The organism is Streptomyces sp. NPDC047841 (assembly GCF_040704085.1).
Classification (GTDB): Bacteria; Actinomycetota; Actinomycetes; order Streptomycetales; family Streptomycetaceae; genus Streptomyces; species Streptomyces argyrophylli.
Window position 1 is genome coordinate 113,062 of the sequence record NZ_JBEYRP010000019.1, and the last position, 41,626, is coordinate 154,687.

At 75.7% G+C, this 41,626-nt stretch carries 15 protein-coding genes and 2 pseudogenes (1 of these 17 cut by a window edge); 15 read left to right on the forward strand and 2 right to left on the reverse strand.

Annotated elements, in window-relative coordinates:
- Positions 1-322: the 5' portion of a hypothetical protein gene (locus tag AB0947_RS30090; RefSeq protein WP_366753501.1), read on the reverse strand. Its footprint begins 371 nt before the window's first position; only the first 322 of its 693 coding nucleotides appear in the window; it begins with the start codon at positions 320-322; the stop codon falls past the left edge of the window.
- A gap of 309 nt (positions 323-631) precedes the next feature.
- Between AB0947_RS30090 and AB0947_RS30095 the strand changes: the two genes are divergently transcribed.
- From AB0947_RS30095 to AB0947_RS30135, 9 genes and pseudogenes are all read left to right on the forward strand, one after another.
- On the forward strand, positions 632-1,861 hold the full coding sequence (locus AB0947_RS30095; RefSeq protein ID WP_366753502.1) for a glycoside hydrolase family 88 protein: 1,230 nt from the start codon (positions 632-634) through the stop codon (positions 1,859-1,861).
- Between the two features lie 160 nt (positions 1,862-2,021).
- Positions 2,022-2,188 (forward strand): annotated as a pseudogene (locus tag AB0947_RS30100) (diguanylate cyclase); the annotation flags it as partial.
- Positions 2,189-2,465: 277 nt separating this feature from the next.
- Positions 2,466-2,558: pseudogene (locus AB0947_RS30105) on the forward strand (AraC family transcriptional regulator); the annotation flags it as partial.
- Positions 2,559-2,727: 169 nt separating this feature from the next.
- The gene (locus AB0947_RS30110) at positions 2,728-2,889 is read left to right on the forward strand and encodes a hypothetical protein (RefSeq protein ID WP_366753503.1); all 162 of its coding nucleotides are present in this window, start codon (positions 2,728-2,730) and stop codon (positions 2,887-2,889) included.
- Between the two features lie 206 nt (positions 2,890-3,095).
- Positions 3,096-3,947: an EamA family transporter gene (locus tag AB0947_RS30115; protein WP_366753504.1), complete on the forward strand. Its 852-nt coding sequence runs from the start codon at positions 3,096-3,098 to the stop codon at positions 3,945-3,947.
- A 235-nt stretch (positions 3,948-4,182) separates the two neighbouring features.
- Positions 4,183-9,684, forward strand: coding sequence for an SDR family NAD(P)-dependent oxidoreductase (locus AB0947_RS30120; RefSeq protein WP_366753505.1), 5,502 nt, complete (start codon positions 4,183-4,185; stop codon positions 9,682-9,684).
- Positions 9,684-14,432 carry a type I polyketide synthase gene (locus AB0947_RS30125; RefSeq protein ID WP_366753506.1) on the forward strand — a complete coding sequence of 1,583 codons (4,749 nt, stop codon included), beginning with the start codon at positions 9,684-9,686 and terminating at the stop codon, positions 14,430-14,432. The genes AB0947_RS30120 and AB0947_RS30125 overlap by 1 nt, the downstream gene beginning before the upstream one ends.
- Before the next feature lie 67 nt (positions 14,433-14,499).
- Positions 14,500-29,961, forward strand: a complete 15,462-nt coding sequence (locus AB0947_RS30130) for a type I polyketide synthase (protein WP_366753507.1) — start codon at positions 14,500-14,502, stop codon at positions 29,959-29,961.
- 65 nt (positions 29,962-30,026) lie between these two features.
- Positions 30,027-33,887, forward strand: coding sequence for an alpha/beta fold hydrolase (locus AB0947_RS30135; RefSeq protein ID WP_366753508.1), 3,861 nt, complete (start codon positions 30,027-30,029; stop codon positions 33,885-33,887).
- 66 nt (positions 33,888-33,953) lie between these two features.
- Here AB0947_RS30135 and AB0947_RS30140 read toward each other — a convergent pair whose 3' ends face one another.
- Positions 33,954-34,208 (reverse strand): hypothetical protein, encoded by a 255-nt coding sequence (locus AB0947_RS30140; RefSeq protein WP_366753509.1) that lies wholly within the window; start codon positions 34,206-34,208, stop codon positions 33,954-33,956.
- A 287-nt stretch (positions 34,209-34,495) separates the two neighbouring features.
- Between AB0947_RS30140 and AB0947_RS30145 the strand changes: the two genes are divergently transcribed.
- The 6 genes from AB0947_RS30145 (at position 34,496) to AB0947_RS30170 (ending at position 41,529) form a co-directional block, all read left to right on the forward strand.
- Positions 34,496-35,299 carry an ABC transporter ATP-binding protein gene (locus AB0947_RS30145; protein WP_366753510.1) on the forward strand — a complete coding sequence of 268 codons (804 nt, stop codon included), beginning with the start codon at positions 34,496-34,498 and terminating at the stop codon, positions 35,297-35,299.
- Entirely contained in the window at positions 35,299-37,809 is a 2,511-nt protein-coding gene (locus AB0947_RS30150; RefSeq protein WP_366753511.1) for an FtsX-like permease family protein, read from the forward strand. The genes AB0947_RS30145 and AB0947_RS30150 overlap by 1 nt, the downstream gene beginning before the upstream one ends.
- Positions 37,810-37,895: 86 nt before the next feature.
- A complete protein-coding gene (locus AB0947_RS30155; protein WP_366753512.1) occupies positions 37,896-39,194 on the forward strand; it encodes a sensor histidine kinase in 1,299 nt (432 codons plus the stop codon).
- Positions 39,158-39,802, forward strand: a complete 645-nt coding sequence (locus tag AB0947_RS30160; RefSeq protein WP_366753513.1) for a response regulator transcription factor — start codon at positions 39,158-39,160, stop codon at positions 39,800-39,802. The genes AB0947_RS30155 and AB0947_RS30160 overlap by 37 nt, the downstream gene beginning before the upstream one ends.
- A gap of 111 nt (positions 39,803-39,913) precedes the next feature.
- Positions 39,914-40,669, forward strand: a complete 756-nt coding sequence (locus AB0947_RS30165) for an alpha/beta fold hydrolase (RefSeq protein ID WP_366753514.1) — start codon at positions 39,914-39,916, stop codon at positions 40,667-40,669.
- Entirely contained in the window at positions 40,651-41,529 is an 879-nt protein-coding gene (locus AB0947_RS30170; RefSeq protein ID WP_366753515.1) for an SDR family oxidoreductase, read from the forward strand. The genes AB0947_RS30165 and AB0947_RS30170 overlap by 19 nt, the downstream gene beginning before the upstream one ends.
- Positions 41,530-41,626: the final 97 nt, after the last annotated feature.

Consider the following 41,626-nt stretch of genomic DNA (forward strand, 5'->3'; position numbering starts at 1 on the left):
TGGCCACCGTCTTCGTGGCCGCCGTCTTCGTCGCGGCCGGCTCCTTCGCCGCGGGCTTCTTGTCGTCGGCGGGGCGCGTGCCACCGCTCCGCTCGCGCGGGGCGGGTACGACCGCCCGCCCGGCCGGCGCGGCGAGGCCGAGTGCCTGCCGCATGTTCAGCAGGACGGCGTGGTCCTGCTGCAATGTGCTCAACTGCTCCTGCAGCACGGCGATCTCAGCCGTGATGCGTTCCTGCTCCTTGAGGTTGTGTTCGAGATCGTTGGTCACCTGGCTGACGTACTGAGAGGTCAATTCGGTGACGGGCCCGGCGCTTTCCGGCATCAGTTCCTCCGCTCCTGACGGTGCGACACGTGGATGATACGGGTGGGTCAACCCGTTTTCACCGCTGGTGAGGCGGCAGCGGCTGACCGGCAACCCGCTCCGGGCCGCTGCCGGGCGCGCCAGCATACTCGCCCGCGTGCTCGTCCAGGGTCGGCTCCGAGGCCCCGCACCACTGACTCCGGCTCCCGTGCCACCGACCCCTCTCTCCGTTCACGTTGATGAACTCCGCACACATGGGTGTACACCGTCAAGCCCGGTGTGCAAGGCTCGGTCAACTTCTGTCGTTCACAGCGGAGTTGGAGGGCGAGCATGAGCGTTTCCCGGCGTGCGTTGCTGGCCACGGCGGCCGGCGCGGCGGCCGCAGGGGCCTCTGCGGTACCGGCCGCGGCGGCGCCGGACCGGCAGCCATCAGGAGCGACCCCGCGGACACTCCGCGCGGCGGCGGACTACGCCGTGGAGAAGCTCCGTACCGTCGCGCCCGGTGTGACGGGCTACCCGGTCGGAACCAAGTTCGAGAAGTGGACGTACTCGCGCACCGGGGACTGGGTCGGCGGCTTCTGGCCCGGGACACTGTGGATGGCCTGGCTGTACAGCGAGGACGACGCCTTCCGCGCATGGGCGGTCGAGTCGGCCCGGAACCTCGCCCCCCGCCAGTACGACACGAGCACGCACGACCTGGGGTTCCTCTTCTACCCGTCCTGGGTCACCGCCTGGCGCCTGACCGGCGACGACGAGTGGCGCACGGGCGCGGTCCGGGCGGCCGACTCCTTGATCCGGCGGTACAACCCGCACGGGAGGTTCATCCGGGCCTGGGGCGCGCTGACGGACCCCGCCAACGCGGGCCGCGTCATCATGGACACGATGATGAACCTCGATCTGCTGGCGTTCGCGAGCCGGCAGACCGGTGACGACACCTACCTGGACATCGCCGTCGAGCACGCGAGGACCGCGCAGCGCGTCTTCCCGCGGCCCGACGGATCCACCCCGCACGTGTTCGACTTCGACCCGGACACCGGCGCGCCCATCGGCCCGAACACGGTCCAGGGCTACAGCCCCGCCTCCTGCTGGTCGCGCGGGCAGGCCTGGGGCATCTACGGCTTCACCACGATGTACCGGCGGACCGGGCACACGGAGTTCCGGGACACCGCGCGCCGGCTCGCCGACTTCGCCATCGGAGCGCTGACCCCGGACCACGTGCCGGTGTGGGACTACCGCGCCCCGCAGCAACCGCACGACATCAAGGACGCCTCCGCCGGCGCCATCATGGCGTGCGGCCTGCTCGACCTGCACGCGGCCACCGGCAGGCACACCTACCGGGAGGTGGCGCTGCGGCTGCTCACCGCGCTCGCGGACACCTGCCTGACGAGGAACTCGGCGCGCGCCGACGCGATCGTGGCCCGCTGCACCCGCAACCGGCCGGCCGAGGACGGCATCGAGGTCTCCCTGCCCTACGCGGACTACTACCTCCTCGAAGGCATCCTGCGCGTGCTGCGGCCCGACGCCGTCGACCGGGCGATCGACCTGTCGCAGCCGGCCTGAGCCGGCGACGCGGCGACCGCCGAACCGCCCCGTCCCCGTGGACGTGGTGCCGCCCGGCCCCGCCGGACGGCACTGAGGCCACGGCGTCCTGGGCGCGAACGACTGGCAAACACCAGGTGCAAAGACGGCCGACGAGTCCGCGGCCGGCGCAGTCACCGTGCCCGACACCAAGCTCGCCGTGTCCTCGACGCCTTCACCGCGGGCATCCGGGACAAGCCCGAGACCACGTTCGGCAACGTCGAGGCCGGTGTCCTGGAGCACTACGTGCCGGGGTTCGAGCGAGGGGGCTTCGTGCGGACGATCCTCGGATCGCCGTGGCCGGAGTGAGCCCCACGCACCCGCGGCACGTCGGGGCCGTGCCGCCCTTCCCCGGTGTCCTGCTGCCGGACGTGGCAGGACCCGCAGAGGACTTCACGACCGCGAACATCTACGGGCCCGGTACGACGTGCGGGTCGTGTCCGCCGCCGTGGGGCCCGTGGCCACCCCCGCCCAGGTACGGCTGGACGCCGCCAACGGTTGGGAGGAGCTGCCGGCTCGGCTGGGCACGCTCGCGGTGCCGGGCCGGCGGGCCCGACGCGTGGCCTCGGTGTGCGCCGGCGCCTTCATGTTCGCCGAGGCCGGGCTGCTGGAGGGGCGGCGGGCCGCCACGCACTGGCGACCGTCCCCGGAACCGGCGCTCGCCCATCCCGGAGTCACCGTGGAGACGGACGCCCTGTTCGTCCGGCACGGCGACGTCGTCACCTCGGCCGGGGTGAACCGCGAGCGTCGATCTCGCCCTCACCTGACCACCCCGGGACGACGGGCGGGCGCTACGCCGAACCGGTCCGGCTCGAAGCGCGGCCCAGGCGCTCCTGGAAGCGGGCGATGTGCCCGTCGACACCGTGGTGGCCCGTGCCGGCTTCGGCTCGGCGGAGGCCATGCGGCGGGCCTTCCAGAACGTGCTGGGCATCTCACCGACGGTCTGCCGGGCCCGCGGAGAGCCGTGCCCGGACGACCGTCCCCCGGTGAGCCGTGAACCCCTGACGTGAACCCCTGGCCAGGCACCGGTGCCGGTGAGCGTCCCGCCGGCGGCCGGCCGCCCGGGCGGTGCCTCCCGGCTCCGAACGCCCGCCCATGCGGGGCACGTTGTCATCATCACCGGGGCACGGGATCGCGGGTACGGCCGTCGGTATGGTCCTGTGCACCGACGTCCCGCCGCCCCGGAAAGCCGCGCCGCCATCGCCGGGGGGCGCCCGTGGGTGAGGCGCTCGCGCCGGCCTCCGCGCTCTGCTCCGGTGTGACCCACTTCGTGAACGGCCTGGTCGCGCGCAGGAGCGACGGCGTCACCGCGGCCCTCCACGCACAGCTCGCCGGGACCGCGGTCGCGGTGGTGGCGGCGCTCGCGTCCCCCTCCGGCGGCGCGACGGCGGGCGACTACTGGTCCGGGGCCCTGTCGGGCACCGGTACGGGCGTCGGGGTCGCGTTCCTGTACCGCGCCATGGCGCAGGGGCAGATGAGCGTGGTCGTCCCCGTCAGCGATGTGGGGGCCGTCGCCCTTCCCGTCCTGGTGGGCGTGGCCCTCCTCGGGGAACGACCGGCCGCCGTCGCCTGGGCCGGGATCGCCGTCGCCGTACCGGCGCTGTGGCTCGTCGCCCAGGCCGCGGGGCCGGGTACGGACCGTCACAGCGCCGGGCCGGTGACCGCCGGGGTGCCCGCCGCGCTGGCCGCGAGCGTCGGCTTCGGGGTGCAGTTCCTGGCGATGGCCCGGGTGGGGGCGGACGGCGGCCTGTGGCCCGTCGTCGTCAGCCGGGTCGTGTCCGTGGTGGTGATCGCCGTGGTGCTCGCCCTGTACCGGTCCCCGGTGACGCTGCCCGGCAGGCTCGCGGCCGTGGCCGGCGCGGGCGGTGCGGTCGGGACCGTGGCCGTCCTCCTCTACCTCGCCGCGACGCGGCACCAGCTGATGGCCGTGGCCACCGTGCTGTCCGCGCTCTACCCGGCCATCCCGGTGCTGCTGGCTCTGGCCTTCCTGCACGAGCGGCTCACCCGCCGGCAGACCGCCGGACTGGTGTGCGCGGCCGCCGCCATCGCGCTCCTCGCCCTGCGCTGACACCGTGGCCGACACCCCCCCACGGCGGACCGGCCCGGGAGACTCACCGATCGCCGGGCCGTGCGTCCCGCGGGACCCCTTAGTCGCCGCGGGGGGCCCTGGGGGCTGTAGGGGTGTCCCGCGTCATCGGCGCCTGCCTAGCCTCCGACAGCGGAGGGGAAGCGGACCGGAAACCGTCCGGAGGCGATCCGCACGGCCGAGGCCCTCACTTCGATCTCGATCGGATGGCGCGCTGGTGAACAACGAAGAGCAACTGCTCGACTATCTCAGGCGGACGACCGCGGATCTGCGGGAGGCGCGGCGACGGCTGCGCGAGAACGAGCAACGCGCACACGGCCCCGTCGCCGTCGTCGGCATCGGCTGCCGCTACCCGGGCGGCGTCACCACCCCCGAGGAGCTGTGGGAGCTGGTCGCCACGGGCACCGACGCGGTGTCGGACTTCCCCGCCGACCGCGGCTGGGACGTGGACGCCCTGTACGACCCCGACCCGGCGCGGCCCGGCAGGACCTACGCCCGCACCGGCGGATTCCTGTACGACGCCGCCGACTTCGACCCCGACTTCTTCGGCATCAGCCCCCGCGAGGCCCTCGCCATGGACCCGCAGCAGCGGCTGCTGCTGGAGACCTCCTACGAGGCCTTCGAACGGGCCGGCATCGTCCCGGCCTCCCTGCGCGGCAGCCGTACCGGCGTGTTCGCCGGCGTGATGTACAACGACTACGCCACCCGCCTCACCTCCGTACCCGACGACCTCGACGGCTACCTCGCCAACGGAAGCGCCGCCAGCATCGCCTCCGGGCGCGTCGCCTACACCTTCGGCCTCGAGGGCCCGGTGGTCACCGTCGACACCGCCTGCTCCTCCTCCCTGGTCGCCCTGCACTGGGCGGTGCGGGCGCTGCAGTCGGGGGAGTGCTCGCTCGCCCTGGCCGGCGGTGTCACCGTGATGTCCACGCCGGAGACGTTCATCGACTTCAGCCGGCAGCGCGGACTCGCGCCGGACGGACGCTGCAAGGCGTTCTCGGCGGCGGCCGACGGCACCGGCTGGGGCGAGGGCGCCGGCATGCTGCTGCTGGAACGGCTCGCCGACGCCCAGCGCAACGGGCACCCCGTGCTCGCCGTGATCCGGGGCAGCGCGGTCAACTCCGACGGCGCCAGCAGCCGGCTGACCGCGCCCAACGGCCCGTCCCAGCAGCGGGTCATCCGGCAGGCGCTGGCCGGTGCGGGGCTCACCGCCGCCGACGTCGACGTGGTCGAGGCACACGGCACCGGCACCTCCCTCGGCGATCCCATCGAGGCGCAGGCGCTGCTCGCGACGTACGGCCGCGAACACCCCGCCGACCGGCCGCTGCTGCTCGGCTCGGTCAAGTCCAACCTCGGGCACACCCAGGCCGCGGCCGGTGTCGCGGGCGTCATCAAGATGGTGCTGGCCATGCGGCACGGCGAGGTGCCGCCCACCCTCCACGTCGACGCCCCCACGGACCAGGTCGACTGGGACGCGGGCGCCGTCGAACTGGCCCTTGAGCGGCGCCCGTGGCCCGCCACCGGACGGCCCCGCCGCGCCGCCGTCTCCTCCTTCGGCATCAGCGGCACCAACGCGCACGTGGTGCTGGAGGAGGCATCCGCCGACACGGCTACCGGCGACCCGGCGTCCGCCGACCCGGTCTCCGGCGACCCGGCCGCGACCGAGGGTGAGCTCGACTCGTCCGCGGGCAAGGCCGGTCACGTCCCCTGGATCGTCACCGGCCGCACCCGGCAGGCCCTCGCCGCGCAGCTCGCGCGCCTGCGCGACCACGTCGACGCGCGCCCCGGCCTGCGCCCGGCCGACCTCGGCCTGTCGCTGGCCACCACCCGTGCCCACTTCGAGCACCGCGCCGTCGCCGTCGGCCGGGACACCGGCGAACTGCTCACCGCGCTCGCCGCCGCTGCCCCGCTCACCCCCGTCGGCGGCAAGACGGCGTTCCTGTTCACCGGCCAGGGAGCGCAACGCCCCGGCATGGGCCGGGCCCTGTACCGGGCCTTCCCGGTGTACGCCGAGGCCTTCGACGCGGTGTGCGCGCTCGCCGACCAGGGCCTTGCCCGGCCGCTCGCCGAAGTGATCGACGCCGACGCCGAGTCGCTGACCCGGACCGACTACGCGCAGACCGCCCTGTTCGCCACCGAAGTGGCCCTGTACCGCCTCCTGGAGTCCTGGGGCGTGACCCCGGACTTCGTCGCCGGGCACTCCGTCGGCGAACTCGCCGCCGCCCATGTCGCCGGGGTGCTGTCCCTGCCGGACGCCGTCCGGCTCGTGCTCGCGCGCGGCACCCTGATGGCCGCCCTGCCCCCGGGCGGCGCCATGGCCGTGCTGCGCGCCGGTGAGGACGAGGTCGCCCCCCACCTGGACGACCGGGTCGGCCTCGCCGCCGTCAACGGCCCCCGGTCGGTGGTCGTCTCGGGCACCGAGGAGGCCGTCGACGCCCTCGCCGCCCGCTTCGGCAAGGGCAAGCGGCTGACGGTGTCGCACGCGTTCCACTCGCCGCTGATGGAGCCGATGCTCGCCGACTTCGCCGAGGCCGCCGCCGCGTGCTCCTACTCGGAGCCGCGCATCCCGGTCGTCTCCACGCTCACCGGCGCCCTCGCCGGACCCGGCCTGCTGACCAGCCCGGACCACTGGGTGGACCACGTCCGCGGGACCGTCCGCTTCGCCCCCGCCCTGACCGCCCTGCACGAGCTGGGCGTCCGGACGTTCCTCGAAGTCGGCCCCGACGCGGCCCTCACCGCCCTGGCCGCGGACTGCCTGCCCGAGGACAGCGTGACCGTCGCCGGGCTGCGCCGCGACGGCGACGAGGAACGCGACCTGGTCACGGCCGTGGCCCGGCTGCACGCGGCCGGCACCGCCGTCGACTGGGCGGCGTTCTTCGCCCCGCACGGCGCCCGCCGCACCGAGCTGCCCACCTACGCCTTCCAGCGCGAACGTCTCTGGCTGGAGGCCGCCCCGAGCGGCAGCGGCGACGCCGACGGCCTCGGCCAGAGCGCCACCGGGCACCCGCTGCTGAGCGCCGCGAGCGACCTGCCCGACACCGGGGGAGCGGTCCTCACCGGCCGGCTCTCCCTCGCCTCCCACCCCTGGCTGGCCGACCACGCCGTCCACGGGACCGTACTGCTGCCCGGCACCGGCTTCGTGGAGATGGCCCTCCAGGCCGCGGAGCGCATCGGCTGCACCACCGTCGAGGAACTCACCCTGCACGCCCCGCTGATCCTGCCCGAGCAGGGCGCGCTCGCCGTACAGGCCGCCGTCGGGCCCGAGCGGGACGGACGGCGGGAGCTGACCGTGTGGTCCCGCCGCGCCGACGGCCCCGACACGCCGTGGACCCGCAACGCCGCCGGCGTCCTCACCACCGCCCCCGCCGACGCCGCGACCCCGGCCGGCCTGCCCGACTGGCCGCCCCGGGACGCCGAACCCGTCGACCTGGACGGCCTCTACCCGGGCCTGGCGCGCACCGGTTACGGCTACGGCGAGGTCTTCCAGGGCCTGCGCGCCATGTGGCGCCGCGGTGACGAACTGTTCGCCGAGGCGGCACTGCCGGAGGGCGCCCGCGCCACCGCCGCCGCGTTCGCCGTCCACCCGGCGCTGCTGGACGCCGTCCTGCATGTCAACCTGCTGGACCTGCCCGGCGGCCAGGCGGTGCTGCCGTTCGCCTGGGGCGGTGTCACCCTGCACGCGGCGGGCACCGACACCCTGCGCCTGCACCTGGCCCCGTCGGGCCCCGAGGCCGTCACCCTCACCCTCGCCGACGCCGCCGGGGCGCCCGTCGCCACCGTGCGCAGCCTCGTGGCCCGCCCCGTCTCCGCCGAACAGCTCGCCGGGGACGGCGACGAGCCGCTGTACCGGATCGACCTCGTCCCGGCACCGGTCCCGGCGGCCACCGAGGTCCCGGCCCTCGCGGTGTGCGGCTTCGGCGGCACCGCCTCGGGCGAGGGCGAGGCGGCCGGCGCCCACGACGCCGTCCTCGACGCTCCCCGCCACCCCGGCCTGGCCGCCCTCACCGCCGCCGGCCCTGTCCCCGGCCTGGTCGTCCTGCCGGTACCGGGCGCCCCGGACCCCGTGCCGGACCTCCCCGCTCTCGTCCGCGACCGCGTGCACGCCACCCTGGACATCCTCCGCGCCTGGCTCGCCGACGACCGCTGCGCCGGCAGCCGGCTCGCCGTGCTGCTGCGGACCGGCGACCTCGCCCACGCCCCGCTCTACGGACTCGTACGCGCCGCGCAGGCCGAGAACCCCGGCCGGTTCCTGCTGGTCGACAGCGACGGCAGCGCGGCCCCGGGCCCCGCCCTCGCCGCCGCGCTCGCCGCCGGTGAACCGGAGGTCGCGGTGCGGGACGGCGAGGTGCGGGTGCCCCGGCTGGCCCGCGCCAAGGCCGGCGAACCGCCCGTGTGGGATCCGGACGGCACCGTCCTGATCACCGGCGGCACCGGTGGCCTCGGCGCGCTGATCGCCCGCCACCTGGTCACCGAGCACGGCGTACGGCACCTGCTGCTGGCCGGCCGGCGCGGCGCGGACGCCCCTGGCGCCGCCGAACTCGGCGACGAGCTGGCGCAGTTGGGCGCCGAGGTGACCCTCGCCCGGTGCGACGCCGCCGACCGGGACGACCTGGCCGCGCTGCTCGCCGCGCACGAGGTGCGGGCGGTGGTGCACGCCGCCGGTGTCGTCGACAACGGCGTGCTGGCCGCCCTGGACGCGGACAAGGTCGACCGGGTGCTGCGGCCCAAGGTGGACGCCGCCTGGAACCTGCACGAACTGACCCGCGACAGCGGCCTGTCGGCCTTCGTCCTGCTGTCCTCCACCGCCGGTCTGCTGGTCGGCGGCGGCCAGGCCAACTACGCCGCCGCCAACACCTTCCTCGACGGCCTCGCCGCCCACCGCCGTTCGCTCGGCCTGCCCGCCGTCTCCCTCGCCTACGGACTGTGGTCCGGCTCCGGCGGCATGAGCGCCGGCATCGACGCCGCCGACCTGGAACGGCTGCGCCGGCTCGGCCTGCCGCCGCTCACCCCGGCCCAGGGACTGCGCACCTTCGACGCCGGCCTCGGCGCCGAGGACGCGGTCCAGGTGCCCGTACGCCTGGACGCCGCCGCGGTGCGCGCCCGGCCGGACGGCGTACCCGCCCTGCTGCGCGGCCTGGTCCGGCCGGCCCGGCGGCGCGGCACCGAACCCGCCGCGGGCGCCCCCGCCGGCTCCTGGCGCGAGCGGCTCGCACCGCTGCCCGACGCCGACCGGGACCGCGCCCTGCTGGAGCTGGTCCGCACGCACGTCGCCGGCGTCCTCGGGCACCCCTCGCCGGAGTCGGTCGACCCGGGGCGCGCCTTCCAGGAGATGGGCTTCGACTCGCTCGCCGCCGTCGAACTGCGCAACCTCCTCGCCGGCGCCACCGGCCTCACCCTCCCGGCGACGCTGGTGTTCGACCAGCCCACCCCCCACGCCCTCGCCGCCCACCTCAAGACCGCGCTCGTGCCCGGACCGGCCGACCAGGCGCGCTCCGCACTGGCCGAGCTGGACCGGCTCGAAGCCGCCCTGCACGCCCTGCCCGACCAGGACGGCAGCCACGCCCGCGTCACCGCGCGCCTCGAAGCGCTGCTGCGCGGCTGGCAGGACAGCCACGCGCGCCCCACCGACCCCGGGTCGCCGGCCGACGTCCCCGACGTCCGCGACGCCAGCGACGAAGAACTCTTCGCCAGGATCGACAACGAACTGGGAGCCCTGTGATGGAAGACTCGGCCACGGCCGGCAAGCTCCGTGACTACCTCAAGCGGGCCACGACCGAGCTGGAGCGCAGCCGCCGCCGCGTACGGGAGCTGGAGGAGCAGGACCACGAGCCCGTCGCCATCATCGGCATGGGCTGCCGCTACCCCGGCGGCGTGCGCACCCCCGAGGACCTGTGGCGCGTCGTCGACGAGGGCGTCGACGTCGTCACCGAGTTCCCGGCCGACCGCGGCTGGGACGTCGAGGCGATCTACGACCCCGAGCCCGGCGCCCCCGGCAAGACCTACGTCCGCCACGGCGGCTTCCTGCACGACGCAGCCGAGTGCGACCCGGCCTTCTTCGGCATCAGCCCCAAGGACGCCCCCGGCACCGACCCGCAGCAGCGGCTGCTGCTGGAGGTCACCTGGGAGGCCTTCGAGCGGGCCGGTATCGACCCCACCACGGTGAAGGGCACCCCGACCGGCGTCTTCGTCGGCCTGATGCACCACGACTACATCGGCGGCACCATCTCGGGCAGCATCGTCTCCGGCCGCATCGCCTACACCCTCGGCCTGGAGGGGCCCGCGGTCACCATGGACACCGCCTGCTCCTCCTCCCTGGTCGCGCTGCACTCGGCGATCCAGTCGCTGCGCAAGGGGGAGTGCTCCCTGGCGCTGGCCGGCGGCGCCGCCGTCATGGCCAGCCCCGAGATGTTCATCGAGTTCAGCGAGCGCCGCGCGCTGTCCCCCGACGGCCGCTGCCACTCCTTCTCCGAGGACGCGGCCGGTGCCGCCTGGGCCGAGGGCGCCGGCATGCTGCTCGTGGAGCGCCTGTCGGACGCCCTGCGCAACGGCCACCAGGTGCTGGCCGTCGTCCGCGGCTCCGCCGTCAACCAGGACGGCGCCTCCAACGGACTGACCGCGCCCAGCGGCCCGGCCCAGATCCGCGTCATCCGGCAGGCCCTCGCCGACGCCCAGCTCGCCCCGCACCACATCGACGCGGTCGAGGCGCACGGCACCGGCACCACGCTCGGCGACCCCATCGAGGCGCAGGCCGTCATCGCCGCCTACGGGCAGGACCGGCCGGAGGGCCGGCCGCTCTGGCTCGGCTCCATCAAGTCCAACATGGGCCACCCGCAGGCCGCCGCCGGCGTCGGCGCCGTCATCAAGATGGTCATGGCGATGCGCCACGGCACCCTGCCCCGCACCCTGCACGTGGAGAAGCCGTCCACCGCCGTCGACTGGAGCGCGGGCGACGTCCGCCTGCTCACCGAGCCCCGCCCCTGGGAGACCCCCGACGGCCGCCCGCGCCGCGCCGGTGTCTCCTCCTTCGGCATCTCCGGCACCAACGCCCACACCATCCTGGAGGAGGCGCCGCCCGCCGCGACGGACGGGACGCCGGAGGAACGGGCCACGCTGCCCGTCGTGCCGTGGGTGCTGTCCGGCAAGGGCGCCGACGCCGTGCAGCGGCAGGCGGAACGGCTGCTCGCCGTCGCCGGTGACCTCGAACCGTACGACGTCGGGTACTCGCTGGCCACCACGCGCACCGTGTTCACCCACCGGGCCGCCGTCACCGGCCGCGACCGGGACGAGCTGCTGGCCGGTCTGCGCGCCGTCGCCGACGGCAGCCAGGCCCCCGTCGTGGCCCCCGAACCCGGCCGGCTCGGCGTGCTGTTCTCCGGGCAGGGCTCCCAGCGGCCCGGCATGGGCCGCACCCTGCACGCCGCGTTCCCGGTGTTCGCCGCCGCGTTCGACGAGATCTGCGCCGCCTTCGACGCCCACCTGGACCGGCCGCTGCGCGAGGTGATGTCCGACGAGGACACCGACCCCGCCCCGCTGCACCAGACCGTCTACACACAGGCCGCGCTGTTCGCCTTCGAGACCGCCCTGTACCGGCTGCTGGAGCACTGGGGCGTCCGCCCAGACCTGCTCGCCGGGCACTCCATCGGCGAGGTCGTCGCCGCGCACGTCGCCGGCGTCCTGGACCTGCCCGACGCGGTCGCCCTGGTCGCCGCCCGGGGCCGGCTGATGCAGGAACTCCCGGCCGGCGGCGCGATGGTGTCCCTGCTGGCCGCCGAGGCCGAGGTCACGCCGCTGCTCACCGACGGCGTCGACATCGCGGCCGTCAACGGCCCGCGCGCGGTGGTCGTCTCGGGTGACGAGGAGGCCGTGGCCGCCGTGGCCGCCCGCTTCGACAAGACCAAGCGGCTGACGGTGTCGCACGCCTTCCACTCCCAGCGCATGGACCCCATGCTCGACGCGTTCCGCGAGGTGCTGGCGGGCCTCACCTTCCACGAGCCCCGCCTGCCGGTCGTCTCCAACGTCACCGGCCGCCTGGCCGACGAGCTGACCTCGCCCGACTACTGGGTGCGGCACGTCCGCGAGGCCGTCCGCTTCCACGACGGCGTCACCGCGCTGGCCGCCGAGGGCGCCACCCGCTTCCTGGAGGTCGGCCCCGACGCCGTGCTCTCCACCATGGCGCAGGACGTCGTACCGCACGTCATCGCCACGCAGCGCCGCGACCGCGCCGAGGACGCCGCCCTCGTCGACGCCCTGTGCCGGCTGCACCTGACCGGCACCGGCCCCGACTGGCGGACCGTGTTCGCCGGGGGGCGCAAGGTCGACCTGCCCACCTATCCGTTCCGCCGTGACCGGCACTGGGAGGACGCCCCCATCCTCCAGGCCGAGCGCGCCGCGGCGGGCCGCGCGGCCACGGACGCCGCCGACCCGTTCTGGGAGCTGGTCCGGGACCAGGACGTCAGCGCCGTCGCCGCCACGCTCGGCGTCACCGACGAACCCTCCGTCGCCGCCGTCGTACCGGCCCTCGCCGCCTGGCACGAGCAGCGGCAGGCCAACGCCGCCGCCGACGGCTGGCGTTACCGGGTCGGCTGGGAGCCGCTGGCCCCCTCCGCGACCCCCGCGCTCGGCGGCCACTGGCTGGCCGTCGTGCCGGAGGCCGACGACCCGTGGACCACGGCCGTCCTGACCGGGCTCGCCGACCAGGGGCTGCGCGTCGACACCCTCACCGCACCCCGGGCGGCCGGCCGGGCGGAGCTGGCCGCGCTGCTCGCCGGCCGGGGCGGCGTCGACGGCGTGCTGTCCCTGCTGGCACCGGCCGGCCCGCTCACCGCGACCGCCACCCTGGTGCAGGCCCTCGGCGACGCCGGGATCACCGCCCCGCTGTGGTGCGCCACCCGCGACGCCGTCGCCCACGGCACGGCCGCCACCGTCAGCGGCTTCGCCCAGGCCCCGGTGTGGGGCCTCGGCCGGGTCGCCGCCCTGGAACACCCCGACCGCTGGGGCGGACTCGTCGACCTGCCCGCCGAGACGGGCCCGCGGACCGCTGCCCGGCTGGCCGCGCTGCTCGCCGACGCCGGCGGCGAGGACCAGGTCGTCGTCCGCGAGTCCGGCGCCTACGGCCGCCGGCTGGAGCACGCCCCGGCCCGCGCGGGCGCCCCCTGGAAGCCGTCCGGCACGGTGCTGGTCACCGGGGCCACCGGCGCCGTCGGCGCGGCCGTCGCCCGGTGGCTCGCCGCCGAGGGCGCCGACCACCTGCTGCTGACCTCCCGCCGCGGCCCCGACGCACCCGGCGCCGCCGACCTCGTCCGCGAACTCACCGACGCCGGCACCCGGGTGACCCTCACCGCCTGCGACGTCGCCGACCGCACGGCACTGGCCGCACTGCTGGACTCCGTACCGGAACAGCACCCCCTCACCGCCGTCGTGCACCTGGCCGGCGTCCTCGACGACGGCGTCCTGGACGCGCTCACCCCGGACCGGTTCGCCGGCGTCCTCGCCCCCAAGGCCGACGCCGCCCGCCACCTGCACGAACTCACTGCGGACCGGGACCTGTCGGCGTTCGTGCTGTTCTCCTCGCTGACCGCCACCGTCGGCGGCGCCGGACAGGCCAACTACGCCGCCGCCAACGCCTTCCTCGACGCCCTCGCCGAGCACCGGCGCGCCGCCGGGCTGCCCGCCACCTCGATCGCCTGGGGACCCTGGGGCGGCGACGGCATGGCCGCCCACGGCACCGTCCGCTCCGCCGCCCGCGCCATGGGCATGTCCCTCCTCGACCCCGGCCGCGCGCTGACCGCGCTGCGCCGCGCCCTGGACGGCGGCGACACCACCGTCACCGTCGCCGACGTCGACTGGTCCGCGTTCGCGCCCGCGTTCACCGCGACCCGGCCCAGCGCCCTGCTGTCCGCGCTGCCCGAGGCGCGGCGCGGCACGGCCGGGCCCGCAGAGCCGGGCGCGGCCGACGGCTTCGCCGAGAAGCTCGCCGGCCTCACCGGCGGCGAACGCGAACGCGCGCTCCAGGAGCTGGTGTGCGGCCAGGCCGCCGCGGTCCTCGGCTACGGCGGCGCCGACGCCGTCGAGCCCACCACCGCCTTCCGCGACCTCGGCTTCGACTCGCTCACCTCCGTCGACCTGCGCAACCGGATCAGCGGTGCCGCCGGGGTGCCGCTGCCGGCCACGCTCATCTTCGACTACGCCACCCCCGCCGCCCTCGCCAAGTACCTGGGCACCGAACTCGCGGGCGCCGACACCTCCGTGGACTCCGTCCTCGCCGACCTCGAACGGGTCGCGGCCCGGCTCGGCGACCTCACCGCCGAGGACATCGAGCAGGGACGGATCACCGCCCGCCTCCAGACGCTGCTGGGCGACCTGAACAAGACCCTCGGCCAGGACGCCGCCGCCCTCGCCGGACGGCTGGAGGAGGCCTCCGCCGACGACGTCTTCGCCTTCATCGACAACGAACTCGGCTCGGCGTGACCCCACCCTCCCACGACACCCCGGCCCCACCGCAGTCCACCTCTTCGCACAGGAGTGGCGACACCCGATGACCAACGACGAAAAGCTGCTCTCCTACCTCAAGCGGGTCTCCGCCGACCTGGCCCAGACCCGGCAGCGGCTGCGCGAGGTGGAGACCCAGGACCGGGAACCCATCGCGATCGTCGGGATGAGCTGCCGCTTCCCCGGCGGCGTGACCACCCCGGAGGAGTTCTGGCGGCTCGTCCACGACGGCACCGACGCCATCGGCGACTTCCCCGACGACCGGGGCTGGGACATCGACGCGCTGTACGACCCCGACCCGGACGCCACCGGCAAGAGCTACGTCACCCGCGGTGGGTTCCTGTCCGACGCGGCCGGGTTCGAGCCGGACTTCTTCGGCATCAGCCCCCGTGAGGCGGTCGCGATGGACCCCCAGCAGCGGCTGCTGCTGGAGGTGTCGTGGGAGGCCCTGGAACGTGCCCGCATCGCTCCCGACTCGGCGCACGGCGCCCGGATCGGGGTGTTCGCCGGCACCAACGGCCAGGACTACAAGGACCTGCTGGCGCGGATGCCGGAGGACAGCGAGGCCGCGCTCGGCACCGGCGTGCTGGCCGCCGTGATCTCCGGCCGCATCTCCTACACCCTGGGCCTGGAGGGCCCGGCCGTCACCATCGACACCGCCTGCTCCTCGGCGCTCGTCGCCGTGCACCTGGCCGTGCAGGCGCTGCGCAACAAGGAGTGCACCCTCGCCCTCGCGGGCGGCGCCACCGTGATGGCCACACCGGGCAACTTCATCGCCTTCAGCCGGCAGCGCGGCCTCGCCCCCGACGGCCGCTGCAAGTCCTTCGCGGACGCGGCGGACGGCACCGGCTGGAGCGAGGGCGCCGGCATGCTGGTGCTGGAACGGCTCAGCGACGCCCGCCGCAACGGCCACGAGGTGCTGGCCGTCGTCCGCGGCTCCGCCGTCAACCAGGACGGCGCCTCCAACGGCCTGACCGCCCCCAACGGGCCGTCCCAGCAGCGCGTCATCCGCGCCGCGCTCGCCGGGGCACAGCTCACCGCCGCCGACGTGGACCTGCTGGAGGCACACGGCACCGGCACCACCCTCGGCGACCCGATCGAGGCCCAGGCACTGCTCGCCACCTACGGCCAGGACCGGCCCGCCGACAGCCCGCTGTGGCTCGGGTCGGTGAAGTCCAACATCGGGCACACCCAGGCCGCGGCCGGTGTCGCCGGCATCATCAAGGCCGTCATGGCGATGCGGCACCGCGTCCTGCCGAAGACGCTGCACGCCGACGAGCCCTCCACCAAGGTCGACTGGGACCAGGGCCGGGTACGGCTGCTGACGGAGAACCGGCCCTGGCCCGACCCCGGCCGCCCGCGCCGCGCCGCCGTCTCCTCCTTCGGCGCCAGCGGCACCAACGCGCACACCATCCTGGAGGAAGCCCCCGCCGGGGAACCGGCCGGGACCGGGCCGCGCACGGCACCGCCGCTGGTGCCGTGGGTGGTCTCCGGCCGCACCGAGCAGGCCCTGCGCGAGCAGGCCGCCCGCCTGGCGGCCGCAACCGGCGAGCTGGACCCGGTGGACGTGGCGCACTCCCTGGCCGCCACCCGCACCGCCCACCCCTACCGGACCGTCGTCCTCGGCGCCGGCCGGGACGCGCTCCTGGCCGGCCTGACCCAGGTCGCCGACGGCGGCCGGGGCGCCGCCTCGGGCCGGGTCCGCAAGGGACAGACCGCCTTCCTGTTCACCGGACAGGGCGCCCAGCGCGCCGGCATGGGCCGGCAACTGCACGCGCACTTCCCCGTCTTCGCCCGCGCCTTCGACGAGATCTGCGCGCTCTTCGGCGACGACGACCTGCGCGACCTCGTCCTCGGCGACGACCCCGAACCGCTCCACCGCACCGCCCGCACCCAGACGGCGCTGTTCGCCTTCGAGGTCGCGCTGTACCGGCTGGTGGAGTCCTGGGGGCTCACGCCCGACTACCTGGCCGGGCACTCCATCGGCGAGATCGCCGCCGCGCACGTCGCCGGCGTGCTGGACCTGAAGGACGCGGCCACACTGGTGGCCGCGCGCGGCCGGCTCATGCAGGCGCTGCCCGAGGGCGGCGCGATGATCGCCGTACGCGCCACCGAGGAGGAGGTCCGCCCGCTGCTCACCGAGCGGGTCGGCATCGCCGCCGTCAACGGCCCCGAGTCCGTCGTGATCTCCGGGGACGCCCCCGAGGCGGAGGCGGTGGCCGCCCACTTCGCCAAGAGCCGCCGCCTGACGGTCTCGCACGCCTTCCACTCGCCGCTCATGGAACCGATGCTGGACGGGTTCCGGGCGGTCGCCGAGTCCCTGACCTACCACCGCGCCACCGTCCCGGTCGTCTCCAACGTCACCGGCGCCCTCGCCACCCAGGACATCGCCGGCCCCGACTACTGGGTGCGGCACGTGCGCGAGGCGGTGCGCTTCCACGACGGGATACGCGCCCTCGCCGCCGAGGGCGTCACCCGCTTCCTCGAACTCGGCCCCGACGCCGTGCTGACGGCCATGGCCCGCGAGTGCCTGGCCAACGACGACACCGGCCCGGGCACCGGCACCGACGCCGTGCTCGCCGCCGCCACCCGCCGCGAACGCGACGAGACCGAGACCCTGCTCACCGCCGTGGCCCAGCTGTACACCGGCGGCGCCGCCGTGGACTGGACCGCGCTGTTCACCGGCGCCCGCACCGTCGACCTGCCCACCACCGCCTTCCAGCGCGAGCGGTTCTGGCCCGAGACCGCCGCACCGGTCGGCGACGTCGGCTCCGCCGGCCTGGACCCCGCCGACCACCCGCTGCTCGGCGCGGCCACCGTGCTCGCCGGCTCCGACGGCGCCGTGCTCACCGGCCGGCTGTCGGTGCGCACCCACGCCTGGCTCGCCGACCACGTCGTCGGCGGCTCCGTCGTCGTCCCCGGCACCGCCATGGTCGAACTCGCCGTCCGCGCCGGCGACCAGGTCGGCTGCGGACGCCTGGAGGAACTCGCCCTCGAAGTACCGCTGGTGCTGCCCCCGGACGACGGCGTGCGCGTCCAGGTCGCCGTCGGGGCGCCCGACCCGTCCGGCGCCCGCACGGTCCAGGTCTACGCCCGCGCCGAGAGCCTGCCCGCCGACGAGCCGTGGACCCTGCACGCCTCCGGCCTCCTCACCGCGGACACCGGCACCCCCGGCAGCCGCCTGGACGTGTGGCCCCCCGAGGACGCCGAACCCCTCGACACCGACGGGCTGTACGAGCGGCACGCCGCCGCCGGACTGGCGTACGGGCCCGCCTTCCAGGCGCTGACCGCCGCCTGGCGGCGCGGCGAGGAACTGTACGCCGAGGTACGGCTGCCCGAGCGGCCCGCCGCCGACGCGCCCCGCTTCGGCCTGCACCCGGCCGCCTTCGACGCCGCCCTGCACGCCCTGGCCCTGCTCGGCGACGGATCCGCCGACGACACCGCCCGGCTGCCGTTCCTGTTCGCCGGCGTCACCCTGCACGCCGTCGGCGCCTCCGTGCTGCGGGCCCGGCTGGTACCCACCGGGAACCACGCCTTCGCCGTCGACCTGGCCGACGCCACCGGCGCCCCCGTCGCCACGGTCACCTCGCTCGCCTCACGCCCGCTCACGAACCTGCGCGCCGCCCGCGACACGACCGCCGACGCCCTGTTCACCCTCGACTGGCAGCCGCTGCCCCTGGACGCCGACGCCCCCGACACCGCCCACCGGGTGCTGCACAGCACACCCGGCACCGACGCCGCCGCCGTCCGCCAGGCGCTGCACACCGCGCTCGCCGCCCTCCAGGACGACGACCCCCGCCCGCTGGCCGTCGTCACCCGCGGCGCGGTCGGCGTCGCGCAGGAGGACGTGCCCGACCTGGCCGGCGCGGCCGTCTGGGGCCTGGTGCGGTCCGCGCAGTCGGAGAACCCCGACCGGTTCGTCCTGCTCGACCTCGAAGCCGGCGCGGACGCCGACGCCGTCCTGCCCGCCGTCCTCGCCTCCGGCGAACCGCAGGTCGCCGTGCGGGCCGGCACCGCCCACGCCGCCCGGCTGGTGCGCGCCGAAGCACCCCCGGAGGCGGCCGGGCCGGACCTCGGCCCCGAGGGCACCGTCCTGCTCACCGGCGCCACCGGCGGCCTCGGCCCGGTGATCGCCCGCCACCTGGTCACCGCCCACGGCGTCCGGCACCTCGCCCTGCTCAGCCGGTCGGGCCGCGCCGACGACCTGATCGCCGAACTCGCCGCCCTCGGCGCCACCGCGACCGCCCACGCCTGCGACGTCGCCGACCGCGACGCCCTCGCCGCCGTCCTCGCCGGCATCCCGGCCGAGCACCCGCTCACCGCGGTCGTCCACGCCGCCGGCGTCCTGGACGACGGTGTCGTCTCCTCGCTCACCCCCGAGCGGATCGACACCGTCCTCGCACCCAAGGCGCTCGGCGCCCTCCACCTCCACGAACTCACCGGCGGCCTCGCGGCGTTCGTGCTGTTCTCGTCCGTCGCCGGCACCGTCGGCGCACCCGGCCAGGGCAACTACGCCGCCGCCAACGCCCTCCTGGACGCCCTCGCCGCGCACCGCCACGCCCAGGGCCTGCCCGCGCTGTCCCTGGCGTGGGGGCCGTGGGCCCCGACGGGCGGCATGACCAGCTCCCTGGACGAGGCGGACCGCGCCCGGATGGCGCGCGGCGGCATGACCGCCCTGTCGGCCGAGGAGGGCACCGCCCTGTTCGACCGGTCGCTGCGCGCCGGCCGTGCCGCCCTGGCACCGGTGCGGCTCAGCCTGCCGGCGCTGCGTGCCCAGGGCAGCGGCCTCGCCCCCGTCCTGCGCGCGCTGGCGGGCCGCCCGGTGCGCCGGGAGGCCGTCGCCGAAGGCGCCGGCGCCGGCTTCGCCGAGCGCCTGGCCGGCCTCGGGGACGAGGAGCGCGCCGAGGCGCTGCTGCACACGGTCCGCACCCATGTCGCCGCCGTGCTCGGCCACGCGAACCCGCAGAGCGTGGAGACCGACCGGGCCTTCAAGGACCTCGGCTTCGACTCGCTCGCCGCGATCGAACTGCGCAACTCCCTCTCCGCCGAGCTGGGCCGGCGGCTCGCCGCCACCCTCGTCTTCGACCACCCCTCGCCCGAAGCGCTCGCCGCCCACCTCGGCACCCTGGTCGACGGCGGCGCCCGGACCGGGGCCCGCCGCGGCCGCCGTACCGGCAAGGCGCGCGCGGACGAGCCGCTGGCGATCGTCGGAATGGCGTGCCGCTACCCGGGCGACGTGCGCACCCCGGAGGAGCTGTGGCGGCTGGTCGCCGACGGCACCGACGCCATCAGCGCGTTCCCCGCCAACCGGGGCTGGGACGTGGACCGCGTCGTCGACCCCACCCGGCGGCGCCCGGACACCTCCTACGTCGGCGAGGGCGGCTTCCTGCACGACGCGGGCGCGTTCGACGCCGCGTTCTTCGGCATCAGCCCCAAGGAAGCCCTCGTCATGGACCCGCAGCAGCGGCTGCTGCTGGAGGCGTCCTGGGAGGCGCTGGAGAGCGCGGGCATCGACCCGCACAGTCTCAAGGGCAGCCGCACCGGCGTGTTCGCCGGTGTCCAGTACCACGACTACTTCGGCAGCTTCGGCTCCGGCAGCATCATCTCCGGCCGTGTCGCCTACACCCTCGGCCTGGAGGGCCCGTCGCTGTCCGTCGACACCGCCTGCTCCTCCTCGCTGGTGGCACTGCACCTGGCCGCCCAGTCGCTCCGGCAGGGCGAGTCCGGCCTCGCCCTGGTCGGCGGCGTCGCCGTCATGGCCACCCCCGAAACCTTCATCGAGTTCAGCCGGCAGGGCGCGCTCGCCCCCGACGCCCGCACCCGCGCCTTCGCCGACGCGGCGGCCGGGACCGTGTGGGGCGAGGGCGTCGGCGTCCTCGTCGTGGAACGCCTCTCCGACGCCCGCCGCAACGGCCACGAGGTGCTCGCCGTCGTCCGCGGCACCGCCGTCAACCAGGACGGCGCCTCCAACGGCCTGACCGCCCCCAACGGCCCCTCCCAGGAACGCGTCATCCTCGAGGCCCTGGAGAACGCCCGCCTCACCACCGCCGACGTCGACGTGGTGGAGGCGCACGGCACGGGGACGACGCTGGGCGACCCGATCGAGGCGCAGGCGCTGCTGGCCACCTACGGCCAGGACCGGCCCGCCGGCAGCCCGCTGTGGCTGGGCTCGGTCAAGTCCAACATCGGGCACACCCAGGCCGCCGCCGGTGTCGCGGGTGTCATCAAGATGGTCATGGCGATGCGCAACGGCGTCCTGCCCAGGACCCTGCACGTGGACCAGCCGTCCACGAAGGTCGACTGGGACGCCGGACAGGTGCGGCTGCTGACCGAGCAGCGGGACTGGCCGCGGCACGAGCGGCCGCGCCGGGCCGGCGTGTCCTCCTTCGGGATCAGCGGCACCAACGCCCACGTCATCCTCGAACAGGCGCCGCCCGGCCCCGCCGAGCCGGAGCGCACCGCACCGCGGGGCCTCGCCGTGCCGTGGCTGCTCACCGCCAAGACGCCCGCCGCGCTCGCCGGCCAGGCCGCCGCGCTCCTCGGCCACCTCGACACCCACCCCGGGCTCGACCCGTCCGACATCGGCTGGACCCTCGCCACCACCCGCGCCCGCTTCCCCTACCGGGCCTCGATCACCGGGACCGACACGGCCGAACTGCGCGGCGCCCTCGCCGCGCTGGCCGACGGCGGCACCGCCCGCACCCTCGCCGAGGGCACCGCGCCCGGCCGCGCCCGGCCCGTGTTCGTCTTCCCCGGCCAGGGCTCCCAGTGGTCCGGCATGGCCACCGAACTCCTCGAGGAATCACCGGTGTTCGCCGCCCGCATGGCCGAGTGCGCCGCCGCGCTCGCGCCGTACACCGACTGGGACTTCGCCACCGAACTGCGCGGCGGCCTGGACCGCGTGGACGTCGTCCAGCCGCTGCTGTGGGCCGTGATGGTGTCCCTCGCCCACACCTGGAGCGCGTACGGCGTCACGCCCGCCGCCGTCATCGGCCACTCCCAGGGCGAGATCGCCGCCGCCTGCGCGGTCGGCGCGCTGTCCCTGGAGGACGGCGCCCGCGTCGTCGCCCTGCGGTCCCGGGCCATCGCCGAACTGCTGTCCGGCTCGGGCGGCATGATGTCCGTCGGCGAGGGCGCCGACGCCGTCCGCGCCCGGCTCGCCGCCTGGGACGGCCGGCTGTCCGTCGCCGCCGTCAACGGCACCGCCTCCACGGTGGTGTCCGGCGACGCCGACGCCCTCGACGAACTGCTCGCGCGGCTCAGGCAGGAGAAGGTCCGCGCCAAGCGCCTTCCCGTGGACTACGCCTCCCACAGCGCCCACGTGGAGACCCTGCGCGAGCGCCTCGCCGAGGTCCTCGACGGCATCGAGCCGCGCGCCGCCCAGGTGCCGTTCTACTCGACGGTCACCGGCGGCCCGCTCGACACCACCGAACTCGGCGCCGGGTACTGGTACACCAACCTGCGCGGCACCGTGCTGTTCGAACAGGCCGTGCGCGCCGCCGTCGCCGACGGGCACCACCTGTTCATCGAGTCCAGCCCGCACCCGGTGCTCACCGTCGGCATCCAGGAGACCGACGACGCCGTGGCCGCCGTGGGCTCCCTGCGCCGCGACGAAGGCGGCCGGGCCCGGCTGCTGACCGCCCTGGGCGAGGCGTTCACCCACGGCGCCGGCGTCGACTGGACCGCCGTCGCCGAGGGCCGCCGGCCGCGCCGCGTCCCGCTGCCCGGCTACGCCTTCCAGCGCGAGTGGTACTGGCTGGACTCCACCGCGAGCGGCGCCGACGTCACCTCCGCCGGCCTCGCCCCCACCGACCACGCCCTGCTCGGCGCCGCGATGGTGCGCGCCGACAGCGAGGGCGTCGTCCTCACCGGGCGGCTCTCCCCGGGCACCCAGCCCTGGCTGGAGGACCACCGGGTCGGCGGCCGGCTGCTCTTCCCGGGCACCGGTCACCTGGAGCTCGCGCTGCGCGCCGGCGACCAGGTCGGCTGCGGCGACATCGCCGAACTCACCCTGCACGCACCGCTGGTCCTGCCCGACCACGGCGCCGTCCAGCTCCAGGTCACCGTCGGAGCGCCCGAGGGGGAGACCCGCCCGGTCACCATCTGGTCGCGGCCGGAGGACCCCGACGAGGACCTGCCCTGGACCCGGCACGCCGACGGCCTGCTCGCCCCCACCGGCACCCTGCCCGCCGGCCCCGCCCCGCTCGCCGCCTGGCCCCCGCGGGGCGCCGAACCGGTCCCGCTCGACGGCCTGTACGACGAACTCGCCGCCCTCGGCCTCGGCTACGGCCCCCTCTTCCAGGGCCTGCGCGCCGCCTGGCGCACCGCGGACGGCCTGTACGCCGAGGTCGCCACCGACGCGGCCCCCGACGGCTTCGCCCTGCACCCCGCCCTGTCGGACGCCACCCTGCACACCGTCGGCCTCACCGACGCCGCCGGCGACGAGGCCCTGCTGCCGTTCGCCTGGTCCGGGGTACGGCTGTACGCCACCGGCGCGACCGCGCTGCGCGTCCACGTCCGGCCCGCCGGCGAGGGCACCGTCTCCCTCACGCTCGCCGACCCCACCGGCGCCCCGGTCGCCACGGTCGACGCGCTCACCCTGCGGCCCCTGCGGACCGAGGCCCTGCACGCCGCGGCGCGTTCGGCCCGCGCGGGCGCGCTGTACCGGGTCACCTGGGTGCCGGCCCCGCCGGCCGCGCCCGCCGGCACGGCACCGGAAGTGGTGCGCGCCCCGGCCGGCACCAGCGCCGCCGAGGCACGGGCGGCCGTCGACACGGTCCTCGACCATCTGCGCACCGCGCTCGCCGCCGCCGACACCACCCTCGTCGTGATCACCGGCACCGACCCGGCGGGAGCCGCGGCCGGCGGCCTGGTGCGCTCCGCCCAGTCGGAGAACCCCGGCCGGATCGTGCTCGTCGAGGCGGAGGCGGGTCAGGAGCCGGACGCCGGACTCCTCGCCGAGGCCGTCGCCACCGGCGAACCGCACCTGGCCTACCGCGACGGCACCTGGCAGGTTCCCCGGCTGGCCCGCGTCACCGACGCCGACACCGACGCCGACACCGGCGGGCAGGCCACGGCCGACGGAGCCGACCCGGTCCCCGGCGCGGGGGAGATCCCCGGCCTCGGCGGCGGCACCGTGCTGCTCACCGGGGCCACCGGTGCCCTCGGGCGTATCCTCGCCCGGCACCTGGTCGCCGAACGGGGCGTGCGGCACCTGCTGCTGGTGAGCCGTGGCGGTGCCCCGGACGACCTGGTCGCCGAACTCACCGCGCTGGGCGCCGAGGTGACCAGTGCCGCGTGCGACGTCGCCGACCGGGCCGCGCTCGCCGCCGTGCTGGACGCCGTACCGGCCGCCCGGCCGCTGACCGCCGTGGTCCACGCGGCCGGCGTCCTCGCCGACGGCGTGCTCACCTCCCTCACGCCGGAGCGGATCGAGAAGGTGTTCCGGCCCAAGGCCGACGCCGCCTGGAACCTGCACGAACTCACCGCCGGCCTGGACCTCGCGGCGTTCGTGCTGTTCTCCTCGTCCGCCGCCACGCTGGGCTCGCCCGGCCAGGCGAACTACGCCGCCGCCAACGCCTACCTCGACGCCCTCGCCGTGCACCGCCGTACCCTCGGACTGCCCGCGCACTCCCTCGCCTGGGGCCTGTGGGCGCAGGCCGGCGGCATGACCGGCACCCTCGACGAGACGGACCTCACCCGCATCGCCCGGGGCGGCGTCGCCCCGCTGGAGACCGAGGAGGGCGTCGCCCTCTTCGACGCGGCCCTGCGCGGCGCCGACCCCGCCGTGCTGCCGGTGAGGCTGGACATGGCCTCCCTGCGCGCCCAGGGGGAGGGCCTGGCCCCGCTGTTCCGCGCCCTGGTGCCCGTACGGCGGGCCGGCGCGGCCACCGGGCCGGGCGCCGCCGGCGGCGCCGACGGCCTGCGGGAGCGGCTCGCCGGGCTGCTGGAGGCGGAGCGCGAACCGTTCCTCACCGAACTCGTGCAGAGCCACGTCGCGACCATCCTCGGCTACCGCTCCGCCCAGGACGTCGGCCGCACCCTGGCCTTCCGCGAACTCGGCTTCGACTCGCTGGCCGCCGTCGAACTGCGCAACCGGCTCTCCGCGGCCACCGGCCTGCGGCTGCCCGCCACCCTCGTGTTTGACCACCCCACCCCCGCCGAACTCGCCCGCCACCTGCTCGGCGAACTCACCGGCACCCTCACCGCGACCACCGCCCCCGCCACCGCCCGGGACGTCGCCGCCGACGAACCGATCGCCGTCGTCGGCATGGCCTGCCGCTTCCCCGGCGGCATCGCCTCCCCGGAGGACCTGTGGCGGCTGGTGGCCGAAGGCCGCGACGCCGTCGGCGAGTTCCCGGCCGACCGCGGCTGGGACGTCGAGAACCTCTACGACCCGACCCTGGACCGGCCCGGCACCAGCTACACCCGGCACGGCGCCTTCCTGTACGACGCCGCCGGCTTCGACCCGGCGTTCTTCGCCATGGACGACGAGGAGGCCCTGGTCACCGACCCCCAGCAGCGGCTGCTGCTGGAGACCTCCTGGGAGGCCCTGGAGCGGGCCTCCATCGACCCCGCCACCCTGCGCGGCTCCGACACCGGCGTGTTCGCGGGCGTCATGTACCACGACTACTTCGGCAGCTTCGGCTCCGGCAGCGTGGTCTCCGGCCGCGTCGCCTACACCCTCGGCCTGGAGGGCCCGACCCTGTCCGTCGACACGGCCTGCTCCTCCTCGCTGGTGGCACTGCACCTGGCCGCGCAGGCACTGCGGCAGGGCGACTGCTCCCTGGCGCTGGCCGGGGGCGTGACCGTGATGGCCACCCCGGGCACCTTCGTGGAGTTCAGCCGGCACCGCGGCCTGTCCCGGGACGGCCGCTGCAAGCCCTTCGCGGACGCCGCCGACGGCACCGGCTTCGGCGAGGGCGCCGGCGTCCTGCTGCTGGAACGGCTCTCCGACGCCCGCCGCAACGGCCGGAAGATCCTCGCCGTGCTGCGCGGCACCGCCGTCAACCAGGACGGCGCCTCCAACGGCATCAGCGCCCCCAACGGCCCCGCCCAGCAGCGCGTCATCCGCCGCGCCCTCCAGGCGGCCGGCGTCCCGGCGGCCGAGGTGGACGTGGTCGAGGCGCACGGCACCGGCACCACCCTCGGCGACCCCATCGAGGCCCAGGCGCTGATCGCCACCTACGGCGCCGAGCACACCGAGGACCGCCCGCTGTGGCTCGGCTCGGTCAAGTCCAACCTGGGGCACACCCAGGCCGCCGCCGGTGTCGCCGGTGTCATCAAGATGATCGAGGCCCTGCGCGCCGAGACCCTGCCGGCCAGCCTCGGCGTCGACCGGCCCTCCCGGCACGTGGAGTGGGAGGGCAGCAACGTCCGCCTGCTGACCGAGAACCGCCCCTGGCCCGACCCGGGCCGCCCGCGCCGCGCCGGCGTCTCCTCCTTCGGCATCTCCGGCACCAACGCCCACGTGATCATCGAGGCCGCGCCGCCCGCCGCGGAACCGGCCGAAGAGGCCCCGGCGCCGCCGGCCGGCATCGTGCCGTGGCTGCTGTCCGGCCACACCCCCGAGGCCCTGCGCGCCCAGGCCGCACGGCTGCTGGAGCACCTGGCCGCCACCCCGGACGCCGACCCGCACCGCCTCGCCGGCGCGCTCGCCCACGCCCGCACCCGCCTCGGCCACCGGGCCGCCGTCCTCGGCCGCACCCGCGACGAACTCACGGCGGGCGTCCGGGCCCTGGCCGAGGGCCGCACCCCGCCCGCCGGCGTCCTCGACACCGCCACCGACGGCCGGCTCGCCTTCCTCTTCTCCGGTCAGGGCTCCCAGCTGCCGGGCATGGGCACCCGCCTCGCGGCGGCCTTCCCCGCCTTCGCCGCCGCCTTCGAGGAGGTCCGGGCACACCTCGACCCGCTGCTGGACCGGCCGCTCGCCGACGTCCTCGGCTCCGCCGAGCTGCTGGAGCGCACCGAGTACACCCAGCCCGCGCTGTTCGCCGTGGAAGTCGCCCTGTACCGGCTGCTGGAGTCGTTCGGCGTCCGGCCCGACCTGCTCGCCGGGCACTCCGTCGGCGAGTTCGCCGCCGCCCACGTCGCCGGCGTGCTCACCCTGGAGGACGCCTGCACCCTCGTCGCCGCCCGGGGACGCCTCATGCAGGCCCTGCCCGAGGGCGGCGCGATGATCGCCGTACGCGCCACCGAGGACGAGATCACGCCGCTGCTCGGCGACGGCGTGGGGATCGCGGCCGTCAACGGGCCCACGTCCGTCGTCGTCTCCGGACCCGCCGGACCCGCCCGCGCCCTGGCCGCCCGCTTCGAGCGCACCCGGGAACTGGCCGTCAGCCACGCCTTCCACTCCGAGCTGATGGAGCCGATGCTCGCCGAGTTCCGCGAGGTCGCCGCGTCCCTGTCGTACGGCACGCCGCGCATCCCGCTGGTGTCCACCCTCACCGGCGCCCCGGCCGCACCCGAGGAGCTGTCCACACCCGAGTACTGGGTACGGCACGCCCGTGAGGCCGTCCGCTTCGCCGACGCCGTCACCGCCCTGCACGCGGCCGGCGCACGGCACTTCGCGGAGGTCGGCCCGGGCAGCGCCCTGACCGCCGCGGCCGGCGAGTGCCTGCCCGACGGGACGGCCGTCGTACCGCTGCTGCGCAAGGACCGCGAGGAGACCGAAGCCCTGCTCACCGGGCTCGCCGCCCTGCACGTGCACGGCAGCGCCGTCGACTGGGCGCCGCTGCTGCCCCACCGGGACGGCTCGGACCTGCCCACCTACGCCTTCCAGCGCGGCCGCTACTGGATGACCGGCGACACCGGCCTGCCCCGCCCGGCGGCCGACCACCCGCTGCTCGGCACCGCCGTCGAACTCGCCGGCGCCGACGGCACCCTGCACACCGGCCGGCTCTCCCTCGCCGACCACCCGTGGCTCGCCGACCACAGCGTCGGCGGGGTGCCGCTGCTGCCGGGCACCGCCTTCGTCGAGATGGCCCTGGCCGCCGGCGCCCGCGTCGGCTGCGGCACGGTGGAGGAGCTGACCGTCACCGAACCGCTGCCGCTGCCCGAGGACGGCGCCGTCCGCCTCCAGTGCACGGTCGGCGAACCCGACGCGACGGGCGCCCGCGCCTTCCGCGTGTACGCCACCGCGGCCGACGGCGACCCGTGGACCACCCACGCCACCGGCACGCTCCGCCCCGCCGGGGACAGGCCCGGCCACGACCTGGCCGCCTGGCCGCCGCCCGGCGCCGAACCGGTCGACCTGGACGGCGTCTACGACCGGCTGGCCGGACTGGGCGCCGAGTACGGGCCCCGCTTCCAGGGCCTGCGCGCGGCCTGGCGGCACGGCGACGAGGCGTACGCCGAGGTCGCCGTCCCCACCGACGGCGCCGCGTTCGGCCTGCACCCGGCGCTGTTCGACGCCGCCCTGCACACCATCGGGCTGCGCGCCGGGGCCGAGGAGCGCATGACGCTGCCCTTCGCCTGGACCGGCGTGGAGCTGTACGCGCCGGGCGCGACCGCCCTGCGGGTGCGGATCGCCCCGGCCGGCACCGGCGCGGTGCGCATCGAGGCCGCCGACGACACCGGCCGGCCGGTGGTACGCGTGGCCTCCCTGTCACTGCGGGAGGTGGACCCGGAGCGGATCGCCGCGGCCGCGAGCGGGGGACACGACGACCTGTTCGCCCTCGACTGGGTGCCCGTCTCCGTACCGGCGGCCCCGCAGGCCGGGCGGTGGACCGTCCTCGGCCCCGGCCGCCGCGAACTGGCCGGCGCCCTGGCGGGCGAGGTCGCCGAGGTCGCCGTCGCCGACGACCTGGCCGAGGCCGCCGGACAGGACCCCGAGACCCTGGTCGTCGTCCACACCGGCGGCGACGGGCCGGACGCGGCCCGGGCCGGTGTCCGGCGGCTGCTCACCCTGGTGCAGGACTGGCTGGCCGACGCACGGTTCGCCGACACCACCCTGGTGGTGGCGACGCGCGGCGCGGCCGGCCCCGGGGACGTGACCGATCCCGGCGCCGCCACCGCGTGGGGCCTGATCCGCTCCGCCCAGACCGAGCACCCCGACCGGATGGTCCTCGCCGACCTGGACGACACGGACGCCTCCCGCGGCCTGCTGCCCTCCGCCGTCGCCTCCGGCGAACCCCAACTGGCCCTGCGGGAAGGGGCGCTGAGCGTCCCCCGGCTGGTGCGCGCGCCCCGCCTGGCCGAGCCCGCCCCGGCCGTCTTCTCCGGCGGTGTCCTCGTCACCGGCGGCACCGGCGCCCTGGGCCGGCTGGTCGCCCGGCACCTGGTCACCGCGCACGGCGCCGAGCGGCTGGTGCTGCTCAGCCGCGGCGGAGGCGACGCACCCGGCGCGGCCGGCCTGCGCGAGGAACTCACCGCGCTCGGCGCCGAGGTGACCGTGGTCGCCTGCGACGCCGCCGACCGCGCCGCCCTCGCCCGCGTCCTGGACGAGCACCCGGTCTCCGCCGTCGTGCACACCGCGGGCGTCCTCGCCGACGCCGTCCTGACCTCGCTCACCCCCGAGCGGCTGGACGCGGTCCTGCGGCCGAAGCTGGACGCCGCCTGGCACCTGCACGACCTGACCCGCGAGCGGCCCCTGACCGCGTTCGTGCTGTTCTCCTCCGCGGCGGGCCTGCTCGGCAGCCCCGGCCAGGCCGGTTACGCCGCCGGCAACACCTTCCTCGACGCCCTCGCCGCCCACCGCCGGTCGCTCGGCCTGCCCGCGGTCTCGCTGGCCTGGGGCGCCTGGGCGGGCAGCGGCGGCATGGCCGACCGGCTCGGCGACACCGACGCCCGCCGCATGGCCTCCGGCGGGGTGCTCGCCCTCGACGCGGAGAGCGGGCTCGCCCTGTTCGACACGGGCGTGGGCCGCGCCGAACCGGTGCTGCTGCCGGCCCGTCTGGACCTCGCCCCGCGCGAGGCCGCCCGGGTCGCCCCGCTGCTGCGCTCCCTGGTGCGGGCGCCGCGCCGGACCGGGCCCGGGGCGTCGGCCGCCGCATCGGCGCTGCGCCGCGAACTGGCCGCGCTCGCGCCCGAGGAGCGCACCGAACGGCTGCTGCGGCTGGTGCGGGACGAGGCCCGCGCGGTGCTCGGCGTCGAGGAGTTCGAGGCCGGCCTGCCCTTCAAGGACCTCGGCTTCGACTCGCTGACCGCCGTCGAGTTCCGCAACCGGCTCAACGAGGCCACCGGCCTCAGGCTGACCGCCACGCTGGTCTTCGACCACCCCACGCCGGCCGCGCTCACCGACCACCTGGCCGGCGAGCTGGCCCCGCGCACCGGCGACGGCCCGCGCGCCGAGGAGGACACCGTGCGGGCCGCGCTCGCCACCATCCCGGTGGGACGCCTGCGCGAGGCCGGCCTGCTGGACAGCCTGCTCGAACTCGCCGGGGTGCGGCCCGCGCCGGAGCAGACGGAGGACGGGGGGACCGGGCGCGCGCCGATCGACGCGATGGACGCCGAGAGCCTGATCAGCATGGCGCTCGACGACCTCGTCGGCGACGACGACGCGCTGTGACGACGAACGGTGGGACCGCGCCGAGACGGCGTGCTGTTTCGACGCCCGTGACAAGGAAGAGGACCATGGCCGAGTCCGAGAAGCCGGACACCAGGATGGTCGAGGCGCTGCGCGCCTCGCTGAAGGAGATCGAGCGGCTGCGGGAACGCAACCGCGCGCTGACCGCGGCGGCCCGGGAACCGATCGCGATCGTCGGCATGGCCTGCCGCTACCCGGGCGGAGTGCGGTCCCCGGAGGACCTGTGGCGGCTGGTCGCCGACGGCGCGGAGGGCATCACGCCGTTCCCCGGCGACCGCGGCTGGGACCCGGACCTGTACGACCCGACGCCGGGCGTGCCGGGCCGCTCCTACACCCGGGAGGGCGGCTTCCTGCACGACGCGGGGGACTTCGACGCCGCGTTCTTCGGCATCAGCCCCAACGAGGCCCTGGTCATGGACCCGCAGCAGCGACTGCTGCTCGAAGGCTCCTGGGAGGCCCTGGAGAACGCCGGCATCGACCCCGTCGCGCTGCGCGGCAGCCGCACCGGCGTGTTCGCGGGCGTCATGTACCACGACTACTTCGGCAGCTTCGGCTCGGGCAGCATCGTCTCCGGCCGCGTCGCCTACACCCTCGGCCTGGAGGGCCCGACGCTCAGCGTGGACACCGCCTGCTCCTCGTCGCTCGTCACGCTGCACCTGGCCGCGCAGGCGCTGCGGCAGGGCGAGTGCACCCTGGCGCTGGCCGGGGGAGTGACGGTGATGGCCTCGCCGGGCACGTACGTGGAGTTCAGCCGGCAGGGCGCCCTGTCCCCGGACGGGCGCTGCCGCTCCTTCGCCGAGGACGCGGCCGGCACCGGCTTCTCCGAGGGACTGGGCATGCTCGTCCTGGAACGGCTGTCGGACGCGCGGCGCAACGGGCATCCGGTGCTGGCCGTCGTCCGGGGTTCGGCCGTGAACCAGGACGGGGCGTCCAACGGTCTGACCGCGCCGAACGGTCCGTCGCAGCAGCGGGTGATCCGGCAGGCGCTGGCGTCGGCCCGGTTGTCGGCGGCGGACGTGGACGTGGTGGAGGCGCACGGCACGGGTACCACGCTGGGTGATCCGATCGAGGCGCAGGCGCTGCTGGCCACCTACGGCCAGGAACGCTCCGCCGGCGCCCCGCTGTGGCTGGGGTCGGTGAAGTCGAACATCGGGCACACGCAGGCCGCCGCCGGTGTCGCGGGTGTCATCAAGATGGTCCTGGCGATGCGCAACGGGGTGCTGCCCAAGACCCTGCACGTGGACCGGCCGTCGGCCAAGGTCGACTGGGACGCCGGACAGGTGCGGCTGCTGACGGAGGAACAGCCCTGGCCCCGCACCGGCCGGCCGCGCCGGGCCGCTGTGTCCTCCTTCGGCATCAGCGGCACCAACGCCCACGCCATCATCGAGGAGGCCCCCGAGGAGGAGCCGGCGGACGCCGAACCGGACGCCCCGGCGGTCGTATGGCCGCTGTCCGCCCGCTCGGCAGCGGCCCTGCCCGCGCAGGCCGAGCGCCTGCACGCCTTCCTGGCGGACCGGCCCGAGCTGCACCCGGCGGCCGTCGCCAGGGCCCTCGGCACCCGGCGCACCGCCTTCGACCACCGCGCGGCCGTCACCGGCACCGACCGGGACCAGCTGCTCGCCGGACTGCGTGCCCTCGCCGAGGGCGCCCCCGCCCCGACGGCCGTCACCGGCAGGGCGCGGACCGGCACCCGTACGGCGTTCCTGTTCACCGGCCAGGGCGCCCAGCGCCTCGGCATGGGCCTCGAACTGCGCGCCCGCTACCCGGTGTTCGCCGAGGCCTTCGACGCGGTCGACGCCCGGACCGGCCTGGACCTCGCCGGGGTGCTGGCCGGCGACGACGCCGACGCCGTCCACCGCACGTGGTACGCGCAGACGGCGCTGTTCGCCTACGAGGTGGCCCTGTTCCGGCTGCTGGAGTCCTTCGGTGTGCGGCCCGACGTGCTGGCCGGGCACTCGGTCGGGGAGATCGCCGCCGCCCATGTGGCCGGCGTCCTCGACCTGGACGACGCCTGTGCCCTGGTGGCCGCCCGGGGCCGGCTCATGCAGGCGCTGCCGGAGGGCGGCGCGATGGTCGCCGTACAGTCCGGCGAGGAGCGGGTACGGCCGCTGCTGGACGGCCGCGTCGGGCTCGCCGCGGTCAACGGGCCGTCCTCCGTGGTGCTTTCGGGGGAGGAGACGGCGGTGCTCGCCGCCGCCGAGGGCTTCGCGAAGACCAAGCGGCTCGCCGTCTCGCACGCCTTCCACTCGCCGCTGATGGACGGCATGCTCGACGAGTTCCGTGCGGTGGCCGAAAAGCTGACGTTCCATCAGCCGCGCATCCCGCTGGTCTCCACGCTCACCGGGCGTCCCGCCGACGGGCAGCAGCTGTGCGACCCCGGCCACTGGGTGCGGCACGTGCGGGAGACGGTCCGGTTCGCCGACGCCGTCGCGGCCCTCACCGCCTCGGGCGTCGGCCGCTTCGTGGAAGTCGGCCCGGACGCCGTGCTGACCGGCCTCGTCCGCGAGTGCCCGGACACCGACGGCGCCGTCCTCGTCGCCCTCGGCCGGCGCCACGGCAGCGAGCCCGCGGCCCTCCTGTCGGGCCTCGCCCGTCTGTACGCCGACGGCCTCGCCCCCGACTGGGCGGCGCTCTTCCCCGGCACGGCCCGCGCCGATCTGCCCACCTACGCGTTCCGGCACGAGCGGTACTGGCTGAACGCGGACGCCGCCCTCACCGCCCTCCCGGCGGCCGCGCCGGCGCCCGCCGCCGGGACCGCGGACGCCGAGCCGCTCGGGCAGCGGCTCGCCGGCGCCCCGCCGGCCGAGCAGGAGGCACTGCTGACCGAGCTGATCCGGGCCCAGACCGCCGCCGTCCTCGGGCACCCGGGACCGGAGGCCGTCGAACCCGACGCCGTCTTCCTGGAGATCGGCATGGACTCCGTCTCCGCGGCCGAACTCCGCGCAGCCCTCGGCGCCGCCCTCGGCAGCACCCTGCCGGCCGGTGCCGTCTTCGACCACCGCACCCCGGCCGCCCTCGCCACCGCCCTGCGCGGGCACCTGGCGGGCGGCGCCCCCGGCCCGGCGGGCGCCGGCGACCTGGAATCGGTCAGCGGTCTGGTGCGGCGCGCGGCGGCCGACGGGCGGATGGACCGGGCCATCGACCTGCTGCGCACCGTGGCCGACATCCTCCCCGGCTTCTCCAGCCTGGACGAACCCGGCGCCGTCCCGGACCCGGTGCGGCTGGCCACCGGTGACGCCTCCCCACGGCTCGTCTGCCTGCCGTCGCCGATGGCGCTCGGCGGCGCCCACCAGTACGCCCGCTTCGCCCGGCACTTCGACGGCCGCCGTGACGTCGTGGTGCCCGCGGTGCCCGGCTTCGGGCCCGGCGAGGCGCTGCCGCGTTCCGTGGACGCGGTGGTGGAGGTGGTCGTCGAGGGCATCCGCCGGGCCTGCGCGGACGAGCGGCCGTACGTGCTCGTCGGCTACTCCTCCGGCGGCCAGTTCGCCCATGCGGCGGCCGAGATCATGGAGAAGGCCGGACAGCCGGCCGCCGGCGTGGTGCTGCTGGACACCTATCTGCCCGGGGACGACGGCAAGGACGACCTGTGGCGGCAGATGTTCGACGGCATGCTGGACCGGGAGTCCTCGCTCGGGGGCTTCGGGACCGCCCGCCTCGCCGCCATGAGCCGCTACAGCGACCTGATCCAGCACTGCCTGCCCGGCGCCCTCGCGGCACCCGTGCTGTTCGTACGGCCGACGGAGTCCTTCGCCGCCGGCACCGACGACTGGCGGGCGAGCTGGCCCGCGGAGCACGAGCCGGCCGATGTGCCCGGCACGCACTTCACGATGCTGGAGGACCGCGCGGAGGCCACCGCCGAGGCGGTCGAGACATGGCTCACGGCGGCACGGTCCGCCGCCGCGTCCTGAAATCGGGGGCGGTCGAAAGGGAGGGGGCGTGGGTGGCCGAAAGGCTGCCCGCGCCCCCATTTTCCTTCACTCACCGGCCTCGCGGAAATGCGCCAACCATGCGTGGATATCGCATTGGACACTGGCCGGATCGATACCTAATTGCACGGCGATTTCATCGGCGGCCGATTCCGGCTGCCAGCCGCTCCGCTGGAGCGCCAGCCACATCGTCGTGCCGCGTGGGCCGCATCGGTGCCGCTTGCCGGTGCGCCGGGAGAAGAGCTCTAAATATCCGTCGGGCCGGACCTGTGCGGTCAGTTCGTGGTCAGGCCTCGTGGCCATGGGACTTCCCATCTTCCGTGGATTTCTGCGGACGGTTTCGACGTTACCCGTGCGCAAGCCCCGGGACACGGGTGGCAACCGGCCCTTTCGAAGGGAAGTCAAATATGCGGACAAGGGTGACGGCATCGCTGCACAAAGCTGGTGGACACCCGACGGAACCTGCCGCTTCGAGGTAGAGAAACCTCTACCTCGAACTGGCCGGACAATGCCAATGTGCTGCGGGGCCGGCGTTCCTAATCTGGTCCCCAGACACCGCGTGAGAAGCGAAATCTCGTAGGGGAGCCCCCGTGCACACTTCACACGACCTCCGCCGGACGGAGGCGGTACGGCTGGATGCCGTGTCGAAGACCTATGGCCGAGGAGACAGCCAGGTGGCGGCGCTCCGCGGGCTCACCGTGAGCTTCGCCGACGGCACCTTCACCGCCGTCATGGGACCGTCCGGGTCGGGCAAGAGCACCTTCCTGCACTGCGCCGCGGGACTGGTCCAGCCCACCTCCGGCACGGTCACCGTCGGCGGCACCGACCTCGCCGGCCTGGACGACACCCGGCTGACCAAGCTCCGCCGCGACCGGATCGGCTTCATCTTCCAGTCCTTCAACCTGCTGCCCGCGCTCACCGTCATGCAGAACATCACCCTGCCGCTGCAACTGGCCGGACAGCGGCCCGACAGGAACCTGATCCGCACCGTCGTGCAGCGCGTGGGCCTGGCCGAGCGGCTCGGTCACCTGCCCTCCCAGCTCTCCGGCGGGCAGCAGCAGCGCGTCGCCATCGCCCGCGCCCTGGTGACCCGCCCCGCCGTGGTCTTCGCCGACGAGCCCACCGGCGCCCTCGACACCCGCACCGCCGCCTCCGTGCTCGGCCTGCTGCGCGAGTCCGTCGACACCGCCCGCCAGACGCTGGTCATGGTCACCCACGACCCGGTGGCCGCCTCCTACGCCGACCGCGTGGTCTTCCTCGCCGACGGCACCTTCGCCGGCGAACTGCTCCGGCCGACGGCCGACGCCGTCGCCGCCCGGATGACCCGGCTCGGCGCCTGGGAGGACGACACCCACCGGCAGAGCGCCGCGCAGCCCTCGGGAGGTCGGTACTGATGTGGCGCCTGGCACTGCGCACCCTGAAGTTCCGCCGGACGAGCTTCGTCGCGACCTTCCTCGCCATGTTCCTCGGCGCCGCGATCGTCATCGGCTGCGGCGGCCTGATGGAGACGGGCGTCCGCATGGCGGCCGAGCCCCAGCGCCTGAACGGCGCACCGGTCGTCGTCACCGGTGAACAGACCTACGACTCCACCGCCCTGACCGAACGTCACCGCATCGACCCCCGCCTCGTCGGCGAGGTCGCCCGGGTCCAGGGCGTCCGCACGGCCGTCGGCGACGTGTCCGTCCCGGCCACCGTCCTGAAGGACGGCAAGCCGGTGACCGGCAAGTCCGCCTCGTACGGCCACGGCTGGGCCTCCGCCCGGCTCACCCCCTATACCCTCGCCGCCGGTAAAACCCCCGTCGCCGGCGGCGAGGTCGTCCTCGACGCGGACCTCGCCCGGCGCGCCGGCGCGCGCCCGGGGTCCGCCGTCGACATCGTCGTCCAGGGCACGCCCCGCCGGTTCCTGGTCAGCGGCGTCGCCGAGCAGCACGGCGACCGCAACCCCGACGCCGCCGTGTTCTTCACGGACGACGAGGCCCGCGCCCTCGCCGGCGGCCGGATCGACTCCATCGGCGTGCTGCCCGACCCCGGCACACCGGTCACCGCGGTCGCGGACGCGGTGCGCGCCGAGGTCGGCGACCGCGCCGAGGTGCTGACCGGCGAACGCCGGGGACTGGCCGAACTGCCCGGCACCCTCGCCAGCCAGCGCACCGTCGTCATCCTCGCGGCCGTCTTCGGCTCCTCCGTCGTCCTGATCGTCATGTTCGGCGTCGCCTCCACCCTCGGCCTCTCCCTCCAGCAGCGCGCCCGCGAGATGGCCCTGCTGCGCGCCGTCGGCTCCACCCCGCACCAGCTGCGCCGCATGATCCTCAGCGAGACGGCCGTGCTGTCGGTGGGCTCCGTACTGCTCGCCCTGCTGCCCGGCTACGCCATCGGACGGCTGCTGTTCGGGGTGCTGACCTCCAGCGGCGTGGTGTCGTCGGCGATCGTCTACCACGCCGGATGGATGCCGATGGCCGTCGGAGCCGTCGTCACCGTGCTCGCCGCGGCCGGCGCCACCCGGTTCGCCGGACGGCGCGCCGCCCGCACCGAACCGGTCGCCGCGCTGGCCGAATCCGCCGCCGGCACCCGCTGGTTCAGCGTGCCGCGGCTGCTGCTCGCGCTGTTCTTCCTCGCCAACGGCATCGGCCTGGCCGTCGCCACCGCCACCGTCATGGACGACGGCCCCACCCTCGCCAGCACCGCCGGGCCCGCCTCCGTGCTGTTCTGCATCGGCCTGGCCCTGCTCGCCCCCGGCATCACCAAGGCCATGGTCGCGGTGCTCCGCCTGCCGGTACGGGCGCTGTCCGGGCTCTCCGGTCAGCTGGCGCTGCGCAACGCCGCCACCGCCAACGTCCGCATGGCGGGCGCGGTCGCGCCGATCGTCCTGCTCATCGGCATCGCCACCGGCACCCTGTACATGCAGTCCACCGAGGACCACGTCTCGCGGACCTCCTACGACCGCAACATCCTCGCCGACTACGTCCTCGACTCCACGACCGGCGGATTCGCGCCCGGTGTCGTCGACCGGGTGCGTGCCACGCCCGGGGTGGCCGCGGCCTCCGAGTTCGTCACCAGCCGCGGCTTCGTGGACCGCGCCGGCGGCCCGGACCAGGTCGACCTGCGCGGCGTCTCCGCCGACGGCGTGCGGCAGAGCCTGGACCTGCCCGTCGTCGCCGGGTCCCTCACCGGCCTGCGCGGCGACACCGTGGCCCTGTCCGACAAGAAGGCCCGGGAGTACGGGGTGAAGGTCGGCGAGCGGCTGCCGATGCACCTCGGGGACGGCACCGTCGTACGCCCCACCGTCGTGGCCCTCTACCGCGACAACCCCAAGCAGGAGTACCTGACGCTGCCCGCGGCCACCCTCGCGCCGCACACCGGTGACGGGCTGCCGCACCAGATCCTCGTGCGCACCGCGCGCGGCGCCGGCGCCGCCGTCCACGAACGCCTCGCCGCGCTGGCCGCCGGGGTGCCCGGCACCGAACTGGACGACAGCTCCTCGCTGGCCGGCCGCAACAACCAGATCCAGCAGATCCTGGTCTCCGCCAACTACACCATCGTCGCCATGATCGTCGGGTACGCCGCGATCACCGTCGTCAACACCCTGGTGTCCGTCACCCGGAAACGGAGCGCGGAGTTCGGTCTCCAGCGGCTCACCGGCGCCACCCGCGCCCAGGTGCTCGGCATGCTGACCGTCGAGGGCCTGCTGACCGGCGTCGTCGCCACCGTCCTCGGCACCGTCGCCTCCGCGACCACCATCGTCCCCTACAGCCTCGTCAAGAGCGACTCCTACCTGCCCTCCGGATCCATCGGCATCTACCTCGCCATCGTCGGCGGATCGCTGCTGCTGGTGTTCGGCGCCACGCTGCTGCCGTCCTGGCGCGGCATGCGCAGCCCCGCCGTGGAGACGGTGAAGGCCGCGTGAGCCACCCCCTGGCCGGGCCGTCCCCGCTTCCCCCGGGCGGGGGCGGCCCCTGCGTGACGGGCGGCCGGGAATGGGAGCATGAGGACATGAAGACTGTGCCGGTCACGTGGCGCGGCCGACTCGGCCGCGCCACCGTGGACACCCTGGTCGGCGTGGCCATCGCCTCCGGAGCGCTGCTGTCGGTCGTCCTGTTCGTCACCACCACCTACTTCATCGTCCTGTGCCTCATCGGCATCGGCTTCCTCGCGCTGCCCTACCTGACCCGGGCCGTGCGATGGCTGTGCGACCTCAACCGGCGGGCCGCCGCGCGCTCCGGCGTCCCGGTGGAGCGGCCCTACCGGCCCGAGCCGGAGGAGATCGAGAAGGACATCGTCGGCTGGACGCGGCGCTGCAAGTGGATCCTCGCCGACCCCGCGACCTGGCGGGACCTGCTGTGGCTGCTCCTCAACTGCGTCGTCGGCCTCGTCGGGTTCGTCCCGGCCGCGCTGCTCTACTACGCGGGGGAGGGACTGTTCCTCGCCGCCGGCCTGTGGCGGCCCCTCGCGGAGGACGGCCACGGCCGCTGGTACTGCTTCGTCACCGTCGACAGCTGGCCGGCGGCGCTCGCCGCGGCCCTGCTCGCACTCGTCGTGCTCACCGGCTGGGTGTTCCTCGGCCCGCTCGTCCTCAAGGGCTTCGCCTACTTCGTCCGCCTGCTGCTGGGCCCCACCCGCCAGTCCCAACTCGCCTCCCGCGTCCAGCACCTGTCCGAGACCCGCTCCGGTGCCCTGGACATCCAGGCCGCCGAACTGCGCCGCATCGAACGGGACCTGCACGACGGAGCACAGGCCCGGCTCGTCAGCCTCGGCCTCCAACTCGGCGCCGTGGACCGGAAGATGAACCAGGACCCGGAGGAGGCCCGGCGGCTGCTGCGGCAGGCCCGCACCTCGTCGGTGCAGGCGCTGCGCGAACTGCGCGACCTGGTCCACGGCATCCACCCGCCGGTCCTCGCCGAACGGGGCCTGCCCGACGCCCTGCGCGCCCTGGGCCTGGCCAGCCCACTGCACGTCACCGTGGTGGTGGACCTGCCCGGCAGACTGCCCGACCCGGTCGAGTCCGCCGTGTACTTCGCGGTGTCCGAGCTGCTCGCCAACGCACTCAAGCACGCCGACGCGCGGCGCGTGGAGGTCGTCGCCTGGCGCGAGGAGGACACGCTGCACGCCCGGGTCACCGACGACGGCCGCGGCGGCGCCGACGCGTCGGCGGGGAGCGGCCTCGCGGGCATCCGACGGCGGCTGGCATCCTTTGACGGGGTCCTGGAGATCGACAGTCCACCGGGCGGTCCGACCGTGATGAAGATGGAGTTGCCGTGCGCGTTGTCCTCGCCGAAGACCTCTTCCTCCTGAGGCAGGGGATCATCCAACTGCTGGAGGCGTACGACTTCGAGGTGGCCGCCGCCGTCGACAACGGCACGGACCTCGCCGCCGCGATCACCGAGCACCGGCCCGACATCGCCATCGTCGACGTACGGCTCCCGCCCACCTTCACCACCGAGGGCCTCCAGGCCGCCCTGCGCGCCCGCCGGGAGCGGCCCGGCCTGCCGATCCTCGTCCTCTCCCAGCACGTCGAGCAGATGTACGCCCGGGAACTGCTGGCCGACGGCACCGGCGGCATCGGCTACCTGCTCAAGGACAGCGTGCTGGACGACGAGCAGTTCATCGACGCCGTGCGCCGCGTCGCGGCCGGCGGTACGGCCATGGACACCGCCGTGGTCGCCCAGCTGATGACCAGTCACTCCCGGGACGAGCCGCTGGCCGCGCTCACCGCCCGCGAGCGCGAGGTGCTGGAGCTGATGGCGGAGGGCTGCTCGAACACGGCGATCGCCCAGCGGCTCACCATCACCGAGGGCGCGGCGGCGAAGCACATCTCCAACATCTTCACCAAGCTGATGCTGCCGCCGTCGAGCGACAGCAACCGCCGGGTGCTCGCCGTGCTGGCCTACCTCAACGCCTGAGCGGGCCGGTTGGGGCGGGTAGGGGTGGTCCGCCCCCGCCCCGGGCGTGAGACTGCTGGGGCACCGCCCCCGCGCCGAGCGCCGCAGCCCAGGAAGGGAACGCCCGCCCCCATGACCACGCTCACCGAGCAGGACAGCCTCTGGATCCGCCGCTACCATCCCCGCCCGGACGCGGCGGCCAGGCTGGTGTGCCTGCCCCACGCGGGCGGCTCGGCGACCTTCTACCACCCGGTGTCGGCGGGCATGCCCGCCTCCGTGGACGTGCTCGCCGTGCAGTACCCGGGGCGCCAGGACCGCCGCGGCGAGCCGTGCGCCACGAGCATCGGCGAACTCGCCGACCAGGTCACCGCCGTCCTGCTGCCCTGGGCGGACCGCCCCCTGGTCCTGTTCGGCCACAGCATGGGCGCCACCCTCGGCTTCGAGGTCGCCCGCCGGCTGGAACGCGACCACGGCATCGTCCCGCGCGCCCTGTTCGCCTCCGCCCGGCGGGCCCCCTCCTGCCCGCGCCACGAGACGGTCCACCTGCGCGACGACGACGGACTCATCGAGGAGATGCGCCGGCTGAGCGGCACGGACGCGTCGATCCTCGACGACGAGGAACTGATCCGCATGGCCCTGCCCGCGATCCGCGCCGACTACCGCGCGGCCGAGACCTACACCTACGAGCCGGGCCCGAACCTCACCTGCCCCATCGTCAGCCTGGTCGGCGACGACGACCCCAAGGTCACCGTGGACGAGGCCCGCGCCTGGTCCGGCCACACGGACGCGGCATCCGAGTTCCACGTGTTCCCGGGCGGGCACTTCTACCTGACGGCGCATGCCCAGGACGTCCTGGGCATGCTGGCGAAGTGGACGGTACGCGCGTGACGTCGGTGCTGGTCACCGGGTGCAGCAGCGGCATCGGCCTGGAGACGGCCCTGGCGTTCGCACGGCGCGGGGACCGCGTCCACGCCTGCGTCCGGAACCCGGCCGGCGCGGAGGAACTGCTGCGGCGCGCCCGCGCCGAGGACCTCACCCTCGACGTCCCCCGGCTGGACGTCACCGACGACGCGTCCGTCACCGCCGCCGTCACCGCGGTGCAGGACCGGCACGGGCCCGTCGACGTGCTGGTCAACAACGCGGGCATCGACCGGACCGGTCCCGTCGAGACCATGCCGCTCGACCGGGCGCGGGAGCTGATGGAGACCAACCTCTGGGGCCCGCTGCGCGTGTCCCGCGCCGTGCTGCCCGGCATGCGGGCCCGGGGCAGCGGGGTCATCGTCAACGTCTCGTCCCTCGCCGGGCGGACGTTCGCCGTGCCGCACGGCGGGTTCTACGCGGCGAGCAAGGCCGCCCTGGGCGCGCTCAGCGAGGCCCTGTACGCGGAGGTCCGGCCCTTCGGTATCCGGGTGGTGTGCCTGGAACCCGGCAGCTTCGCCTCCCGCATCCGGGGCAGGTCCGTCGCGGGCGCCACCGGCGCGGAGCCGTCCGGGGACGACCCGTACCGCGCGGACCACGCCTGGCTGGCCCGGTTCCTCACCCGTGTCGCGGAAGGCGCCGCTGACTGCGCGGAGGCGGCCGAGGCCGTCGTCGCCGCCGCCGACGACCCCGGCACCGCGCTGCACACGGTGGTCGGCAAGGACGCGGAGGCGGCCCTGGGCTTCCTGGCGGGCGTCTCCTACGAGGAGTGGCTGCCCCGCTTCCTCGGCCAGGCCGAGTCCCTGGCGGGGCCCCGGCCCACCCCGTGAACGAGCGGCCGCCGGTACGACGCGGGCCACTGACCCGCCCAAGCGCCACGCCCCGCAGCGAGGTGGCCGTGGCCCGGTGCGCGGCGGTCGGCATCGG

Bases quoted from the DNA above. Each gene is read 5' to 3' on its own strand.
- AB0947_RS30135 (WP_366753508.1), top strand. From the start codon at position 30,027: ATGGCCGAGTCCGAGAAGCCGGACACCAGGATGGTCGAGGCGCTGCGC.
- AB0947_RS30125 (WP_366753506.1), top strand. From the start codon at position 9,684: ATGGAAGACTCGGCCACGGCCGGCAAGCTCCGTGACTACCTCAAGCGG.
- AB0947_RS30165 (WP_366753514.1), top strand. From the start codon at position 39,914: ATGACCACGCTCACCGAGCAGGACAGCCTCTGGATCCGCCGCTACCAT.
- AB0947_RS30130 (WP_366753507.1), top strand. From the start codon at position 14,500: ATGACCAACGACGAAAAGCTGCTCTCCTACCTCAAGCGGGTCTCCGCC.
- AB0947_RS30140 (WP_366753509.1), bottom strand. From the start codon at position 34,208: ATGGCCACGAGGCCTGACCACGAACTGACCGCACAGGTCCGGCCCGAC.
- AB0947_RS30155 (WP_366753512.1), top strand. From the start codon at position 37,896: ATGAAGACTGTGCCGGTCACGTGGCGCGGCCGACTCGGCCGCGCCACC.
- AB0947_RS30150 (WP_366753511.1), top strand. From the start codon at position 35,299: ATGTGGCGCCTGGCACTGCGCACCCTGAAGTTCCGCCGGACGAGCTTC.
- AB0947_RS30095 (WP_366753502.1), top strand. From the start codon at position 632: ATGAGCGTTTCCCGGCGTGCGTTGCTGGCCACGGCGGCCGGCGCGGCG.